The following is a 57,160-nucleotide window of genomic DNA, read 5'->3' as shown; positions in this document are numbered from 1 at the left end:
GCACTGTGCTGTTCTGGTCGATCCTGGCGACGCTCACCGCGTTCGCCGTGGGGATTGCCATGGGCCTGTGCGCCGGCTACTTCAATGGCAAGGTCGATGCCTTCTTGTCCTACGTCGCCGACACCGTGCTGTCGTTCCCGGTACTGGTGCTGTACATCGTGATCATCATCGCCCTGGGTGCTTCGGCGCTGAACATCCTGATCGCGGTGACCTTCACCAGCGCGCCGGCGATCTTCCGGATCATGCGCGCCCTGACCATCGACATCCGCTCGCGCGACTACGTGCTCAGCGCCATCACCCAGGGCGAAGGTTCGCTGCGCATCATGCTGGTGGAAATCCTGCCCAACTGTGGCGGGCCGCTGATCGTCGATTTCTGCCTGCGCATCGGCTACACCGCGATCATGATCGGCGCCCTGGGCTTCCTCGGCCTGGGCCTGCCGCCACCCACACCGGACTGGGGCGGCATGATCAACGAAGGCCGCAGCATGGCCATCGCCTTCCCGCACCTGGTGATCTTCCCGTGCATTGCCATCTCCACCCTGATGCTGGGCCTGAGCCTGTTGGCGGACGGTCTGGATGAACACGCCCAGAAAGGCGCAAGGAGCTGAGCATGAGCCAACAACAGAATCTGCAACAAGTGCTGCGCGTGGAGAATCTTTCCATCGAATTGCCGGCCGGTGCCGACCGCAGTCACGCCGTGCACGGCATCAACCTGGACGTGCGCAAGGGTGAAATCCTCTGTGTGATCGGTGAGTCGGGCTCGGGAAAATCCGTGCTGTCGGCGGCGATCATGGGCGACTACGCCAAAGGCCTGCGGCACAGCGAAGGGGTGATCGATTTCCTCGGCAACGACATCTGCCGCATGGATGAAAGCGATCTGCGCCGGTTGCGCGGCAACCGCATCGCCATGATCTTTCAGGAACCAATGGCAGCGTTGAACCCGGCGATCCGCATTGGCCGGCAGGTCGAGGAAATCTTCGACATTCATGCACCGCACATGCCTGCCGCCGAGCGCCGCGAACGCATGCTCGCCCTGCTCGACTCGACCCATTTGCCCGACCCGCCGCGCATTGCCAACAGCTTTCCCCACCAGCTCTCCGGCGGCCAATGCCAGCGCGTGGTGATTGCCATGGCCCTGGCGATGAACCCGGATCTGTTGATCGCCGACGAACCGACCACCGCCCTCGACGTCACCACCCAGGCACAAGTGCTCAAACTGGTGCGCGAACTGCGCGGTCGTGGCCAGCACGGGATTGTGTTCATCACCCATGACTTTGGCGTGGTGGCGGAAATCGCCGACCGCATCGCGGTGATGGAAGGCGGTCGCCTGGTGGAAATCGGCGAACGCGAGCAGATACTCAACGCACCGACGCACCCCTACACGCGCAAGTTGATTGCAGCCGTACCCGCATTGCATCCGGAACTGCACGCGCCGAGTGCCGATGGCGAACTGGCACTGCGCATCGAGCACCTGAACAAGACCTACAACGTCGGCGGCCGCTCGGTGGCGGCGCTGCGCGATGTATCGCTGCAACTGCCACGGGGCAAGACCCTGGCCATCGTCGGCGAATCCGGTTCGGGCAAGAGCACGCTGGTCAAGGCCGCCATCCGGCTGGTGGACAGCGACAGCGGCCACGTCTGGGTCGGCGATACGGATTTCCTGGCGTTGAGCGGTTCGGCACTGGCGGACAATCGTCGACGCATCCAGATGATCTTCCAGGACCCTTACGGTTCGCTCAATCCACGTCACCGGGTCGGCGATATCATCGCCCGCGCCGCGCAATTGCGCGGACTGTCGGCCAAGGATGCATGGGCCGAAGCCGGTGATTTGCTCGAGCAGGTCGGGCTCAAACGCGACGCGCTCAAGCGCAAGCCCCGGCAGTTTTCCGGGGGTCAGCGCCAGCGCATCGGCATCGCCCGGGCCCTGGCCATGCGCCCGCAGGTGCTGATCGCCGACGAAAGCGTCTCGGCCCTCGACGTGTCGGTGCAGAAGCAGGTGCTGGAGTTGTTGGCCGATCTGCAACAGCAACTGAACCTGAGCATCCTGTTCATCACCCATGACTTGCGGGTCGCGGCGCAGATCAGCGACTACATCGCGGTGATGCGCCAGGGTGAGGTCGTCGAGTACGGCACCGCCGAACAAGTGTTGCTGCGACCACAGAACCTTTACACCCAGACATTGCTCGCGGCGGCTCCCGGCGCTTCGGCGCTGGCGGCCACCCCCGTTGACGGCCCGGAACTGAAATTGGTTAGACCGCAGGCCCACTGACCCCAAACCCTTTGCCCACGCCGTTGCATTCGCCGCGGCCTGGGTTGCTGTTGCCTACATAAAATCAAAAAAAGGAGCAAAACGTTGCGCACAACCACCCTTCGCGCGATTCATTCCGTTGTCCTGATACCGGTGCTTGGGGCCCTGGCGGCGCCGGCCATGGCGATCCAGGTCACCGACAACCTGGACCTGGGCGGCGCCGTCCGTGCCCGCTGGGACTACGACCCGGACCGCGACATTCAGAAGTTCGGCCTGGACACGGTGTTCCTCAGCGCCAAGTACAACTCCGACAGCTGGATCGGTGAGGCCCAGTACCGTTTCTACGGCCGCTCCTACCCTTACCAGTACACCAAGAACTACGGTGACATCCAGTTCGCCAAGTACGCGTGGGTCGGCTACAAGTTCAACCCCGACCAGCAGGTTCAAGTGGGCCTGAACACCGTGCCGTTCGGCTTGCAGCCGTATTTCGGCAGCACTTTCTACGAAACCCTGGGCAACGTCATTGGCCTGGAGGATCTGCAAGAGATCGGCACCAAATACATCCAGCAAAGCGGCGACTGGAACGTCCAGGCCGGTTACTACCTGCGTCCGGCCTGGCAAGGCAAAGGCACCAGCAAGGGTGTGACCTACTCCAGCGTCGTCTCCGAAGCCGACAGCTACGTCGCCGACGGCAGCAATAACCAGGAACGCAATACCGTGGCACTGCGGGTGGCCAAGGCACTGGACCTGGGTCCGTGGAAATCCGAGGTCGGCCTTTCCGGTCTGACCTCAACCCTTGAAAACAAAGACACCGACAATAATGGCCGTCGAAACGTCGTCGGTGTGCACTACCTGGGCAAGAACGGCCCGTGGGGCGTGCAGTTGCAGGCCGCGCGCCAACAGATGTCGCCACGCAACCCCGGCACCGATGAACTGGTCACCCTGGGCGGTTACGACGGCACCTATAACGTCGCCAGCCGCGGCAACCTGTACGTGGCGGACCTGAGCTATGACGTGGCCGGCAAGTACCTGTTCGACCAGGTCGACAACGTCAAGCTGTACGCCAACTACAGTGCCTTCGACAAATCCGCCGATGACTTCAAGACCTCCCAGCGGATGATCCTGGGTACCTCGTTCGCGGTCAGCAAGTTGTGGGTCTACACCGAATGGATTTTCGGCAAGAACGACCCGTACATCGGTGGCAGCAGCTACACCCAGAGCCTGGGGGCCGGTGGTTCCGACCAGTGGGAGAACCAGTTGTACATGAACATCGGTTACTACTTCTGATTTCTGGCGTCCTTGCAGGCGCCTTCGAAAACGCCTTCGCCGGCAAGCCTGGCTCCTACAGGGGATCACCGAACCTGTAGGAGCCAGGCTTGCCGGCGAAAGGGTCGCCCAAACAACACTTGCATCAAGGCATCACTAATAGTCAGATAGGGCCTTCGGAAAATTCGTACAGAAAACCTGCCCCACGCAACAACCATGGCGGCCGGTGCGGAGCCCTTCTTACATGCGTCAACTGCCCTCGCTCAACATGCTGCGCGTCTTCGAAGAGGTCGCGCGGCATCGCAGTTTCAGTCAGGCGGCACTGGGACTGAACGTGACCCAGGGTGCAGTGAGTCGACAGATCAAGCAGCTCGAAGACTACCTGGGCGTGGCGCTGTTCGTGCGCACACCGCAAGGCCTGTCCCTGACCGAAGCCGGCACGGCCCTCTCCCCTCACATGAGCGACGCCTTCGACCATATCGAGCGCGCCCTGCAAGCCGTGCGCGTGCCCAATTTGCGTCAGCGCCTGCGGATCGTTGCACCGCCCACCTGGGCGACGCGCTGGTTGTCGGCGCACTTGCGTGCGTTCTGCCAGCGCTACCCCGACATCAGCCTGAGCGTGACCAACCAGTTGGGCCACGACAACCTCGCCGAGATCGACTGCCATATCCGCTTTGGCCTGGAAGCCGCCACTCATTGCCATAGTCAATTGCTGGTGATGGAGCGCCACATAGCCGTCGCCAGCCCGGAGTTGTTCGTCGATGGTCAGCCACCGGACCTGCAACAGTTGCCACTGCTGCACATCCTGCATAACGGCAAGCGCCTGAAGGTCTGGGAAAACTGGCTGGCGGCCATGGGCCGGGAAGATATCGATGCCGGGCAAGGCCTGGAATTCAGCACCCTGGACCAGGTGATTCACACCACCCTGGCCGGCGGCGGGCTGGCGGTGATCGACCGGCAGATGATCGAAAAGGAACTGGCCAACGGCAGCCTGCTGCCCATCACCCCGGTGGAGGTGATCGGGCCGTATGGCTATTGGCTGGATGTGGCGAACGACAAGTGGGGATTGTCGAAGGTGCGGTTATTCACCGAATGGCTTGGATTAGTCAGCAACCCCTGACACCCCACCCTTTGATCGTTCCCACGCTCCGCGTGGGAACGATCGAACATCCCCCCCTGTAGGAGCGAGCATGCTCGCGATGAGTCCGACAACACCGCGGGGGATCTGGTACCCAGCGTTATCGTTGACGACCATCGCGAGCATGCTCGCTCCTACAGTTGATTCAGCTCAGTCTTCATAGCTGTGTCACGGCATTTGTCGTCACCACCGAACCACCCTCCACCGGACTTTGCGCCTTGCACGCCTGGTTCAGGGTCAGCGATTTGGTCTCCGGTGCCCAGGCCCAGGACAGCAGTGCGCCGATGGCCAGGATCGCCGCGAGGATGCCCATGGTCGGGCTCAAGCCGATCCCCGCCACGCTCACCGGCAGCAGGAAGGTGCTGACCGCCGAGCCCAGGCGGCTCACGGCCGTGGCCAGGCCAATGCCGCTGGCGCGTACCTCGGTCGGGAAGCTTTCGGCCGGGAACACGCCCACCAGGTTACTCACCGCCGACAGCACCAGCGTGAACAGGCCGAACACCAGCACCATCAGGAACGCCGCACTGCCCGGCAATACCGCCAGCAGGAACAACGCCACGGCGAGGATGATGAACGAGTTGATCAAGAAGCCCCGACGGCTGAACTTGATGGTGCACCAGATGCCGATCAGTGCGCCGAGGATCAGCAGCAGGTTGAGCATCAGCTCGGTGCCGAAGCCTTCGGCCAGGCCCATCTTCTGCAGGATCGACGGCAGGAAGGTGTAGATCGCGAAGTACGGCATCACGATGCACACGAAGAACAGGCAGTTGAACGCGGTGCGTTTGCGGTATTCACGGCTGAACAAAACGCTGTAGCCGGAACGGGTTTCGGTGGAACGGGTTTCGTCGAGCTCGACGTTGTCGCCCAGGTATTTCTTGACGATGGCACGGGCCTCGGCAATACGGCCCTGGTTGACCAGCCAGCGCGGCGATTCCGGAGTACCGATGCGGGCGATCAGAATCAGCGCTGCCGGGATGGCCGACGAGGCCAGCATCCAGCGCCAGGCATCGTCACCCAGGCTGAGCATCGCGGTGCCGACGAAGGTGGCGGCGACGTAGCCGAAGGTCCAGATCACGCTGAACGAGCCCAGCAATACACCCCGGTGCTTCTTCGGCGCGAACTCGGCCAGCATCGCATGGCCGACGCTGAAGTCACCGCCCAGGCCGATGCCGATCAGCACCCGGCACAGGAACAGGGTCATGGCCGACTCGACGTAGAACTGCATCACGGACGCGAGGGTGATCAGCACGAAGCTGACCAGGAAGATTTTCTGCCGGCCGACCTTGTCGGAGATCCAGCCGAAGAACAGGCTGCCGAGGAACAGGCCGATCAGCGCCGAAGAGCCGATCAGGCCCTGCCAGAATGCGTCCAGCTGCATCTGCGGGCTCAGCAGGGTGAATGCGATACCGATCAGGCCAAGGATATAGCCGTCGGTGAAATGCGCGCCGAAGGTCAGGCCGGCGATCTTGATGTGGAAGCGACCGATGGGCAGGTCGTCGATTTTTACCGGTGCTACGGACATGTTCGTCTCCATTTGTTGTTATTGACGGAGAAATGAAACGGATAACGCTGGCGTCTTATTGTGGGAGCGAGCCTGCTCGCGATGAGGGCGTGTCAGTCGACAGGCGTGTTTTCTGGTACACCGCTATCGCGAGCAGGCTCGCTCCCACAGGTGTTGGCAGGGGGTTGAGGTTACAGGCCGCCCATCAACAGGTATTTGATTTCCAGGTAGTCTTCCAGACCGTACTTGGAGCCCTCGCGTCCCAGGCCCGATTCCTTGATGCCGCCGAAAGGCGCCACTTCCGTGGAAATGATCCCTTCGTTGATCCCGACCATGCCCGCTTCCAGGCCTTCGGCCATGCGCCAGACGCGGCCGATGTCGCGGCTGTAGAAGTAGGCCGACAGGCCGTACGGCGTGTCGTTGGCCCGTTGCAGCACTTCGGCTTCATCCTTGAAACGGAAGCAGGCAGCGACCGGACCGAAGGTTTCATCCTGGGCAATCAGCATGTCGGCGCTGGCTTCGGCGAGGATGGTCGGCTCGTAGAAGGTGCCGCCCAGCGCATGACGACGACCGCCACACAGGACTTTGGCGCCCTTGCCCAGCGCATCGCTGACGTGCTGCTCGACCTTGGCCAGCGCAGCGGCGTTGATCAGCGGACCTTGCTCGGTTTCGCCTTCCAGGGCATTGCCCACGCGCATCGCCGCCACGGCCTCGGCCAATTTGCCGGTGAAGGCTTCGTACACGCCGTCCTGAATGAAGAAGCGGTTCACGCAGACACAGGTTTGCCCGGTGTTGCGGAATTTCGAGGCCATCGCGCCTTTCACCGCCGCATCGATATCCGCGTCGTCGAAGACAATGAACGGTGCGTTGCCGCCCAGCTCCAGCGAAACCTTTTTCAAGGTGTCGGCGGCCTGGCGCATCAGCAGTTTGCCGGTGCGGGTCGAGCCGGTGAACGACAGTTTGCGCACGATACCGGAGGCCTGCAGCGCACCGCCGATGGCCACCGCGTCGCCGGACACCACGTTGAACACGCCGGCCGGAATGCCGGCCTGCTCAGCCAGTACCGCCAGGGCGAAGGCCGACAGCGGGGTTTCTTCGGACGGTTTGAGAATCATTGTGCAACCGGCCGCCAGTGCCGGGCCGACCTTGCGGGTGACCATCGCCAGCGGGAAGTTCCACGGTGTGATCGCGGCGACCACGCCGATGGCTTCCTTGACCACGACGATCCGCGCATCGGCCTTGTGGCTCGGGATCACGTCGCCATAGGCGCGCTTGGCCTCTTCGGCGAACCACTCCAGAAAGCTGGCGGCGTAGACCACTTCACCCATGGCCTCGGCCAGTGGCTTGCCCTGTTCGCGGCTGAGCAAGGTGGCCAGGTCCTTTTGATTGGCCAGCATCAACTCGCCCCAGCGCTTGATGCGCTGGCTGCGTTCCTTGGCGGTCAGCTTGCGCCACGCCGGCAAGGCGCGGTTGGCGGCGGCGATGGCCTGGTTGGTTTCTTCGGCGCCGGCCTTTTGCACTTCGGCGATCAACTCGCCGGTGGCCGGGTTGAGCACCGGGTACGTCGTCCCGCCGCTAGACCATTGCCCGTCGATGAAATTGCCGTGACGGATCAGCGCGCTCATGCCACGGCCTCGGTCAGGTTGAAACGCTCCGAACCCGGACGAGCCGTGCGCAGGATACGCTTGCCGGCGGTGTAATCGTTGATCACGTCACACGGGGTGTAGTTGCGCTCCAGCTCATGCAACTCTTCGGCGTCCAGTTTGGTTTCCAGGGCCGCCAGGGCACTGTCGAACTGCTCGGTGGTATCGGCGCCCACCAGCATGCAATCCACGCCCGGATGGTTGGCCACCCACGCCTGGGCAATCTGCGCGTTGGACACGCCACGGGCACGGGCCACGCGCTGTACCGAACGAGCGATTTCGAACGAGGCTTCGTCGCTGTACATCTGTTGGGTGAAGAAGTCGGTCTGGTTGCGGGTCGACTGCACATCGCCGGTCAACAGGCCGCGTGCCAGCGGGCTGAACACGGAAACGCCCAGGCCCTGGTCGCGACAGAACGGAATCATCTCGCGTTCTTCTTCGCGGTAGGCGCAGTTCAATTGCAGTTGCATGTTGATCGGCTTGACCCAGCCATTGCGTTCGCAGGCCATGAGGATCTTCGCCAGTTGCCCGGTGAGCATGGTCGACACGCCGATGTAGCGGGCCTTGCCGGAGCGCACGATGTCGTTCAGCGCGCTCATGGTTTCCTCGACCGGCGTGTTCACGTCGAAGTAGTGCAACATGAAGACGTCGACGTAATCCATGTCCAGGCGTTTGAGCGAGGCATCGATGCTGTCCATGATGTGCTTGCGCGAATGGCCGCTGGCGTTGATGCCGGTGCGGGTGCCGTAGCCGACCTTGGTGGTGATCACCAGGTCTTCGCGACGGGCCAGGCGCTTGACGATACGCCCCACCACTTCTTCGCCGACGCCGGCGGAATAGAAGTCCGCCAGGTCGATGAAGTTCACGCCGTTGTCCAGCGCATGCTTGACGATCGGCTCGCTTTTCTTTTCATCGAAGATCCACGGTTTCCAGTCCGGGGTACCCATGTTCATGGTACCCAGGCACAGGCGGGAGACTTCGAGGCCGGAGTTGCCCAAACGAATGTATTGCATGGTGTGGACCTCAGGCCTTAGGGGTGTAGAAAGGGTTGCTGATGTGATTGACCACATCCTTGAGCTGCGCGGTGAACGGCGTGCCGGTCAGGGCGGCGCGGATCGCGGTGCGGCAAGCGTTGTAGTTGTTCAGGTACACGGCATCGAGGTCGTCGCAGGACGGGTTGACCCAGTTGGCGGTGACGATGGCCCACTCGTCTTCGGCTTCCGGCGGCAGGGTGCCGTCGAGCAGCGCTTCCAGGACTGCCTTGGCGATACCAGCCTGGGACGCGCCCCAGGTGGCATTGCCGTGCAGGTCGCTGCCGATGGCGGCCTTGTTTACATACAGGGTCATCGGCTTGACCGGGATGTTCGGCTGGGCGATCACCATGAACGGGCAATGGCCCTGGCTTGGCGAAGCCAGGCTGTTGGCGAACGCCTGGCCTGCCGGGCCGTTGCGCGGGCCGATCAGGATGTTGATGTGTGCGGCGTTCACGCCCGGGCCTTCGAAACCTTCACCGATGTACAAGTCGAGTTCTTTCATGAGTCGTTACTCTTTGGGACGCAGAGGGATTTTGGGTGGTCAGCAGCGCACGCAGGCACGAGGCCTGGCGTGGCGGATGTCGGGGTTCGAAGAGCGCAGCAGGGAGCTTGCGAAGACGCGGCAGTGATGATGAATCATGGTTGCAAACGCTCTTTTTTGTTGTTGATGAGCTGGTTTGCGATTTTTTAACACCGGGGGTTGGCGGGGCTGTAACCATTAAAAGTCATGGGGGTATGACTTCAGGTCATACCCCCATGAGTTGTGCAAAAAACTGTGGGAGCGAGCCTGCTCGCGATGGCGACAGGTCAGTCAACATTGATAGCGACTGACACTGCGTCATCGCGAGCAGGCTCGCTCCCACAGGGGGGGCGTTGCGTTGGGTTATTGCGACATGGCGTCCTTTTTCATTGCGTCCTTGGACATGGAGTCGGTTTTCTTCATGGCGTCCTTGGACATCGAATCGGCTTTTTTCATGGTGTCCTTGGACATGTGGTCGGTCTTCTTCATGGCGTCCTTGGACATGGCGTCGGTTTTCTTCATCGCGTCCTTGGACATCGAATCCTTGCTCATGCTGTCGTTGCTCATGGTGTCGGCAGCGAAAACACTGGCGGCGCCAACGGCCAGGCACATGGACAGAACAACGGTGGTCAGTTTTTTCATGATGAATCTCCTTGGAGCACGGGTTTGCGGGCGGTGAATGTTTCAGGCTTTCGTCAGCTGCCACCGAACCAGTTGTAGCCCTGGTCTTCCCAGTAGCCGCCGCTGTAGGTGTTGCTGACGAAAATCGCCTGAATGTGTTTGGGGTTCTTGTAACCGAGCTTGGTGGGCATGCGCAGCTTCATCGGGAAGCCGTACTCGCGGGGCAGCACCGCACCGTCGTAGGTCAGCGTCAGCAGGGTCTGCGCATGCAGCGCGGTGGCCATGTCGATGCTGGTGTAGTAATCGTCGGCGCATTTGAAACCGACGTATTTGGCATCGGTGTCGGCGCCGACGCGCTTGAGGAAGTCGCTGAAGCGAACGCCGCCCCAACGCCCGATGGCGCTCCAGCCTTCGACACAAATGTGTCGGGTGATCTGATCGGTCTGGGCCATGGCCCGCAGTTCTTCCAGGCGCCAACTGCGCTTGTCTGCCACAAGCCCGGTGACTTCCAGGCGATAGCCCTCCTCTTCCACGGTCGGCGCGTCCTCGATGCCGTAGAAGGCATTGAAGGGAAACGGCCGGGTGATCATCGATTCGGGATAGGTCGGCGCCATCGCGTTGGGGTTGAACAGCCAGCCCTGTACCCGGTCGTTGAAACGGGACATGGACGACAGCGCCGTGTCGACGCTTTCGTTGTCGGTGATGTTGCAACCGGACAACAGGGCCACGCCGCCAAGGGTCAAACCGTGCAGCAGGAACGAACGGCGCGAGCGGTCCTCGATCTGCGGGGCGAGGATTTTACGGGCCTCGATCAGGATGGAAGACTCGTCCAGTCCCGGTATCTGGATGCGCTTTTTCATACGTGCTCCTTGCGACCGACGATCATGGCCAGCAGTGTCCTGGGAACCAGTGCGACCATCACCAGATGCACGGCAACGAACGCCACCAGCAACGCCATCGCGAAGAAATGCACGCGTCGAGCGCCTTCGTAGCCGAACAGCAATTCACGCAACAGCGGGAACTGCACCGACTTCCACAGCACCAGCCCGGAGAGCACCAGCATCGTGATATCGACGATCACGAACAGGTAGGCGAAACGCTGTACCTGGTTGTAATGACTCAGATCGGCGTGCCCCAGTTTTCCCCGCAGGGCGGCCCACAGGTCATGCAGCACACCCTTGGGCGAGACCGGGAAAAATCGCCGTTTCAGGCGGCCGCTGAACAGGTTGAAAAACAGATAGACCAGGCCGTTGATCGCCAGCAACCACATCGCCGCGAAGTGCCATTGCAAGGCACCGCCGAGCCAGCCACCGAGGGTGATCGAATTGGGGAAGCTGAAGTCGAAAATCGGCGAGGCGTTATAGACGCGCCAACCGCTGGTGACCATGACCAGCACGGCCAGAGCATTGAGCCAATGGGTAAGCCGTAGCCAGCGCGGATGGCTGGGCCTGGGTGAAGCAGTCGACTGCGACATGTCCGGCTCCTGGTTGTTGTTCGTTGGAGCCGAGTATGGAAGCCGGAAGATCGCCAAATCCTCACGTAAAGTTAAATTTAACGTGATAACTCCCCGCCCCCCCACCCGTAGGAGCCAGGCTCGCCGGCGAAGAACGATGACGCGGTGTAGCAGATACACCGCAGCGCCTGGTTCGCGGGCAAGCCTCGCTCCTACAGGGCGAAGAACGATAACGTGGTGTAACAGGTACACCGCAGCGCCTGGTTCGCCGGCAAGCCTGGCTCCTACAGGGATCGGGGTGCTCCGTTCCATGGTGCAACTGTGGTTAAATGCCGCCCCCTCGAATTGCTGACCTTCACCTATGAACACCGACGCCCTCGCCACGCTCCACGCGCATTTGCTGACCGCCCTGGCGGCCGCGCCCGCTGAAACCCGCCGTCTGTTCCACGGGCGCGGGCGCTGCTGGCCGGGGCTGGAGCAGTTGACCGTCGACTGGCTGCAGGGCGTGGTGCTGGTGGCGCTGTTCAAGGAGCCCGAGGCAGAGCAACTGCAGGCGTTGAAAGAACAATTGCTGGACGTCACGCGGTCACAGGCCTGGGCGCAATCCGGTGCGCATACCCTGTTGCTGCAACATCGCTACCTGCTGCAAAGCACCACCGAATGGCTGCTGGGGGATGAAATCGACGAGCTGACCATCACCGAGGGAGGCCTGAAGTACCGGATCGACCTGGGGCGCAAGCAAAACACCGGGTTGTTCCTGGACATGCGCTATGGCCGTGACTGGGTGCGCGCCAATGCCGAAGGCAAACGGGTGCTGAACCTGTTCGCCTACACCTGCGGCTTTTCCGTGGCGGCCATCGAAGGTGGCGCCACTGCCGTGGTCAACCTCGACATGTCGAGCCCGGCCCTGAGTCGTGGCCGCGACAATCACCGGCTCAATGGCCACGACCTCGGCAAAGTAAGTTTCCTGGGCCACGACCTGTTCAAATCCTGGGGCAAGGTGATCGGCAAAGGCCCTTACGATCTAGTGATCATCGACCCGCCGTCCTTCCAGAAAGGCAGCTTCCTGCTGACCAAGGATTACCAGCGTGTACTGCGTCGCCTGCCGGAGTTGCTCAACCCGAAAGGCACGGTGCTGGCCTGCATGAACGACCCGTCCTTCGGTGCGGACTTTCTTATCGACGGCGTCACCCGCGAGGCACCGGCCCTGCGCTTCGAACAGCGCCTGGACAATCCGCCGGAGTTTCCCGATGCCGACATCGAGTGCGGGTTGAAGGCACTGGTGTTTACCCTGGCGGATTAAGCACCAGCGCAAACAGCTCGCCATGCCCGCTGACATTGAGCTTGTGATAGAGATTGCGCCGATGCACTTTCACCGTCTCCGGGGAGATGCCCATTTGCTGGGCGATGGCTTTGCTGGAAAAGCCCTGGAGAATCAGGCGCGCGGTTTCGATCTCGCGCAGCGTCAGCCGTGCGTCGAAACGATCGAGCAAGGTCGCCATGTCTTTGGCCGGCGGTTCGGCGACCGGCCCTTGCGGCGGGACCAGATCCAGGTGTCGGCGCATGGCCGCCAGCACCCAGTCACGCACGCACAGCAAGCGGCCTTGCTCTTGAAGGCTAAAGCGTGAAAAACGCCCCAGGGACAGGCCCAGCACGGCGCCGTCGACGTTGATCATGAACTGCAACTCGTCCCCACCGACCACGGTGCTGAAGTAGCTCAGGTAGTACTCACTGTGCTGGAACTGGTCGGGGGCCACCGATTCAAGGCTGTGCAAACCGTCGGCGATGCCTGTGCAGGCGGCTTGGTAAAACGGATCGAGCAGGTACATGCCGGCGCTGTAGTGCGCCAGCTCTTCCTGCTCATCGCTGTTGCCCCTGGCATCGAAATCGATCAGCAGGCGCGGTACGTGCCCCCGTCGCATCAGCGCCACCAGCGCATTGTCCAGCGGCACCAGCAACCGCAAGGTGTCCACCAGCGCACGCCAGAAGCCGTCCTGCCCCACCGTCGCGAAGACCCGTGCCAGCCCCTGGTGCACCGGCAACTCTTTCAACAACGCGTCCACGCACTACCCCTTTTGAGTAACCCATGATGGGAATGGGTGAAGTTCACCCCGGTCGATACGCTGCAAACTCCTGATTACCACCGGCCACAGCAGGCCAGGAGTGCCGCATGATGAGTCGTCACCGCTCGTATTTCAATCTGGGGTTTGGCGCCTGCCTGGCGCTGTCGCTGCCCGCTTTTGCCGTCGATGCCCCGACCGTGCATGTCTACAACTGGTACGACTACATCGGCCCGACCACCCTGCACGACTTCAAGCGTGACACCGGGATCGAACCGGTCTACGACACCTTCGACAGCGCCGAAGTCCTGGAAGCCAAGTTGATGACCAGTCGCAGCGGCTACGACGTGGTGGTGGCCAGCAACTACAGCCTGCCCAACCTGATCAAGGCCGGTGCGCTGGCGCCCCTGCCCCGCGACGGGATGCCGGACTTCAAGAACATGGACACCGACCTGTTGGCAAAACTGGCCAACAACGACCCGGGCAACCAGTACGCCGTACCCTATCTGTGGGGCACCAACGGCATCGGCTACAACATCGACAAGGTGCGCGCCGCGCTCGGCGACAAGGCACCGGTGAATTCCTGGGACCTGGTGTTCAAGGAAGAGAACCTGGCCAAACTCGGCCAATGCGGTGTGGCAATGCTCGATTCGCCATCGGAGATGCTGCCGGTTGCCCTGCATTACCTGGGCCTGCCGCCCAACAGCACCAACCCCGAGGACTACAAGAAGGCCGAAGCGCTGCTGCTCAAACTGCGTCCGCACATCGCCTATTTCAACTCATCGAAATTCATCAGCGACCTGTCCAACGGCAATATCTGCGTGGCCGTGGGCTGGTCCGGGGCGATGCTGGAGGCCAAGACCAATGCCGAGCAGGCCGGCAATGGCGTGAAGATCGCCTACAGCCTGCCCAAGGAAGGCGCACCGGTATGGTTCGACACCCTGGTATTGCTCAAGGACGCGCCGCACCCGCAACAGGGGCTGGCCTTCATCGATTACCTGATGCGCGCCGAGGTCATCGCCCCGGTCAGCAGCCATCTCAACTACCCTAATGGCAACCGCGACGCGACCGCCCTGGTGGCCGAGACGACACGCACTAACCCTGCCGTTTACCCGTCGGCCGAAGCGCTGGCCACGCTGTTCACCCTGCAACCTTTGCCGCCAGCCACGGAACGAGTGCGCACGCGGATCTGGAGCAAGGTCAAGAACGGACAGTAAACACACCGCAGATCCCTGTGGGAGCGAGCCTGCTCGCGATTGCGATCTGGCATTCAACATTGATGCTGTCTGATCCACCGCTATCGCGAGCAGGCTCGCTCCCACAGGTGGATTGCAGTGCCATGACGACCCGCTAACACCCTTTTTTCTGCCACGAATTGAAGATGAGTAATCCCATGAAACCACGTGCCCGCGACCTGAATATTCAATTTGGCCAACTGCAACCCGGCCCCCTCAATGCGATCACCGACGTGCCTGGCGTACGGGTCGGTCACAGTCAGGTACGAGGACGTACCGCGGGCGGTCGCGACATTATCACCGGTGTCACCGTGATCGAGCCCCGTGCCGGTTCCACCAGCCAGCAACCCTGCTTTGCCGGTGTTCATGTGCTCAACGGCAATGGCGATGCCACGGGACTGGAGTGGATTCGCGAGGCGGGCCTGTTGACCAGCCCGGTCGCCTTCACCAACACCCACAGCCTGGGCGTGGTGCGCGACGCGCTGATCGCGCTGGACCGTGAGCAGCAGCCGGATGACGGCCGGCTCTACTGGAACATGCCGGTGGTGCTGGAGACCTTCGACGGCTTGCTCAACGACATCAACGGCTTTCACGTCAAGCCCGAACACGTGGCGCAAGCGCTGCATTCGGCAGTGGGCGGCAAGGTGGCGGAAGGCAATGTGGGTGGCGGCAGCGGCATGGTCTGTCACGAATTCAAGGGCGGTATCGGTACGGCGTCGCGGCGGCTGGACACTGCCCAGGGCGGCTGGACCGTCGGCGCCATCGTCCAGGCCAACCACGGCACCCGCAACGAATTGCGCGTCGATGGCTACCCGGTCGGCCGCTACCTGGAGCAGGCCGACTCACCCTTTGCCAAGGCCTCCCTGCCGCACCCGGGCATGGGCTCGATCGTGGTCTGCCTGGCCACCGATGCACCGTTGCTGCCGCATCAGTGCACGCGCCTGGCGCAACGTGCCAGCCTGGGCCTGGCCCGCACGGGCGGCGGCAATGAAGACCAGAGCGGTGACCTGTTCATTGCTTTCGCCACCGGCAACTCGCACGTGCCGCCCGCCGCTTACGAGCGCAAAGGCGCGCCGACCACCGGGGACCTGAGCATGGTCAATAACGATCACATCAGCCAATTGTTCTTGGCGGCCACCGAAGCCGTGGAGGAAGCCATCATCAATGCCTTGCTGGCCGCCGAAACGACCGAAGGTAACGGCCATACGGTGCAGGGACTCGATGCGCAAACGTTGCTCGAGGCTCTGAACCGGGCCGGCTGGCCAGGCGAGCGTCATCGCGCAAGCTGACACTTGTGGGGGAGATTCGACTAGCGGTACTTGAGGTCCAACCCCCACCTTTCTACGATGAAATTGCGCAACCGCTTGCTTGCCCAAGCCGTTGCGCAGGTGGTGAGTGCATTGAACCCCTATCAAGCTCACCGCCTGCTTCATGCGCATCTTGAGCCTCAATGGCTCCACTTCTCTCCCCATCGAAGAGCTTTGAGGCTCTTTTTTAACCCTTTGAAAACCCACTCATTCCACGGTGGCAGCGAGCCCCGCTCGCTGCCCCGCGCTGATCGTCACTGACCTGCGGCCACCGAACGCCACGCCGCGTCGGCGAGCACATCCCGATACGCCTTTGGACTGCCCTTGACCCGACCCGACAACCAGGCGCGGCAATAGCTGTCGGCCTGGCCGATGATCAGCGACAACATCAACTCCGCCGGGATGCCTCCCAGCTCATTCCTGTGTACCGGGTCGAACAGCCACTCCAGCAGTGATTTATTGCGTGCCTTGTTACGCGCGGCCAGTTCGTCCTTGAACGGTCCCTTGGTCACGGCAAATCGCGCGTGATACTGAAAACGCGCCCATTCGGGCTGGCTGTCGACCCAATCCACGAAACTGTGCACCAGTGCCCGCACGCCCGCTTGTGTGGTGGTCGCCTCGGCCAGGTAGCTGTCGCGCAGCCGTGCCTGATCATCCAGCGCCGTGAAAAACAGCGCGGCGACCAGCCCTTCCTTGTTGCCGAAATGGTGGTAGATGGCGCCGACGCTGGTATCGCATTCGGCACGAATCATGTCGATGGTCGTGGCCTCGATCCCCTGCTCGTTGAACAGTTCGAGGGCCTTGCGAAAGATGTCGCGCTTGAGTTCGGCGCGGCGGCCGGGGTAGCAACGCTCAAGTAGATCTGAAGTTTCCATACGAGACACGGGCCAGAAAAATCAATGATGAAGGCTGGCGGCTGCCAGCGGACAAGTGGCGCTAGGTTGACAGATTTCGCGCAAACAGAATACCGTTCCGTTACAGAACATTATTCCGTTAAAGAATATTATTCTGCCAATTGTCCTTCACAGAGGCTTCAACATGAGTCAGTTCCTCAGCATGTTTAACAGCGCAGGTCCCCAGGCATTCAGCCAAATGGCCTGTCAGGTCGCGCCCTACTTCAGCAGCATCAATCCTTTGGTCACCGAACTGCGCAAAGGCTCGGCCATCGTGCAGGTGCCGTTTGCCAAGGAGATCACCAACCATCTGGGCACCGTTCACGCGATTGCGATGTGCAACGCCGCCGAACTGGCTGCCGGGATGATGACCGACGTATCCATCCCCACCGGTGCACGCTGGATTCCAAAGGGCATGACTGTCGAATACCTGGCCAAGGCCAAGAGCGATGTGACGGCAGTGGCCGACGGCGAGGCCGTGGACTGGAGCACAGAAGGCGACAAGATCGTGCCGGTGGACATCCACGACCTGGAAGGCAAGAAGGTCTTCACGGCGCGGATCACCATGAATGTGAAGCTGTCCTGACAGGGGTATCACCGAGAAAACGTGTGGGAGCGAGCCTGCTCGCGATGAAGGCGGCACATTCAACTTCGATGTTGACTGGCCAGACGCCATCGCGAGCAGGCTCGCTCCCACAAGGATCTCCAGCGAACACATCATTCAAGTACGACGCTGATCCTGTGGGAGCTGGCTTGCCAGCGATAGGGCAACACTTTCAAAATCAATGCCGACTGATACACCGCCTTCGCTGGCAAGCCAGCGATAGGGCCAACACATTCAAAATCAACGCCGACTGATACACCGCCTTCGCGGGCAAGCCCGCTCCCACAAGGATCTCCAGCGAACACATCATTCAAGTACGACGCTGTTTCTGTGGGAGCTGGCTTGCCAGCGATAGGGCCAACACATTCAAAATCAACGCCGACTGATACACCGCCTTCGCTGGAAAGCCAGCTCCCACAAACATCTCCAGCGAGCACATCATTCAAGTACGACGCTGATCCTGTGAGTGGGGCAGCAGGTAGACCGCTATTGGTTGTTATCCCCCATCAGACCAGTCGCAAGCGCGGTCCGCTGGCCGGCACGGCGTCTTCCCCAAGGCGCCCACGCACAAACTCGCGGGCCTTTCGCGTCAACTGGTCCAGATGCCGGTCACGCTGCTTCTCGGCATCCTGCATGGCCCGTTTGCCGTGCTTTTGCAGCAGATACGCATGAATCTGCCGAACCTCCAGCGAGCTGTAGATCGGCGCCACATCCAGCAACGCCCTCAAGCCGTCGCTGCCGTGATCGCGGGTGTTCATCAGCACCTGGGTCTCGCGCACGCCAACCACTTGAAAGCCCATCGATTCGAAATACGGCACCTTGGCCACTGCGCAGGTCAATTCGGCGTGAGGGTAGCGAGCGACCATTTCGCGCAGCATCCTGCGCGCCACGCCCTGGCGACGATGGCTGGCGTGCACCGCCAGATAGGCAACCGCGCAGGCATCGGGATCGTCCTTGAGCGGCAGGTACAGCAGGAATCCGATGACGCTGTCCGGGTCATCGGGATCTGTGGCGACGATCAACTCCACATCGATGCCTTTCGTTCCGTTCAATGCTTCCAGATACAGGTGTACTTCGTAGCCGATCGCGTACTGATACAGGTTGTACAAAAGGTTGCTGGGCGCAATCGCGACCATGCTGATGTCGGTCAGGTTGTCGACCACCAGTTGCAGGATCTGACTGTTGACGGGCTCGGGACACGGCGTTTTGAAGTGGCTGATCAGGGGCATTGCGAGGGCGGACTCCGCAGGTCGGTGGCTGCGTATCATAACGCGCCGCTGTCCCTGGTGGCGCCATCGGTTCACTTGCTGCTTTCAGGCAGAAAATCGATAACAATCATCATTTGATAATGCCTATTATTTACTTTAAAGACGGATACAGACTGTAAAAACCGAACACTGTCGACCACGCCAATCCCCAATAAATACGGGCACCTTCCCCAAAAATGAGGAATATCCCCCACCCTTCTCTTCACCCTCTGCGAAACATTCAGAAATAACTAGTTAATAAGACCGGTTTTTATTCATTTACTGGCACATGGCCTGACTGTTGCACCACCCCTCGTACCGCAGCAGCTGTCGTCTCCCTGGGGATGGCGGGATTCGCCAATTGGCATGACGCGAGGGGAACGCAATGAAAACCGCTACACCGCCATTCAATACGCTCAACTTGCTGAAAGGATCGGGCATGGCCTCTGTCATGCTGATCACCCTGGCCACGGCCAGCGCAGCGCCACTGGATGATTTCGGTCCGCCGCCACCCACCGACCCTTCAGCCTTCACAGACCCGCCGGCCGACCCCAAGGCCGCGCTCGAAGCGTTGAAAACACTGCCGGAAGCCAACCAGGGCGCACTGGCCCTGCCCAATGGCGTGTTCGGCAATCGGGATACGCCGCGTGCGGACAACATATTGCCGCCCGCGGCGCAGACCTCGTTCAATTACCCCACCAACGGTAAACCCAGCCCCTTGTTTGGGGCACAGCCGTTTACCCAGCAATTGCTGTTGTTCGAGGAATTCGGCACGGAAAAACTCGACCCGACACTCCCGCCGCCACCCCTGACCTTCCCGGTCCCCACGGTAGGCCCGGCACCGCAACAAGACCCGGACAACGTCGCCCGCAGCGCACCGTCCAGTACTGCGCTGGAAGCCTTTCTGCGCCAGCCCGGCCTGTTTCCGTTCCCGTCGCAGTTTTCCAACGTGCTGGACCGCAACCCCTGGAAGGCACAGATCGAAGCCTTCCTTAACCGCCATCCGGTGGGATCGCCTGCCGAGGGTCGGCCGCCAGGAAAAGGCTGGTCGCATCAGCGCTGGAACGAGTTCTTCCCGCAAGCGGTATTCAAAACCGTACAAGTGGGCGCAAGGCTCAATCAGGGCCTGCGCGATCGCCGGCAACTGCACAATTACGCCGTTGGCGAGTTCGCCCCCGGTGGGCTCTACTACCAGACCTCGGACATCCCGACGACCCTCGGCACGACCAAAGGCATCGACACCCGTTTCCATCCCAACTTCCCGCTGCAGAACCACAATGCGCTGTGGACCTTCGACGGCACCTTTCCGCCCAAACTGCTGATGGTTCGCTACGGTCAACCGGTGCTGATGCGTCACTACAACGCCCTGCCCATCGACCCGGCGGCCAACTTTGGTTTTGGCCTGCACACCATCAGCACCCACGAACACAACGGCCACTCGCCGGCCGAGAGCGACGGCTATACCAACGCGTTTTTCTTCCCCGGCCAGTACTACGACTATCGCTGGCCGCTGCAACTGGCCGGTTACGACACCATCAACACCACCGCGACCGATCCACGTGCAGCCTTCCCCTGCTCGCCTGGAGAAAAACTCTTCGTCAACGATGCCAGCCCAGGCCTCAAGACCTGCGAAAACGGCACCATCAAGATTCGTGGCGACTGGCGTGAAACCATGAGTACCCACTGGTTCCACGACCACATGCTCGATTTCACCGCGCAGAACGTCTACAAGGGCAACGCGGTGATGATGAACTACTACAGTGCCCTGGATCGCGGCAACGAAGCGATCGACGACGGAGTCAACCTGCGCTTCCCCAGCGGCACTGGTTTGCCCTGGGGCAACCGCGACTACGACGTCAACCTGGTAGTGGCCGACAAGGCCTGGGATCAGAACGGCCAATTGTGGTTCAACCCCTTCAACACCGACGGCTTCCTCGGCGACCAGATCCTGGTCAACTGGCAGTACCAGCCAAGCCTGAAAGTGCGGGCGCGCGCCTATCGTTTCCGCATTCTCAACGGTTCGGTGTCGCGTTACCTCAAGCTGGCGGTGGTGCGTGAAGTCGCCGGCAACGGCGGCGAGTTCCCCGGCCCCTCGGGCTCCGGTGTCTCCTACACCCGGGTGCCGTTCCACATGATCGGCAACGACGGCAACATCATGGAACACGCGGTGCCTTTCGACGGCAGCCTGGACCTGGACGGTGACGGCGACCTGCAAAACCACAACGCGATCCTGCCGACCCAGGGCATTGCAGAACGCTTCGACATCATCATCAACTTCGCCAAAAACGGCATCAAGACCGGCGACAAGATCTATTTCGTCAACCTGCTGGAACACAAGACCGGCAAGGGCCCGGAGAAAAACGGCCTGAAGCTGGCGGACGTGCTGTCGGAGAAATACAAGGCGGTCATCAAGCAGGGCAGCAAAGGCCCGGAATGGGACAAGGGCGACCCTGCGGTCGGCAAGTTCCTGCGCCTGGTTGTGCAGCCCTACGCGGGCCAGGACGTGAGCATGAACCCGGCCGACTTCGAACCGGCCAAACCGGGCAAGGCGGCCGGCAAAACCATGATCCCGCTGACACTGGATCGCGACGATCCGGCCGTCCAGGCCAAACTCAAGGTGGCACGCCATCGCGAGTTCATCTTCGGCCGTTCCGACGGCACCGACGAAGCGCCCTGGACCATCAAGACCGACGGAGGCCCAGGCTACAACATGGACCCTCGGCGGATCAGCGCGGCGCCACAACTGGCCAACGGCCCGACCGATGCCGGGTTCTCCGGTGACGGAACGCTGGAGGTGTGGAAAATCAAGAACGGCGGCAACGGCTGGAACCACCCGGTTCATGTGCACTTCGAAGAAGGCATCATCCTCGCCCGTGACGGCAAGGCACCACCGGAATGGGAAAAATGGGCACGCAAGGACGTGTACCGCATCGGCGAAGGCATCGACAGTTCGGTGGACGTGGATATGGCCATCCACTTCCGCGAATTCGCCGGGACCTACATGGAGCACTGCCACAATACCCAGCATGAGGACACTTCGATGCTGCTGCGCTGGGATATCGAGCATCCGGGGCAGTTCCAGTTGATGCCAACCCCCCTGCCCGGCTGGGACGGTGTCACCTACGTGAACTCCGCGGCACTGCCGACCTTCCGCACCGGCAGCAATGGTGACGAAAACAACCAGGGCGAAAACAAGAAACCGGTCGCCAACCCCGACAGCGCCATCAGCAACAATGGCCTGCCACTGACCATCAACGTGCTGGCCAACGACACCGACCCGGACGGCAACCTGCCGCTCAAGGTGGTGGGGCTGAGCCAACCGGACTCCGGTCTAGGCACGGTCACTACCGACGGCGTACGCGTGATCTACACACCACCGTCCATCGTGCCGGCGCCGTTTACCGCGACCTTCACCTACCAGGCCAGCGATGCCAAGGATGCGGTCTCGCCACCGGCCACGGTGTCCGTCGCAGTCTCCGCCGCGGCGGCCAACGAAGACCTGGTGGCCACCAGTGCCGGGGTCACGGTTCGCAGTAACAACCGCTTCACCTGGGACCTGGCCGGCACCACGTCGCGCGGTACCGGCAACACCTTGACGGTCACCGTGTCGACCACCGCCGGCCCGCTCAGCCTGGGCACCGCCACCCTCACGCCCAACGGCGCCGGCGCACGCTGGAGAGTGTCGGTCACCACCACTGGCGCAGGTCCTTCGGCAAGCCCGACGGCCACCATCAGCTCGGCCTTCGGCAAGTCGGTGACGGTGCCGATCGCGGTGCACTGACGAGGCAAGGAACAACGCCCGGTCCACGCAATGTGGACCGGGCGTTGTTCATTCAGGGGTGCTCGGCAGAGGGTTTATCCGTCAGCGATGTTCGAGTGCACACTCAGCGACGGCCGATACCCGTTCGAAAAAAAACGTCGTGATCGTCCAGCGACGACACCGCGTTATAAGCCGACGGATGCCCTTGCATGACTCCTGATCTCTTCCAGATGATGTTTTTGACCTTCTCGCAGAACCGACCAATAACGCGCAGCGCCTCGTGAAGCCCCTCCGCTCCCTTGGGCGACCACCTTATCCCTGGCTAGCCAGTGGGAAAATATTTTCAAACCGCATCTTATATTGACCCATGGATCTTCAAGGCTCTTCTCTTCCCTGCTGAGTGGTTCGAGAGAATAATGTTGTTCATCTTCATAACTAAGCTGCAGCAGACCCACCGAATCCACGCCCAACGGTGGTGGTTCTTTGTATATGCAATGCGGATCAAAACCCGACTCGAACGCAATCATTTTAATAATGATTTCCGCCCAGAACTTCTTCTTGTTATCGGACGACAGGTCACTGTAACCGAAAACAAACTTATCCGGACTTCCTGACTCGAGCGAAACCCAGTCACTCTCGATTCCCTCCAGCAACTCCCTGGACCAGGCAGATCGCTGAGGGTTTACATCCCAACTCAATATAACCGACATCACCCCTACCTCCTTATTCAGTCGACACCGTGAGAAACAGGCAATGCCACTTTTATAGAATTGCGCTCCTCCCGCCTGTCCCTGCATCCACTCATTTGTTGCAGGCTCAAAGCTCGAAAATGTCCGCCTCTACACTGCTGTTGTCTCCCCGCCCAAGCGGCGTGTCATAAACCAACAGGAGTTGCCGCCCGGGGCTGTCAGCGGTTGAGAAAAGTGTCATGCCTTCCGCATGATCGCCTCGATAACCGAAAGGCACATCCAGAACCCTTGCGAGTTTTTCCCTGAAAACCACAGTATTTCCTGTTGTATTTACGCCATTGATCCAACGACTGACCGTAACAGGGCCATCGAGGTCCATCGTCGGCCCGGCAAGTATCAACATGTCATTACCGTCCACGCACAAATCGCGAATACCCAACCCATCCAGTTGAATAAAATGCTTGCGATACAGCGCACCCTCCTCATCGATCCTCGCCAGCTTCAACGTATGGGGATCACCCCTGTCCTGTTCAGGTTCGATTTCAATAATGATTGCCCAGCCTCTGAGTACAGGCCCACGCAAGCCAATGAAGAGGCGTTTGCCGGCTATCGCCAGGCCTTCTATATCGAACCCGTTGTCCTTGCCGGGTATCGCAAAAAATCCACGCAAATGCTCATCCTGGCCGAGCGCCCTGGTGAGCGCGCTCCACGACTGCTGCCCAGCCAACTGCGCAGCGGTTCTCTGCGAATCGCTGGTTGTTCGTACCAGTTTGAGAATGCCGTCTTCATTCACGACAGGAATTCGGGCCAACAAATATCGATTTCCATCGCTGCTCACCTTGCTCAAACGCTCGATGTTCTCGCCTTCGTCTTTCCTGGCATCCGGCTGCTTGCGCTTGAGGCTATGGGAGCCAATCAGCCACAGATACTGTTGGGCCTGGTCAAAGGCGAGGCCTTCAATGTCGGCCTCCTCGAATTTCTGCCCGGAGATTGCGGGGGCAGGCAATTGCAGCAAGTCGCCCAACGCAAACTGTCGATGGTTGTCGTAAACCTTCTGAACAGCTGCCTGGTCTTGGCAATCAAAGCACTCCAGACTCAAGGTTTCATCGTTGGCAAGCCAAAGCGTCTGACCAATCTGCACCACCGCCGATAGTCCATCGCGAAGCTTCTTCTTTTCATCCAGGTCATATTGGCTGTCAAACTTGAGTAACACCTTTGCGGCACGGTTCATATGGACCACCTCCCCAGGTAAACTTTCCGGGCTGACGCGCTAACCAAACACCGAATTGCACCCCGAAAAACTATAGATGGCCGTTTCCTTCCAGCCTCTCTTGCACGATGCCGACGCCAGGCTATTTTGGAATAACTTTTAAATCCAACCACACTAATAAAAGCATTCATCTCAACTAGTCGCCGTTAGACAGGCATGCAAGCCAACACTAGACTTATCGCAATCCGGCTTTCGATCGTCCCCAACAATCACTTCATCAACCAGATGAATCTCCTCTCTTCAACAGTTCTCTCACCCTGGAGAAGATCATGTTCAAGTTCGACGATGATAAGTTCATAGAGGAATACGGAAAAAAATTCGGCCCAATGAAAGAATCGTTAGCCAACGCCATCAAATTTCTGTTGAAAAGAATCGAAGCGGATGAGCGTTTTACGCAAAACCCGACAGATCGCTATAAACTCGCTTACAGTCTGGCGACTTTCAAATGGGAAACCGCACATACGTTACAACCGATAGATGAATACGGTTCTGACAACTATTTCAATAAAAATTACGGCCCGCAGACTTCTACTGGCAAGCGCCTCGGGAATACCGAAGAGGGAGATGGAGCCAGGTTTCACGGGCGTGGATTTGTACAATTGACCGGTAGAAGCAACTACAGGAAAGCAGGGGATTTTTTTCATCGGGACCTGGAAAGCAATCCTGAACTGGCCAAGGACCCGGACCTTGCTTATGACATCGCTTTGGAAGGCATGAGCAGCGGATGGTTTACCGGCAAAAAGCTCAGCCAATTCATCAAACCGGGCCTGACACCTGATTACGAAGGAGCGCGCACGATCATCAACGGTCACGACAAGGCGCAAACCATCGCGGATATTGCACGGCGCATGGACGAATTGCTGGAGATGTCCCTGGAGCCTTGAAACCTGTCGCACTTGATCTACCGTTTTGTGACGTGCTCATTGCTCGAGCCAGCGCGCCGGACAAGGGCCCTCTCCAATCTGCGATTGCCGAGTTTCCACGGAGCCATGATGGCCACTTCTCCTGCCAAGACTGCACCCTCTTCCGCCAGCAAAACCAGGACACGCAAGCCAGCCAAAAACGCTGCAACCCCTGCCGGTCTGCCCCGCCGGCGCCCCGTATGCCCGGATCAACTGGACCTGCGTGATCGGCTCTATCAGCCGCCAGTCGGCCTGCAACCGGCCAAGGCCTTGATGCCGACGCTATGGATGAGCATCAAGAACCAGTTGCAAACCAATGCCTGCACGGGCTTCGCACTTTCGACGGTGATCGAATACCTGCTGAGCAAGGGCAAGCGCGAAAACAAGCCGGCCATCTCCCCTTTCATGCTGTACAGCATGGCTCGGCGCTACGACGAAATTCCCGAGCCGCCAAACCCGGATCCGGATCGGGCCCCGGAACTTTCCGACAGCGGCTCGAGCCTGCGCGGCGCCCTCAAGGGCTGGTACAAGCAAGGCGCGTGCGCCGCGGATCTGTGGCCCAACCTCGACATGCCGCCTGCCACCAACCTGCCTGAAACCGACTGGTGGATCGACTCGGTGCAACGCCCGCTAGGCGCCTATTATCGTGTGGACCCATTATCGATCAGCGACATGCACGTGGCTCTCAATGACCTGGGCGTGCTCTATGCCAGTGCGGCCTGTCACTCCGGCTGGGAGGTTGCCGCCAGTGAGGCCACACCACTGGCCAAGCCTTCGACGCGGTGGGACGACTATTGGCGTATTCCCTGCCAGAAGGCCGGGCTGGACGATGGCGGGCATGCCTTCGTGATCGTCGGCTACAACGAAGACGGCTTTCTGATCCAGAACTCGTGGGGCACCGGTTGGGGCAGCGCCGGGTACGCCATCCTCACCTATTCCGACTGGCAACTGAACGCAATGGACTGCTGGGCACCGCAACTGGGAGTGATCACCGCCGAGCATATGGCGATTTCCGCAGCCACGACCCTGCGCGAGTCCCCATCCGGCAAAGTGGTGGTCGCCACTTCGCAAGTGCTGGCCAATCGCGAAATCAACCCGTTCATCATAGACCTTGGCAACAACGGCGAACTGAGCCAGACCGGTGACTTCCGCACCCGCCCCGAGGATGTCGAAGACCTGGTCGATTTCCACCTCGGTGAAGCCCGCAAACGCTGGGGCTTGTCGCAAAACGACACCATCGACATCGCCATCTATGCCCACGGCGGACTCAATGATGAAAAAGCCGCGGCCGACGCCGCCAAGGAGTGGGTGCCGCTGCTGTACGACGCGAATATTTTCCCGATCTTCCTGATGTGGGAAACCGGTGCCATGCAGACCGTGCTCGACCTCATCGTCGATGCCTACAAACAGGTTCCCCGCAGTACCGGCGGGTTCTTTTCCGAACTCGGCGATGCGGTCAAGCAGTTCTATGACAAGCGCCTGGAGCGTGCCCTGGCAACCCCCGGCACCCTGCTGTGGGGCGAGATGAAACAGAATGCCGATGCCCTGAGCGGCAACCCCAAAAGCGGCTTGCAGATCCTGCACAAGGCTTTTCTGACGTCCAACAAGATCGGCAAATTCCGCCTTCACCTGATCGGCCATTCGGCAGGCTCCATCGTCCACAGTTTCATCATCGATCGCCTGGCCAAGGATGGCCTGCGCTTTGCGTCGCTGAACCTGATGGCGCCGGCGGTACGCGTCGACACCTTCGAACGCCTGGTGTTGCCGCATCTGATCAGCAAAACCGTCGATAACTATCTGCAATTTTCCCTGACGGACATGGCCGAAAACCAGGACCCGACCTGCCGCCCTTACCTGCGATCCTTGCTGTACCTGGTGTCCGAATCGTTCGAGGCCGGCGTGCGTACACCGATTCTGGGCATGGACAAATACATCCACGCCTCACCGGTGTTCAACCTGCCCAACTTCACCTACGTCACGACACCGTCCAATGACTCGATCAACTCGACTCACGGCGGCTTCGACAATGACGTGCCGACACAGAAGAGGATTGTCGCGCAAGTACTCAAGAGCCAGGCCAACGTCATAAACCTGGCCAGCGCGGCGCCGACTACCGCCGTGGCAGGTGCAAAAGCACCCCGTAGCAAGACAGTGGCGGCGAAACCGAAAAAAACGGCGGCACCCCGGCCGAAAAAACCATGAACGACACACCGACGCAGGTGGCACCTTTCGGCGCGAGCGAACTGCTCTGGTGCGCAGAGATCGATTCGAAGCAGTACTGGAATGACGTGCCGTTGCCGTTGCAGGCCGGCACGCGGTACTACCTGCGTGCCACGGGCGAATGGCTGGACTGGCATAACCCCGGCGATGCCAATGGCTATGACAAGAGCAGCATGAACTGGGCAAAGGGCCTGTTGCGTTTTCAGGCGCCGCAGGCCACCTGGTTTACCCTGATCGGCAGCATCGACCGTCAACGCAAGAGCCTCTTCATTATCGGCGACGGCAGTCGCTGGAAAGAAGGCTGGGTAGCGCCCCAGTCCGGCCAGCTGAGCTGCTACGCCAACGACGTACCGGGTTTTTACTGGAACAACAAAGGGACCGTCACACTGGAGATTTGGCGATAGATCTTCGACACCCCCAGGCCTCATGCCACGACCCGAGGTCCTGCCGCCGGCCATTGATCACAAGGCAGGAAATTTCAGGTGGACCCATATCGCAATGCCGATTTCCGAACCGAGCAGCAACAAATAGAAAATCAGCAGCATGGGTAAAAGATAGCCCCTGGTAGTCCTCATGTGGGTTTCCCAGCCCAGCGACTGATCCCCCAAAGCCTTCTCGATCTTCAACAGATACTGCCCCATCACATCGACCTGCCAGAAGGTGACCAATGCCAGCAAACCAAAAAAAAACACCATCGCCGGCGGTATCAGGCTGGCAAACACCAGCACATCGTTGAACTCGGACTTGAGCGGGTTGGTCAGGAACCACGAGTAAATCGCCGCGCTCCCAATCAGCCCGTATTTGAACAATGACGCGATTCTTTCAAGCATGGTGGAGATCTCGGCCTTGAGCTGCCGAAACTCTTCCACGTGGAAATCACGTTGATCCGGACTCATTTCGACTCTCCCTATTGAAACCACCGAATGCCGACAGCCCGCCAATGTCAGCGCTCCACAGCAACCATCCGAAAACGTATGTCGATATCGTCGGACACCACGCTATCGGCCCACTCGCCGGCACCGACCTTGAAGTCACTGCGTTTGAGTACCAACTCGCCGTCGAAAATACCGATGGCGCGCTCCGTCTTGAGTAACACCGGCACGGCCACTTTCCGCGTCAGGCCCTTGAGTGTGAGGTTCCCGGTGATCCGGTAACGGTTGTTGCCCAGATCCTTGAACTGAGTCGACTCGAATATCGCCTGCGGATACTGTTCGACATCGAACCACCCGGGCTTCTGCAGTTCGGTGTTGGCGTCTTCGCTGCCGGCGTCGATGCTGCCCAGGTCAATGGTCAACCGGGTGTGCGCCGCCTCGGGGTTCGCGGTATCGAAATCCAGATCACCGACAAACTTGCCGAAGGTGCCGTACACCCTTGAGCCCATCTGGTTGTAAGTGAAGCTGATGGTGCTGGCCGTGGGGTTCACGTCGGTGTATTGCGCGGCCTCGGTATCGATGAAAAAGCCCGACACCAGAACGGCGGCCAGCAAGGTGAAACGCGGCAATCGAGCGTTCATGGGACTCTCCGGACCAAAGCCCGCATGGAGTGAGATGGCGAACACTGCGTGGACTAAAGCAAAGAATCGCCGTTTATTCCACTCATCGGGCGACAATCAGCGCTCGCTCACACCCAACTCTCGCTGCCAGGCCCGCTGCAACAGATCGATGACTTCGCGATCCGAGGTCTGGGAAAAATCCATGTACCAGTTACCGATGGACATCAGCCAATCGGGGATCAACGGACAGATCAACTCGTCCACCTCACGGCGCAACGCTTCGGCGGTTTCAAACGGTGCCACGGGCACCGCGACGACGATGCGCGATGGCTCGTGTACCCGTGTGGCGTGGATGGCCGCCCTCATCGAAGCCCCCGTGGCCAGGCCGTCGTCGATCAGGATGACGGTCTGGTCTTTGAGCTGCAATGGCTCGCGGCTGCCGCGATAGACCTCCTCACGCCGCAACAGCTCGTGACTTTCCCGGGCGACCACGGCATCGAACGCGGCTTTATCGATCGGGTGTGCCAGCAGTGCCTGGTCATTGAGGATCTGGATACCGCCGCTGGCAATCGCGCCCATGGCGAACTCCTGATGCGACGGTACGCCGAGCTTGCGCACCAACATCAGGTCCAGATGCACGCCCAGGGCCGTGGCCACCTCATACGCCACCGGCACCCCGCCCCTGGGCAAGGCCAGGACGATGACATCTTCACGGTGGGCATAGGCCTGCAGCGGCTCCACCAGCCGCCGGCCCGCAGCGGCGCGATCCTGCAAGAGACTGTGCGATGAGGAATGCTGAGTCATTGAAAACCTCCCCAGGCACCTGCGCCTGTCGGTTAACCCCGCCCCTCATGAATTGTCGGCACAAATCCGTTGTTTTGGGCGCTGCTCCGACGAAGAGACAGGTACAGCCACCGCCTCCATGCCTCGAACCACCGCTTTCACGATCAACCCCGGCCGACCGCTTGCGGCACCCTGTCACTGTGCTCGGCAGTGAGTCTGAAACGATTGCCACCGGGAATAGCTTTCCATCACGCCCCCTGGGTTCAAGGTCAAAAGGAAATCTTGATTTCCACCCACAAGCCCTGCGAGTGATAGTCCAGGACCGCCGGGTTTTGCTCCGCGGTAGGTTTTTTCATGAAGGCCGCCGATTCGTCTGCAATCACGCTGTCTCCGATCACCACACGGTTCTGTGTCTGCTTTTTCAAGGCTGCGTAGAGGTCGGGATAAGGCATGCACCAATCGTTGCCTTCAGCGACGGCAGTCACCAGCGGAATCATCGCAACCAACCTGTCATCGGTCATTTTTTCCAGCCCCATTTGCCGCAAGGTTGCGTTATGGCTGCAATGGTGACCGACCTTGTAGAGCGTGACGCGCGCCAGGATGTCATCGACCGTCAGCGCTGCGCCCTGCAACGGGTCCGGCGTTCGCGGATAAGTCTGGTCGGCCCACGATAACCAGTTGCCAACCTGCGCATCACCCGGAAACAACAGTACCTGCTTGTCCGGGAGTTCAAAGGCCAGGACCAGACTGGTGTTGTTGGTGTCGGAGTCCAGTTTCAGTGCCAGCGTTTCAGCGGACGAATACCACTCGTCATCGATAGTGCGCTTCGATTCAGCAGGGTCGAAATACAGCTTTTGAGTGTTCGTCCACCCGGAAGGTTTACCTTGTTTGACGGCGGCCAGAGGACGTTGATGCAGCCGTGCGAACGGTATGTCGAGCGCCTCTACCGGCTTATCGTCAAGTTGATTGACCTGAAGCTCAATTGCATGCGCATCCTCTTGATCAGTCAGGTACACCTCCTTGGCCGGACCTTGGGAGGGCGAATCCTTGCGCAACCGCTTTTCGTCTCTGGGTGGGCCCATGACGTGGGCCTTGAGGCCCGCAATCGCTCTGGGTTCGACCACATCGCCCGGTTCCAGATAGCGGGTTCGCGCCGGTGTTGCCTTGTCCTTGAGCATTTGCAAGGTGCTGGCACCGGTCGGACGACCGCCGCCCGCCACGCCCAAAAACGCACTGAGGTCCAGGACCGTCTTGATGTGAACGTTGTTGTTTTTCAGTGCGCTAATTGCCGAGTGACCGGCCATGGCGGCCAACGAATTTTTCGCTTTGTTGAAATGCTGGTGAAGTGCAACGGCCTGAGGGTCAGCGGGATTCTCGGTCCATGCGAGCCAGAACTCGACAATGTCGAATTGACTCTTGAAGGTTTCCTGTTCGTAAAGAAACCCCGACAAATGATCGTGGTGCTCATGAGTCACCACCAGCAAATCCAGCTTGCCGCCGGTCGTAGTGAGCAGATCATTGACAATGTCCTTCATCAAGGCCCTGGCGTTCTCAACCCCCTGCAATACCCCGCAGTCGATCAGGATGTGTTTGACCCCGGCACCCTCGAGCTGGTGACGCAGTAAAAAACAATCGCCAAGGATGCCTCGATACATGCGCACCGATACCGTGCCTGATGATGGACGGGTCGTCATGGTTTCAGACTCCACGATGAGTCATGGCGAACGGATTATCTTCGACGTGGGCACCCCGGTAAGTCAGTGCGAGACTATCCGTGCCCGTTTCCAGGAAGTGGCGTTGATACGCCAGTCTGGCTTCATCATTGATGCGCTTGCGAATGACATAACGCACCTTGCCGTCGCGCAAGTCGATGATCAGCGTTGCGCCCCCGCGGAAGAGAAAGTCGCTGGTAAGCGGTTGTGTCGTACCGATCAGATCCTGCTGATCCTGGAGGACCTGACTGGCGACATCCAGGAAGCCCTGGCGCCGCTGCGTGACCTCGATCACCAGTTGGCGCAGGTCCTGGCCATCAGGGCCCGCACGCCGGCAGGTCCTTACCGAATGCACCTCGACAGCGGGCCGGGCAAGGTCGCTGGAGGCGAAGAGACTTCCAGCGATGTATCCGGCGATTCTGGTGGTGTTGAATACCACGCCCAACGCATCTACCCAGGCCGAGTTCGAGCGACTTGCTTTCATGATCCAGCGCCAGACGATCTTGCGATTACGTTCGGCCTGACGAAACCCCTTGTCCCGTTGGTATTGCGGTGTGATGTCCAGTGCGGGAGCACCGTTGCGTGGATTCAACAGATCCCCGGCCTCGAGGGCGACATCCGCCGACTCCCAAAGCAGACTGTCCGGCGCCAGTGACAGGCAGTTTTCGGGCAGTATGCCGCGGCGACGGAACGCCTGAATCATTGCCAGGCGATACTGCATCGGATCATTGGGAATCAGGTCGGTGTCCGCAGTGATGATGCCACGCAAAAACTCTCCAAACCGCACGTCCACCGGCGGCAAGTAATCCAGCGCTCGAATGCACATGCGCAAAACATGATCCGCCGACTTGGTCGCTTCCCGAGTCAACCGCTGAACCAGCTCCGGGGGCAGGCGGCTGCCGGGGTAGCCCACGCCATCGGCCAGGCGCAGCAGATCAGCCGAACGCTGCTCATAAATACTGATGAACGCATCGAAGACCGCAGCAACAAGAATGGCACCTCTCTCATGGGGTTCGCGCGTTTTCGACAACAAAGTCGGGTCGGGTAACTGCTGGCTGTTTTTATCGTCGATTGCCTCGCGCAACGCTGCATAGCGCCCGGTGGCTTCACCAAACTGCCGGGCCAGGCCGCTCATCCAGGAACGTTGGTTGAGACTGCCGCCATTGGCGGCAACATGCATGGACACCGCCTCCGGCAACATGAAATGCATCAGCAAGGCGACGATATCTGCAAATGCCTCATGAAACGCCAGGCTGTCGGGACTGCTCACTTCACTGTAGCGACGATGCAAGCCATCAAGAATGGCGTGCGTGGTTTCATGGGCGATGATGTCGTGGGACAGCGCAGTGAAGACCCAGCTTCCGGGGAGGTTGACGCCGGAATCGGTCATGGATGCCTTGAAGTAGCCAAACAACAATGCCTTTTTTTCTTTGCTGTAATACGCATTGGCTTCGCGCAAGGCATGTGGATAGATGCGCAGTTTGCGCACCTGCCGATATGAGCCGGAATGCTCGTCCCACTGCGGGCACCAATAGACTTTTCGCCCCAGTGCACGCTCGAACAGCTTCACGGTTTTCATCGCCACGGCAAACACCATTTGCTGATGAAAACGTGGATCGCCCTCCGAAGGCGTCAAACCGTCCTGCGCCAGCAAATTTCGATTATCCAGATCGACAGGGTCGTAAAACTGACCGCTGACGGGATCGATATCGATGACTTCGAAATACTCGTTGACCGGGCCGGGTTGCATTTTTGCTTCCCAGCGCTCCTCCCATGGAATCTGGATGGTCGCATGGCTGATGCGAGCGGTGTCCAACTGCGTGGCGGCTTGCGGGTCGAAAGCATAAACCCTGAGTTTACGCATCGGTGGTGGCGGGTAGTCAGACATGTGCCCCCCTCGAAAATACCTGGACTGCCCAACTCCCTCCATGAGTTGGCGGCCATGGAGTACTCGCCCCTACACTTGCAGAGCGCCAACAAATCCCTCGGCGCGGTCCTGCACCTTTTTGCGCAACGTTTCACGAATGGCATTCAGGACGCCTTCGTTGATCGTGATGCTGCCTGAACAATTCTGTAGCGTGACGTCATCAGTCTTGATCTTGAAAAAGACAATCTGATTCATCACGGAAGATACATTCAAGGTAAACGCCATCAGGGTGATGGTGGTCTGTCCGGCTGAATCCTGCTCCACCACAGCGATTTGGAAGGCTTGCGCTTTGAGCTTATGGCTCTCCCTTTTGAAAATGGTGATCCAGGGGGAACTGGCGTTCATCGTTTTCATCGCATTCAGGGTGGTGATCACCAGCGCGAGCCCTGTCGATCCTGCGCCCAGCAAAGCGGTGGCCACCGCAATTATGGCCTCATGAACATCGACTTCCTCGCCATGACTCTCCTGGCTATTGAATTGCTTGCTGGCAATGGTCCATCCGAGGTTGCTCAAGACGTCAAAGTAAGTGTCATACCAGGCAAAAATATCCGCAGATTGATTGACCTTGGCATTGGCCGCCAGTTGAGCAAGCAGCGTGCAATCCTGGATATCCTGACGACGCTGAGCACTGACCTGCGAAGTAAACGAAACAACATCCGCCCCCACTACAACGGCCTGTTGTTGATTGTCCAAGGGCTTGAATGGACTCACGTTTTCAGTAACGCCGAATGGACGTTGAGGCGCAATGCCAAGATGCAGGTTCGCCACAAATTCCTTGGCTGAGTCAGCCGTTGCTGTCGTCATTTCGGTAGCCCTCATAAATGGTGAACTGAAACATTGAGCAGTCGATACGCGGTTCTTCCAGAGAAAATTGCGACTCAAGCACCTCCGGATAACCGGACATGCACTGGCGTTAAAGAAGTTCGGGGGCGTACGCCGTGAGTCGGGCCTTGACCAGAGCGGCACCATGACGAGTCAATACGGCCATCTCTTCGGAAGACAATCGACGCAGGTTTGTGTCAATCGCCGACGCAAATGCCGCGTCACCCTGCCGTTCCTCACCTTCACGACTGTCGATCGAAAACCACATCGGTCTGGGCCCCTTTCCTGCCAGATGTCGATACTGCAACCGGTCGAATTCCAGGCCACGTATCTGCTCCATCATGATGTCCAGTCCGGCCTTGAGCACGAGCGCGCCAGATTCAGTCGGCTGGCTATCGTTTGCGAACGGCTTTCCGCCGTCGCTGACAATGACGTAGTCCAGCGCATTCCTGTCGCGCAGTAGCGGATTGACTCCCATATTGTCGTAGACGCCACCGTCCGTCAGCGTCACATACTCGACACTGGCAGGGCCGTACACGCCGGGATCGAGCCTCAAAGGAGGGAAAACGGGAGGAAATGCCGATGAAGCTGCAACGGCCTGACTCAAGGGGAACTCAGGCGCCGGAATCACCCCCAACTCATGCTCCCCCATCTCGCAGATTTTCCCGCCGCCAGCAACGAAGAAAAACAGGTTGCCGGTCGCAAGGTTGGTGGCATTCAAATAGATACGAGGGCCATTGCTCAGCGCCGACAGCGTTTTTTTCTGGAACAGATCCTTATCGTAAGCGTCGGCCAGCTTCTCCAGTCGGGACTCGAACGGATCGAGAGAGCCCGCGATGAATGACGACACGGCAATCGAACGTGTACGCAGGTAAGTATCGAGCATCTCAAGCTTATTGGCATTGCCCCAGTTCAGCGCAACCGTGGCCCCTGCGATACTGCCGCCACTCACACAGCTGAACAGGTCGATTTTTTCGAGAAGTCCGTTGCGTTTCAGTTCTTGCATCACCCCTAAATGGAAGGCGGCAGATCTGTACCCGCCCCCCGACATGGCCAGACCGATACGTTTGGTTTCGCCGTCTATAACCACTGACATGATGAACTCCTGATCCAGATTCACAGCCCCTGGCAAGCAACCTTTACAATTCGATGGAAACCGTACAACTTTCCAACTAAGACTGAAAACTCTAAAACCAATGCTAGCTGAGCTTTGGGCACCAACTATAAATATAAAAGCGATTAATAAAGCGCGCCTTATTGCAAATAAATCAAGCACCTCCCCACTCGCCGACTAACTTGACATCAACAGCCAATCGATTAGAAAGAGCCTCTGTAAATCCAGAGTTACAACGCAGTAACAGCCACTTAACAAATACCCATCCTTTTCGAACCCCACGACAAATAACAGTACTTCTCTGGATACTTCACAATTACCGGAGCAAAAATGGACATCGAAAAAACCATACGTGCCGTTCAAGAGGCACTAGGTGTTGAAGTTGACGGTAAGGCCGGGCCGCAAACCTGGTCGGCAATCGCCACGCGAATTGTTCCTGATCAGGTTCCCACACTGGAAAGCGCTACTTCGCCGGATCTCGACACCCGAAGCAAAACCAACATTGATACCTTGTTACCGGAAGTTCGCCCGTATGCCATTGCCCTGATTCAAAAAGCTGCACTCAACGGCATAAAGATCAAAATCATCAGTGGCCTCAGAACTTATGCCGAACAAGACGCACTTTATGCAAAGGGCCGTCCCGACAATCCGCCTAAAGTCACTAACGCCAAAGGTGGACAATCGAACCACAACTTCGGGATTGCCTTCGATGTTGGAGTTTTTGAAGGCAATGCCTATTTAACCGATTCACCCAAATACAAAGCTGTCGGTGCTCTGGGGATGGACCTGGGTCTGGACTGGGGCGGTAACTGGAAAACCTTTAAAGATGAACCCCATTTTCAGCTACGCCCTACCTGGGCCAATGGAATGCCTGAAAAAGAGATGTTGGCCGAGCTGAGACAGCGCAAGGAGGATGGCAAGGATGTTTTTGTCTAAGGCCGATAAAAGGTTGGACAATCGCGTCCCTGTAGGAGCGAGCAAGCTCGCGATGGCGGTCAACGATAACGCGGGGCGTCAGACAGCCCGTGTCGTCCTTGCGTTCATCGCGAGCCTGCTCGCTCCTACAGGTATCGAGGTCGGCCCCTACACCAACCGCTCAATCTTCTGGTGCTGCCACACCCGTGTGTAGTACAGCGTCTGCAACGCCAGCATGCACAGGTAAGCGACCGGAAACGCCATCCACACCCCTTGCAAACCGAACCGCGCATCCAGCAGATACGCCGCCGGCAATTGCACACCCACCACGCAGACAATCGAAATCCCCACCGGCACCATCACCGTACCGCTGGCACGCATGATGCCGCCGATGATCGCCTGGAAACCGAACACCAGCAGGCTCCAGAGCATGATGTGCAGCAGATGTTCGGCCATATCGCGTGTCGCCTCCTCGGTGAGAAACGAGCCCAGCAGCCACGGCGACAGCAGATACCCCAGCACCACCAGGCCACCGGTCAGGCACACGTTGATCAACAACCCCGTGCGCAGGATCGCCCCCATGCGCTCGATACGCCCGGCCCCGATGGCCTGGGCGCCGAGAATCGATGCAGTGATCGCAATCGACAGTGCCGGGAACTGCACGTAATTGACGATCTGCGTCACCGCGCCATAGGCCGCCGTGGCCTGGGAGCCGTGCTGGTTCACCAGCGCCAGGATCACCAGTTCCGACAACGACAACACCACCATCTGCACACCGGTGGGCAAACCAATGCGCAACACCTTGCCAAGAATCGCCGTGTCCAGCTTCATGGCCGCCAAAAACTCGCGGTCCGGCGCCAACGGATGTCCCTGGCGAATCAACCGCCAGGCCAGCCAGCCCATCGCCGCCAGGTTCCCCGCCAACCCGGCGAACGCCGCGCTCTGAATGCCCATCATCGGCAACCCGAACCAGCCACGAATCAATGCCGGCGTCAGTGCCAGGCCGATGCAGGTCGAGACCAGCAACGCCAGCAACGGCGACATCGTATCGCTGACCCCGCGCAGCAACTGCGTGAACAACACAAACACCAGCAGCGACGGCATGAACCACAGCATCACATGGGCATAGGCCACCGCTTCGTCCAGCACATCCCCCGGCGTGCCCAGGCCCACCAGCGAAGGCCGGGCAAACGCACTGCCGACCACCGCCGCCAGCAGGCCGATCAACAGCCCCAGAAACAATGTCGCCCCGGCAATCGCCTTCACCAGATGCAACTCCCGCGCGCCCCAGGCCTGCCCGATCAACACACCGGCCCCCGCCCCCAGGCCGATGACCAGGGCAATGAAGAAAAACACGATGGGAAACATGCCCGACACGGCCGCCAGGGCCTGGGTGCCGAGCATCTGGCCGATGTAGATGCTGTTGACCGTGCCGGACATCGATTGCAGGAAGTTCGACAGCACCATCGGGGCCAGGAACAGCAGGTAGGTTTGCCAGAGTGGGCGTTGGGGTTTGGCGGGGGTTTGCATGGGGTGGAGGTCCATCTCGACGGCGGGAGGGGTTAATAAGGATAGCTTCGATGGCATATGCCAAGGGGCGAAGAACATCTCAGGTCTGTGTTTGGAATGCCAGTTAAGACGTATGAAAGATCCGAGGTTTCATCGTTACAGATCTGACACAAAGCTCGGAAGCCATCACCTTGCCCACTGTTGCGTGGAAGCTTATAGTCCGCCCCGTCGCCCTAAATGGCGACCGGGTTTGGCGACCCGTGATATCGGGTGCAAAAGCTCTGTGCTTTCTTGCAGGCTTTTGCACGCTCGCAAAGTTGTCTTTATGGCAGCTGTGCGCGGGAGATCTTCGGGTCTGCCGGTTTTCCGATCCCGGTTCGCCAACCTGCGTACAGCTGTCACCCAATCGTTTGGCGACGATTGAGGGACATTTAACCTTTGCCTTGATCGGAGTTTTACCTATGGATAGATACATGCCCCTCACCGGAATCGACCTGATCCCGGCCTCCCTGCTCATCGACACCCAGGCCCCGCTCGACGTCCTGCAAGCCATGGCCGACTACCGCATCCGCACCGTCACGCAAGTGCTGGAAAACATCGCCTTTCGCGCCGAAATCGGTTGCGACACCGTGGTGCTGTCGGACTTTTCCAAACTGCTGGCCATACCTTTGCGCGATGGCTGCGACTTGATGGATGTCATCGGCCGTCGCCTGCGGGCGCAGGCGACGCCATAACGTTCAATCGACAGCGGGTGCACCCTTGTTTTGTGGACGCCCCGTATTCGTAGGAGCCAGGCTTGCCGGCGAAGAACGATAACACCATGAACCTGATACACCGCGCTGCCTGGTTCGCGGGCAAGCCTCGCTCCTACAGGCGAAGGCGATTTCAATGGCGACGCATGGCGCAAGGTCGCCTTCGTCGTAGGAGCCAGGCTTGCCGGCGAAAGCATTTTCAACGGCGACGCATGACGTCAGGCCGCCTTCGCGGGCAAGCCTCGCTCCTACAGGCGAAGGCGTTTTCAATGGCGACGCATGGCGCAAGGCCGCCTTCGTCGTAGGAGCCAGGCTTGCCGGCGAAGGCATTTTTAATGGCGACGCATGGCGCAAGGTCGCCTTCGCGGGCAAGTCGGATCGCCGCACCGCTCGCTCCTACAACACCCGCTATTTTGTGGGCGCCTTCATGTCCGGCGGCAGCGGGCCGATGAATATCTTCCTCAGCCGCTCATGCCCGATAACCCGAGCCAGTTCCGCAATCACGCAATACATGAAAATCAACGTAATCAGCAGAATCTGAATCGCCCAAAAGCGCGGCCAGTTCAGCTCGGTCCACAACAAACTGTTCGCATCCATGAAGCTGGGCGCCTCTTTCCAGTATTCGTACAAACGCTCCAGGTAATGAACGATGAGCGCCACCAGGGCATACATGAGCGTCTTCCAGGTGACATTCCAGATCAGGGGTTTGTCGGGAAACCGGTTGATGAAGGGCAGCATGTCCGCCACCAGCACGGACTTGCCGAGCACCATGGAGGCGATCAGTACCGAAGCCGATACCGGAAGCTCCACCCCCGAGCCCTTGATCATCAGCGCGCGAATAAGGGCGACGATGTGAAGAATGACGAAAAAGAAGATGGTGGGCGGAAGTACCTTCAAGAACTCATGTTTGATCTTGAGCATCACCGCGTTCACATTGACGTCCTCCAGATAGGAAAGCGCGTGACTTCGCGTCTTTTGACCCAACCAGCTTAGTACAGCATGGGAATCGACTCCTGCCTGTGCACGCAGACCGGGGCGGGAATCGCGTTTGTGACCAATACTGTCTGCGGACCATCGGACCGCACAGCCAGCGTGAAGCGATCGGGATGGCACAGACTCATCACGCGAGGCCATCCTCATGCGTACGATCCTTCCACTCCTGGCTGCCACCTTGTGCATCGCCACTGTGCAGGCTCAGGAGATCGAGACCGCCAAGACGCCCATCGGCGACATCCAGCTGCATTTCGGCCTGCCCGCCACCCCTGCGGAGGAGCGCCGTATCTACGACGAAATGGACTTCCAGCGCGCAACCCAGGCCTACATCTGGGCTATCCCTTTCGTCGCCATGGCGCAATGGATGGACGCCCACCTCCACCAGATCGGGGCAGCCGAACTGGAGACGGTGCTGTATCAGAACTTCAGCGACAAGAAAGGCATTCTCACCGCCAACCTGACCACGCCCTACCTGATTACCTTCGGCAACCTCTCCAAGGGGCCGATCGTGCTCGAAATGCCGGTGGGCAACACTGCGGGCATGGTCATGGACTTCTGGCAACGACCGATGACCGACATCGGCCAGGCAGGCCCCGACAAAGGGCAAGGCGCAAAATACCTGCTGGTAGGCCCCGGACGGACCGCGCCAAAAGCACCCGGCTATCGCGTCGTGCAGGTGCGGACCAACAACTTCTTCGCCGGCATCCGCGTCCTTGATCCGGGCGAGGATAAAATCGCCGCGGCACGCAAGGGTTTCCGCCTCTACCCTTTTGCGCAACGCGCCAATCCTCCCGCGCAGCAGAGCCGTGGTGTCGACGGCAAGACCTGGTCGCAGGTGCAACCGCGCGGCCTGGCCTATTGGGAACGGTTCAACGAATACATGCAGCAGGAGCCAGTGGACGAGCGCGACCGGATGATGACGGCCATGCTCGCCCCGCTGGGATTGGAAAAGGGCAAGCCGTTCCAGCCCGGGGAACGCGAGAAGAAGTTGCTGATCGATGGCGCCTTGATGGGCGAGTTGATGTCGATGAACATTTCCTACGCCAAGCGCTTCCCCGACTCCTATTACCGACAGGATGCCAAGTGGGCCTACGTGATCATGTTTGACCCCGGCCAGGAGACGCTTAACTACTCGCAGCTCGACGAGCGCACCGACTATTTTTACGAAGCGGTCACCGCCGCCTCCGGCATGGTCAGCAAGACACCCGGCGTGGGCTCGGCCTATCTGGGCGCCTACAAGGACAAAAATGACCAATGGTTCGACGGCAGCAAAACCTACCGCTTGCATGTCCCGCCAAATCCACCGGCGAAGAACTTCTGGTCGCTCACTGTTTACGACACCTACGACCGCGTACAGCTGGATAACCCGACACAGATCGCCGATATCTCCTCGCGCAAGGAAGGCTTGAAGAAGAACGCTGACGGCTCGGTAGACCTGTATGTGGGCCCGAAGGCACCAAGCGGCTGGGAGAAGAACTGGATCGAAACCATCCCGCAAAAGGCCTGGTTTGCCTACTTCCGCTTCTACGGTCCCACCGAAGGCTACTTCCAGCGCACCTACGCGCTGCCTGACTTCGAGGAGGTCAGTCAGTGAAGCCCATTGCACATCGGTCACAGTTGCCTACGCTTGCCAAGGGCTGCGCGGGCAATGGCATTCACGACCATCTTCACACCTGCCATCCACCGAATAGCGCGTTCGCCCCTCTCAAAGGTGACCCTACATGACTCCAGGTAAACGAAACTTCGGTGCCGGTGCGACATTGCTCGCCACGCTGTGTTGCCTGCCGGTGGCCCGGGCCGAAGATTCGGCGGAGCTGGCCAAAAAAGCCCTCAACCCGGTTGCCGCCATGTACAGCCTGCCGGTGCAGTACAACTGGGATCAGAAGATGGGCCCCAGTGGCGACGGCATGCGCAGCCTGACCAACATTCAGCCCGTATTGCCGTTCACCCTCAATGACGACTGGAACCTGATCTCCCGCACTATCCTGCCGGTCATCGACCAGCATGGCCTGGCGCCCAATGGCGCGGCGGACAAATCCGGTGTCGGCGATATCACCCAGAGTTTTTTCTTCTCACCGAAAAACCCCACCGAAAGCGGCTGGATTCTCGGGGTCGGGCCGGCGCTTCTGATTCCCACCGGCAGCGACGAGTTGCTGGGCAGCGAGCAATGGGGCCTGGGCCCGACCGCCGTTGCCTTGAAGCAATCGAACGGCTGGACCCGCGGCATCCTGGCCAACCATATCTGGGGCCTGGAAGGCAGCCCGCCGGATGACAAGGACAAGGTCAACCAGACGTTCCTGCAGCCGTTCTTCTCCTACACCACCAGCACCCTCACCACTTGGGGGGTGAACACCGAGTCGACCTACAATTGGCAAACCCGTGAGTGGTCGGTGCCGATCAACCTGACGGTTACTCAATTGCTCAAGCTCGGCGGCCAGCCGCTGACCGTGCAGGCCGGGCCGCGCTATTGGGCCGAAAGCCCCGATGACGGCCCGCAGGGATGGGGCTTTCGGTTCGCCGTCACGCTGTTGTTTCCACGCTGACCTCAGCGGCGTACCCGTTGTGCGCCCTGCTCGTGCCGTGGCGTACGCCGACGCTCGACAAAACCCGCCGCCAGCGTGGGTACGGGCTGTGCCGAATTGGCAACCGACGGCGCCGCAACCCACACCGAACCATGATGGCTAGCGGCCTGACGACGGCCCCCTTCACGGGCATGCAGCGGTGGATTCCAGGCCGAAGCCCGAAAGCTCATGTTCTTCAAGATCCGATTGCCACTGAGTTCATGCTTGACCACCGCCGCCAGATGCAGCAACACCAGCCCCCCCAGCATGGCGGTACTGTCCTGGTGCGCCGCATGAAATCCGCGCAACAAATGCGCATCGGTGATCAGTGGCGGCAGGCTCAACAACCCGAACACCACAATCGGACGCGTCATCATCAGCACGCCCGTCAGCAACACGATCGCCGTGATCAGGTAAATCAGGTTATGGACAAAGGTAGCCAGCAACTCACCCGGCCCGGCGGGGTACTTGCGCAGATGGTTGACGCGCAAAACGGCACGCAACAGGAAGAAGGGAATGAACAGCGTCGTCAGCGAAATATTCAAGGCCGTCAGGAATGTTTTCATATCGGGAGAGACTTTGAACAACGCGACGTAAGTACCCGCGCACAACGACCAAAGAATAATGAACGCCGATAACCAATGCAGTGCGACCTGTGTCTTTGAATATTTACTCTGCTTCATGACGGTTTCCTCAAGCTCGAAAAGAGAGAGACTACTTTTGATGCCGTCCTTCGATTGATGCCCGTCCGCTGGAACACGGATAACGCCCCGATTCCCCAGCCGTTGTGGGTGGGTTTTCCCCACTTCGCAATTACTTTGCCAACTTGTCGCGCACGCCCCGTCGATGCCCTGGAGCCCGCGCAGTTACAGGTTTTGAATGGACGATACGCATTGACCGCAGCAGGATCGCGGTTGGGGATGGCCCCAGTTTCGGGATGGATTTGCGCCGAAATTGAGGGCTGAAAAAACGCTTCGGGAACCATCGACCGCCCTTCGTCAAACGGTCACGGCATTTACAACGCGATACATCGGCAGCGACTAGGCTTTTGTGATCGAACCTCGCTCACCGAAGGTGATTGCCATGGGCACCTGCACCCTGTCCGAACTCGATGCCGCCCTGCCCGGCCTGGCACGCAAGATCCGTGTACTGGAAGCCCTGTCCTGGCCCGATGGCGTCGAAGAGGACTTCCTGGCGCACTGGCGCAACGGCCGCGCACGCCTGCCGGACGTCGAGCTGCGCCCGCGCGAGCACAGTCACGAGATCGCAGCGCTGGAGACCTTCATTACCCGTTGCGATCAAGCTGATCCGGCCGGTCATTTCCTGGCCATGACCGCACACAGCTACGCCACTGCCGCCCGCATGCTCGGCGCGATGGGCACGCCGGCCTTCACTCAATACTCATCGGCCCTGTACCGGCGCCCGGACTTTCATTACCCACGACTGAAACTGAGCATGCTGGACGCGGCCGACTTCTTCCTCAAGACCACCGATGCTCTTCTGGGTGGTACGAAAATACCGCCGAGCCCGACGGATATTCCGGCCAGGGACTTCGCCGCCTGGTTGCAGCCGCAGCTGGACGAGTTCTTCGGCGAGGGGCGAATCAAGGTCCTGCTCGACCCCACCCTGGCTTCCAAGGCCATCGCCGGGTCAAGCCGCATCCGCTTGCGCGCCAGCGCCATGTTCTCGGACCTGGACAAGAATCAGCTGTTGCAACACGAGGCTTTCGTGCATGTCGCCACCGCGCAGAATGGCGCGCAGCAACCCAATCTGAAAAGCCTGGGCCTGGGGGCGCCGCGCACGACACAGACTCAGGAGGGCATTGCCACCCTGGCCGAGCTGTTCACCGGCAGCATGGACATCAACCGCTTGCGTCGCCTGGCGCTGAGGGTGCTTGGAATTGAACAGGCCTTGCAGGGCGCAGATTTCATTCAGGTCTTCGAAGGCTTTGTCGAGGCCGGTCAGTCCGAGGAAGAGTCGTTCCGCTCGACCCAACGCATTTTCCGCGGCGCCGACCTGCGTGGCGGATCGGCGTTTACCAAGGATGCGGCCTATCTGACCGGTCTGCTGGGCGTCCACACGCTGTTGCGCATCGCCATCCGCGATAACCGGCCGGATCTGGTCAGCCATTTGTTTGCCGGGCGCCTCACGCTGGGGGATACCATTCGCCTGGCGCCTTTGTTCGAGTCCGGCTGGCTCAAGGCACCGGTCCATGTCCCGGCCTGGGCCAGCGATTTGCGTCGCCTGGCCGCCAACCTGGCCTTCTCTGCCTTTATCGCCCGGATCAACCTCGATGCACTCGATCTGGAGGTATTCATGGCCTTCGAGAAAGATCACGAAATCGATGCCAGCGCCCCGGTGATCCTGGATTCGGGGAGCTGATTTCCGGTTCTCGATCAGTCCGAAAAAAGCACCTGCTCACAGGCCTGAAAATTTCAATGCCCACAGCGTTGCCATACCCAACGCCAAGGTCAGCACCGTGCTGCGCGTTTTCCAGGCCACCCCGGCAGCGACAAGGGCTGCCGGTATCTGCGGATTGCTCAACAGGAGTTCACCCTGCCCGTTGGGATACACCACGGCGGGAAGCACCAGTGCCGCCAACACGCTCGCCGGTACGTAGGCCAGGGCACGACTGAGCAGCGGCGGTACGCGCCAGCGACCATGAAGCTCGACAAACGACAGACGCATGACAAACGTCCCCACGCTGACCGCCAGGAAGATCCCCCACAGGGACAGATCACTCATTGCAATTCCCTCTCGACGTCAGGACTCAGCGCAGTGCTCGCCGGACTTTTGCGCAGACTCTCGATCATCACGCCGGCGATCACCCCGCCCATGGAGGCCGTTACCAGCCCCAGGTTGTAGGGCAACTTGATGGCCAGCACGGCAAGCAGGCCGCCGACCGCTGCAGCCGCCAGCGTGGCCGCGCTACGCAGGTTGGGAATCAGCAGGGCCAGGAACGACAGCGGTATGGCAAAACCCAGGTTCCACGTATCGGGAATACTGGCGCCCAGGTAAACACCCGCCAACACGGACAACTGCCAGGCCAGCCACATGGAAAAGGCGGTGCCGGCATAAAAGTAGTGGGCGAATCGACCCAGCTCGCCCGACGAAAACTTGAGCACGCACAGCGCATAGGACTGATCGGACAGCATGTAGGACAAAGGCCACGTCCAGCGCCGCGGCAACTGATGCAGGTACGGCGCCAGCGAAGCGCTGTACATGATGAAGCGCAGGTTGATGATCAACGCCGTGAGCACAATCGCCGCAGGCAGCACGCCGTTGTGTAGCAGTTGCAGCGCCACCATCTGCGCCGAACCCGAGTAGAACAGCAGTGTCATGCCCAGGGTCGTGCCGGGCGACAGGCCCATGCCGATCGCCATCACGCCGGTCACCAGCCCGAAGGGAATGACGCCGGGGGTCAATGGCAGGAGCGTTCGAACACCGTGCATGAAGGCGTCCATCCCGGTTCGATAGGGCATTTCATTTCCTTTTTTGGTCGGCACTGGCGGACTTGGGTTAGCGCCCGGCGCAGCAGGGTGAGGTAGAGTGTAGGTGCCGGGGTTATGTGGGCTGAATCGACTTTTTTTTCGGCAATACAGGTAGTTTTTGTTATGGCAAGAAGCACCCAGCCCGATCAGGCGCTGATGAAAATGCCGTCGTTCAAGGCCATGAGGTCGTTCGTGGCAGCGGCCAAATATCGCAATTTCACGCGGGCGGCCGACGCCCTGTGCGTCACCCAGGCGGCGATCAGTCGCCAGATTCGCGACCTGGAGGTTTATCTGGGGACCGAGCTGTTTACCCGCAAAGGACGAGAGGTCGAATTGACCGCGTCGGGAACCGCCCTCTTCGATGCGGCGCAGCTGTCGATGCTCAATATCTTTCAGGCCACCGAACGGATTCGCCGAGAAACGAGCGACAAGCGCTCGCTCACGCTGTGCTGTTCACCGGCCTTGTCGGCGCTGTTTCTGTCCCCCAGGTTGAAAGACTTCTTCAGCGCCAACCCGGACGTCGACCTGAATGTCATCACCACCCAACAATTTCTGGCGATGGAGCCCGGCATAACGCCGGACGTCATCATCACCAAAACCATCGACCTGCGCCCCGGCTACAGCCGTATACCGCTGTTTCATGAAGTTGTTTATCCCATCTGCACCCCTCGCTACCTGGACACACACCCGCAATTGCGATCGCTGGAAAGCCTGCGCAACAGTGTGCTGCTGGACCTCAATCCCTATGGTCGCTCACAACTGTCGGAACAGGTCGACTGGAGCGTGTGGTTCGCGTTCCAGTCCCCCGACCTGCAAGTACTGCCGCCGCAAAGCCCGCATTACTTCAGCAGCAATGACTACGGCCTGCTCGTGCAAATGGCACTGGACGATCAGGGGCTCGCCCTGGGTTGGGATCATCTGGTCAGGCACCTCGTGCAGCAGGGACGCCTGGTTCGGCCCGTGGCCGAGGAAATGGTGCTCGGCGAAGCCGTTCACTACCTGATGATCAACGAGAAAAAGGACGACGATCCGGCGTGTGTTCGATTGAGGGACTGGCTGGTCGGTCAGTTTCAATAAGGGCGCAACGGGTTCACGCCAGCAACTCGGTGATCCATCGGGTTTGCCGAGCGAGGTCTTGCACCTTCTCCTCGGGCACGGGCTGTTGCGCCCGGGTGAAGTGGATCAGGGTCTTCTGCTTGCGGCGCAGTGCGCGCTGCCACTTGCCAAGGAACGCCGGGCTGCGCGCCTGCATCAACAGTGGGCCGAAGTACAGCTCTTCGGCGCTGTATGTCACGGGACCGGCGCGTTCGGCGACGATGATTTCGTAGTCGAAGCGGTTTTCGTGCAGCACTTCCTCGCAGAGGATGCGGTAGCCATTTTCCATCAGCCATTGACGCAGTGGCTGCTCGCCGCCGTTGGGTTGCAGGATCAGTCGTTCCTGGCCGCTCAGGCGCGCCTTGCCGCTGTCGAGGATGTCGCGGATCGTCTCGCCACCCATGCCGCAGAGGCTGATCGCGGTGATCCCGTCTTCCGGCTCGATTGCCATCAGACCATTGGCCAGGCGTACGGTGATGCGCTGTTCCAGATCGTTCTCGCGCACGGTGCGTTCAGCGGCGTGGAACGGCGTCAACGCCACCTCGCCGGCCACCGCCGTCGTGATGAGGCCGCGACGCATCAACGCCACCGGCAGGTAGCCGTGGTCCGAGCCGATATCGGCCAGGCGCGCGCCCGCCGGTACATGCGCCGCCACGCGTTCCAGGCGCATGGACAATGTCTGTTCGTTCAACTGCCACCCCTTTTCACCACCAACGTCCGCCATCGTCGGCCGGATCGGGGCGCGATTGTGTCGGGCATCGCCGTGCATTTCAAATTTATGCGACAGGGGTCATGGCGAACCTTGCTGGACGTCCCGGGCGATCACGCCAGCCATGGGGCGGCAGGAACCTGCCGCCGGGCTGTCAAACCTTCATGAATGGGTGAGCGCTTCACTTCTTTATCGGCGTAACGAGGGTCGTTTCATCCGTGTCGAGGACGAACACCGCCAGCAGGCGTGCAGGTTCGGTGGTGCTGGCGTTGGCGCTCACCTCGTGCACGGAACCGGGCTCCTCGACAAAGTTTTCTCCGGCTTTATAGATCTTTTCCGACTGGCCCTTGACCTTGATCCGGAACGAGCCCTCCAGGACCGTTGCATAGATGAAGGCTGTCTTCGGATGGGTGTGCGATGGCGACGCGGCGCCAGGCCCATACTCCACCACTACGCCTTTCATGCTCTTGCCAGGAATATTGGGAATGGGACGGTCGAACACGACCGTCACCTTGCCCGGAGGTGGTTCAGCGGCCGACGCAGCGCTGATCGAAAGTGCTGCGAAAGCAGCGGCCAACAGCATTCGAGTCACCATGGGATTGCTCCTTGGAATGCAGGGTTTGAGGGGGACCATTACCGAGTCGACGACGCCAGCCAGTCTTCGAAGTGGATCGCGCCCAGGCGGGCGCCCTTTGCGGCGGTCAGCGATCGATCATCCAGCACGGCACCCCAGTAGCGCGCGTTCACGTCCGGCACGACCTTGCGGTTGTCCTGGGTGGCCCGCAGGAAGCGCCTGGCCATTTCGTCGATGGGCAAGGCTTCGGGCCCTGCGACCTCGACCGTGCCATTGACCGGTGCTGCCAGTACGACATCGGCGAGCGCCGCCACCACGTCGTCGGACGCAACCGGTTGGATCAGCGCAGGCGAAGCGTGAATCTCCTCGCCAACGGCGAACGACTGGACAATGCCACCGACAAACTCCAGGAACTGCGTGGCACGCAAAATCGTATAAGGCATGCCGGACGCCTTGATCAGGCTTTCCTGCGCGACCTTGGCCCGGAAATAACCGCAATCGGGTAGCCGTTCACTGCCGACAATCGACAGGGCCACGTGATGACGAACCCCGGCAGCCGCTTCCGCAGCCAGCAGGTTACGGCTGGAGGTTTCAAAAAAATCGAGCACGGCCTGGTCCTCCCACGACGGGGCATTCGCCACGTCGACCACGACATCGGCGCCGTCCATCGCCTGGGCCAGACCTTCGCGGGTGATGCTGTTCACGCCCGTGCTGGGACTGGCGGCAAGCGCGTCATGGCCGCGTGCACGAAGGGTGTTCACCAGTTTCGATCCGATGAGGCCGGAGCCTCCAATCACTACGATTTTCATGGCTATTCTCCACTTGTCGACTGCAACCATTGCGTCGGTGTAGAAAGTTTGCCTGCGTGCATGGGTCAAGTCCTTGCGCCGGGCTTGGGTTTGCCTTGGCGAACGCTTGGTTTTTTGTCCAGAACGGCGGCTGTTCGTCCAGACGCCCGCGACGCGGACGGTGCGACAGGTTTTGAGCTGCCGTATCATCAACATCTGCAACGATCGCCAGCCGCCCGGGACACGGTGTCGAGGGCGCTTGGCCGGGAGATACTTGCCTTGCAATTCGCCTTTGACGACTTCGTGCTGGATCAGGATCGCCGGGAGCTGACCTTGCGCGGGCAGGTCGTGGCCGTCAGCCCGCAGGTCTTCGATCTGTTGCTGCTGTTCGTCAGCAACCCCGATCGGGTCGTCAGCAAGGACGACCTGCTCCAGGCGGTGTGGAGCGGCCGGGTCGTATCGGAATCGACCATTACCAGTCACATCAATGCAGTGCGCAAGGCCATTGGTGATACCGGCGAGGAACAGCGCCTGGTGCGCACCGTGGCCCGCAAGGGTTACCGTTTCGTCGGGCAGATCAAGGTCGATAACAGCGGGCACACGGATCATCCCGACAGCGACGAACATGCGCCCCCCAGCCAGACGCTCCCCTCCACCCTGCTGCTGCCGGACAAACCCTCCATCAGCGTCCTGCCCTTCCATAACCTGAGCGGCGACCCGGAGCAGGAATACTTCGCCGATGGTGTCGTGGAGGACATCATCACCGCCCTGTCGCGGATCCGCTGGCTGTTCGTCATCGCGCGCAATTCGAGCTTTACCTACAAGGGCCGTCGGGTGGACGCCCAGGGCGTCGGCCAGGAGCTGGGCGTTCGTTATGTGCTCGAAGGCAGCGTGCGCAAATGCGGGAATAAGGTCCGCATCACCGGTCAGCTGATCGACGCGACCAGCGGCACACATATCTGGGCGGAGCGATTCGAAGGCCTGCTCGACGACATCTTCGAGCTGCAGGATCAAATCGCCGAAAGCGTCGTCGGCGCCATCTCGCCACAACTTGAAAGGGCAGAAATCGAACGGGCCAAACGCAAGCCGACGGACAGCCTGGACGCCTACGATTACTACCTGCGTGCCATGGCCAAGCTGCACAGCGGGAGCCGGGAGGCGATCGAGGAAGCGTTGCCGATGTTCTACAAGGCCATCGAGCTCGATCCGGAATTCGCCTCGGCTTACGGCATGGCTGCCTGGTGCCATTTCTGGCGCAAGCTCAATGGCTGGATGACCGATCGACCGGCAGAAATCGCCGAGGGCATCAGGCTGGCGCGACTGGCCGTGGCGCTGGGGCGCGATGATGCGGTGGCGTTGACCCGGGGTGGACATGCTCTGAGCCATTTTGCCGGCGAAGTCGACGCCGGCATCGCGCTGCTCGACAGGGCGCGCCTGCTCAACCCCAACCTCGCCCCGGCCTGGTACCTGGGCGGTATTCTGCGTGCGCTGCACGGTGAAACAGAGGCCGCCATCGAAGACTTGAACCATGCCGTGCGCTTGAGCCCGCTGGATCCGGAAATGTTCAGGATGCAAATCGGCATGGCATTGGCGAACTTCTTTGCCGGGCGCTTCGACAGTGCCGCGCACTGGGCGGAAAAAGCGCTGGGCAATCTGCCCACACTGGTCCCCCCGGTCGCGCTGATTGCGGCCAGCCATGCACTCAGCGGTCGACTGGATGAGGCAAGGCTGGCGATGCAGCGTCTGCGGGAACTGGATCCCTCGCTACGCCTGGCCAACCTCAAGGACTGGCTGCCGATCAAGCGTGCGGAGGATCTTGCACGGTTCGCCGACGGGCTGAGGCTGGCCGGGTTACCGGAGTGACCGTGAACGCCTGCGCACGATAGAGGCCGGATGAGACTCATCCAGCCTCTATCGTGCGGTTCATCAGGTCATCACGTCCGTCCCACAGACCCCGTGACCGGCAAATCCCCCAGCAGTTTGAGCCCGGTGTTTTTCACGAAAGTGTCATAGTCCATCGGTTTTTCGATGCGGGTTTCAGCGTTGGGCAGTACGTAGGCCCAGGCGCGCTTGGACGATGCGTCGTACACCAGTTTGAACAGACGGGTCGGCACCCAGACCTTGTTGTCGCCGACGGTGCTGTGGCCGTTGTCGAAGAGCGGGCCGGTGAAGACATAGACATTGCCGCCGGCGCGCTGGGCAAACTTTCTGACGTCCGACTCGACCTTGGCCCAGACCTTGCGGTTGTTGGTGGGGTCTTGCGGCACCATGTTCGACAGGGCGAAGGATTGGGCCATTGCATTGGGGGTCGGTGCATCGGCTGCCGGGGACTGATGTCCACGATCCACGGCCGGATGCTGGCTACGGTAGTCGCTCAGCTCTGCCCGTCCACCTTTGGGAATGCGCGGGTCCGGGTAGAACTGGTTGGTGCGTTCCTCCCCCTTGGCATCCTGCAACTGGGCCGAATTCAAGCGCTCAACCACCACCAGCGGCGTCTTGCTGGTTTGCGAATACAGCACCGCGAAGTTATCGGAACACAGGGCCATGGGCTTCATGGTCGCCGGCACAGTGGCCAGGTTGATCGGATTGCGCGCCGGAAACAGATCGGCACAGCCGTCGAACGATGCCTGCTTCTGCTTGTTCGAGTACAGGTCCAGGGCCGCGCTCTGGCTGATCGAACCCGAACGGGATGCTTTTTCCTGATGCTCGACGGGCGGCTTGATGAAGTCCAGCAGACTGCGGGCTTGTGCCCCGGTGGAGAGCAAAACAAGGGCCGACAGCCCAACTGCAATTTTGCGTAGGTGCATGCTTTAAATCTTCGATTTGGATGGAGGTTTGAACGAAAGGCGGGTTCCGGTGCACGGAACCGAATGGAGCGGCGGCAGATTATATGGCGGCGAACATGCTTTCACTGTCCTTGATCAAGAGGCCGATGCGGATGACACCAGGACTGCTGTCGGTGGTGCGCGAATCATTGACCATGACTCGTCGCATTAGTGCTGAGCGGCGATCACATTCATTGGGCGCCAATCATGCCTGATTCACTCGCATGAAGTCGGTGCTGACTATGCCGATGACACTTTTGAAGTGAACCGCCCGGGTGGCAGCCCGGATAATCGAACGATTAAGGACGAAATGACGAGGTCTGGCATGACGAACGCAGCAACGGAACACGTAAGCCCCGAAACCCTGAGAAGAGTGATCGTGGCCGCCGGCATCGGCAATTTCGTCGAGTGGTTCGATTTCGCGGTCTACGGCTTCCTGGCCACGACCATCGCCCAGCAGTTTTTTCCCAGCGGCGATGCCAGCGCCGCGTTGCTCAAGACCTTTGCCGTGTTCGCCGTGGCCTTTGCATTCAGGCCGCTGGGCGGGATCTTCTTCGGCATGCTGGGCGACAGGATCGGCCGCAAGCGAACCCTGGCGATCACGATTCTGCTGATGGCCGCTGCGACCACCTTGATCGGATTGTTGCCCACTTACGCCGCCATCGGCGTCATGGCGCCGATTCTGCTGTCGCTGATCCGTTGCGCCCAGGGCTTTTCCGCCGGAGGTGAGTACGCAGGTGCCTGTGCCTACCTGATGGAGCATGCACCGAACAATAAACGCGCCTGGTACGGCAGCTTCATTCCGGTGTCGACCTTTTCCGCCTTCGCCGCAGCCGCCGTGGTGGCTTATGCGCTGGAAACATCTTTATCGGGCGAAGCGATGGGGAGCTGGGGCTGGCGCCTGCCGTTCCTGATTGCCGCGCCGTTGGGCCTGGTGGGGCTTTACCTGCGCTGGAAGCTGGATGAGACGCCGGCATTCCAGGCCGTGACCCAGGAACATGCCGTGGCCCACTCCCCGCTCAAGGAAACCTTGCGCAACCATGGTGCCGCCATCTGCTGCCTGGGCGCTTTTGTGTCACTGACGGCGCTGTCGTTTTACATGTTCACCACTTACTTCGCGACCTACCTGCAGGTCGCCGGTGGCCTGAGTCGCGCAACGGCCTTGCTGGTTTCACTGATTGCATTGATTTTCGCGGCGGCGATCTGCCCGCTGGCCGGCTGGTATTCAGACCGGGTCGGGCGCCGAATGACGGTGATGACGGCATGCGTCCTGTTGATTGTGGCGGTGTATCCGTCGTTCCTGATGGCCAGTTCCGGCTCGTTCACAGCGTCCGTGGCCGGTGTCATGCTCCTGGCGATTGGCGCGGTGTTGTGCGGCGTGGTCACGGCGGCCCTGCTCTCGGAAACCTTCCCTACCCGCACTCGCTACACGGCCTCGGCTATCACCTACAACATCGCCTACACCCTCTTCGGCGGCACCGCGCCGCTGGTGGCCACCTGGCTGATCGACAGCACCGGCAGCAACCTGTCGCCGGCGCTCTATCTGATCGCGATTGCATTGCTGGCGCTGGCAGGTGGTCTGGCCTTGCCGGAAACCTCGAGGATTTCCCTGCATGACGTTGCGACGCAGGAAAAAGGCCTGGGTCTGGGCGCCGAAGCCTGAAGGGCCTATCGGGCAACGAGCGCCTTGCGCATGAACACCCGGGCGAAGCCATTCTCCGTGGCCCGGTGGGTTTCCCGATAACCGAGCTTGTGATAGATCCCGATGTTCTCGACCATCAACTCGTGGGTGTAAAGCCGTATGGCTTCACACCCCAGGTCGAGCGCGTGCTGTTCGCAGAGCGCCATCAACCTTTTCCCGATGCCACGGCCCTTGAAACGAGGCAACACCGCGACGTTGACCAGCAGCAATTCCATGTCCTCGCGGCTCATGACCAGAACACCGGCAATTTCCGCCCCGTCTGTCAGCACGAAGGTATCGGTATCGTTCACGACCTGCCGATAGTCTTCCAGCATCGGCGCGGGTTGCCTGCCGATTCTTGCGATATAGGGTGTGTAGGCCTGGGTAACGAGTGCGGCGATGTTGTCGGCGTCTTCCCGTCGGGCTCGACGAATGGTTTGCAAGACAGGGCTCCCGGACAAAACGAGGGGTATCTGCCAAGCATGCGGCGGGTAGTGTCAGTCTATCAATACCCGCCGGTGCACCCTGAACCTCAAACAACGGCATCTATGGCAAGAAAGCACGGTCGCAGCGAGTTACCGACAAAACCAACCTCCTCTACTGAGTGAATACCATCCACCGTTTCTCAAACGAGATTGCACGAAACAGCGAGTCGCCCGGCGCATTGGCATCATTTGATTTTCTTGATGACCGGAGGCTTCCAACTGCCATCGAGGATAGCTTGTTCACCCCAGTAGGCGCGGATGTACAGGGAGATGTTCTCTTTCGGCGAAGGCAGCCAGTTGGCTTCCTTGTCCTTGCCCGGAGAAGTTGGCCCGACGTAGAGCGTCAGCGAGCCATCGGCATTACGGACCAGATCCTTGTTCTTGGTACCCAGCGAATAACGCTTGAGCGGGTTGTCGCTGAACAGGTGTTTCTTGTTGTACAGCGTCAGCGACCAGAACCCTTGCACTGGCGGTTCCTGCCCCTTGGCGAAGGTGACTTCGTAACGATGGCTGCCATCGAGCTGGGCGCCGGCGCCATCGAAGTCGGTATAAAAATACTGGGTCTCGTTGGGACGATTGTCGAACATGTTCGACTTGGAAGTACCGGTGCGGTTGAAGTAATCCACGCCCCACTGGGCGTTGTTGGCCGAACGGTTCCAGCCGTTACCCGCCGGACGCCCGTTATGCTTCCACTCGAAGAATGGCTTGATCACGTCCTCCTCTGTTTGCCTGGCCACCTCCACGATGGCCTTTTTGATCACGGGGTCTTTGGCTGCCACATCCATCAGCAGGCGGAACTGCCCGTACATCGCTTCTTCACCTGGTAGCGGCGGGACCATCTTCAGGATCTGCGGGAGTTCATCGAAGTACTTTTCGGGGACCACCCACCGGGTTTCGCCGGCCTTGGCAGAGGTGGCGTTCGGATTGGGAATGATCGGCGCTTTTTTCCACTCGACGGTCTTCATCTTGCCGTCGAATTCGGTGAGCGGGTAGAAGACGATCTGGTTGAGTTTCTCCTGGATGGCCACGCGGTCTTCGGCAGTGCTGTCCATGAATACACGCGGAATGGCGTTGGCCAATGCGGTGGGACTGCGCAGGACCGCTTCGATTCCCTCTGGCTTCTCGCCCTGCCAGTTGGGGCCCACCAGCAGGTAGAAACCCGGCTTGGTCCCGTACGGCTTGCCCACCTCGCCAAACTGGTCGGTGCGTTGGTCATACAGGGCATAGACCCAGAAGCGATCGCCGAAATCCGGTACCTGGGCGACGACGGGTTGCTCGTCCAGCGAGAAGAAGCCCAGGCCGTAGGTCACATCCTGGTTCGGACAAGTGACGAACGTCTCGGTAGGTTCAATGTAGTCATGCAACATCGCCACCTGCCCGAAGGGGGCAACCGGCAGAACGCCATCAAGCAACCCGGGCTTGGGTGCCTTGGTGATGGTCTGGCTGCGGTTGAGCATGTTCACCATTGGCCAGCCCCAGACATAAGCCATCCGGGCGATGGTCTTGGCGTATTCGGGGTGCATGATGATGTCGTTGGTGGGCTGCGTCAGCTGCGACGCACTGGCTGGAGCCTGTTCCACCGAATAGGCTGCCGGCACACTGCCGGTCAGCACAATCATTGCCGCTGACAGCACTTTGAATGCATGAATCATCGTCGACTTCCTCGCATTACCGGGTGTCACTGGGGGCTGGAATCGAATGTGCGTGATTGAAATGCCTGTGACGTCCTGCTTTGCGCATCCGCCCTTGATCAACGCCAATGAGTCTAGATCTGAGGTGTTGCAGCGCAAGCAAGAACACAGAAATGAATCAGGGACGGCTGTGACAATCGCGCCAACGTTCGCTTTCCCCGTGTAGGAGCGAGCAAGCTCGCGATGGTCGTCAACGATAACGCTGGCGGCCTGACACCCCGCGGTGTCCTGTCGTCCATCGCGAGCTTGCTCGCTCCTACAGAAGAAAAGCGCACCATTGACCACGTCGATAGTCACCATTGACTCAATGAAGTTCTCTTAAAAAACGCACGGCGTAACATCTGCTCCATACCAACCGATAACACCCTGGAGCACACGATCATGAAACGCCAAACCCTCCTCAGCATCGCTTTCTCGGTCTTCGCAATTAACGCTTTTGCCGCGACCTCTGCTCAACCTGTAGTCGCCGAAGGCGGCTCGGATCGTCTGATCGAAAGCCGTGTGGCTGAAGGGGGTTCGGATCGTCTGATCCAGAACCGTGTCGCTGAAGGTGGCTCCGACCGCCTGATCGAAAACCGCGTCGCTGCCGATGGCTCGGATCGTCTGCAAGGCAACACCGTTGCCGCCGATGGCTCCGACCGTCTGCAAGGCAACACCGTTGCCTGAATGCTTCACTGAAACCGCAGTACCCGCAAAAAGCCCGGCCTGATCAGCCGGGCTTTTTCGTGTCCTGTGGCAATTGCGTCAACGTTCGCTTTCCCCCTGTAGGAGCGAGCACGCTCGCGATGGTCGTCAACGATAACGCTGGCGGCCTGATGCCCCGCGGTGTCCTGTCGTCCATCGCGAGCGTGCTCGCCCCTACAGAAGAAAAGCGCTCCATTGACTGCGTCGATAGTCACCATTGATTCAATGAAGTTCTCTTAAAAAATCCGCGGCGTAACATCTGCTCCATACCAACCGATAACACCCTGGAGCACACGATCATGAAACGCCAAACCCTCCTCAGCATCGCTTTCTCGATTTTCGCGGTGAACGCTTTTGCCGCGACCTCTGCTCAACCTGTAGTCGCCGAAGGTGGCTCGGATCGTCTGATCGAAAGCCGTGTGACTGAAGGGGGTTCGGATCGTCTGATCCAGAACCGTGTCGCTGAAGGTGGCTCTGACCGCCTGATCGAAAACCGCGTCGCTGCCGATGGTTCGGACCGCTTGCAAGGCAACACCGTCGCCGCCGATGGCTCCGACCGCCTGCAAGGCAACACCGTCGCCGCCGATGGCTCTGACCGTCTGCAAGGCAACACCGTCGCCGCTGATGGCTCGGACCGCCTGCAAGGCAACACCGTTGCCGCTGATGGCTCCGACCGCCTGCAAGGCAACACCGTCGCCGCCGATGGCTCCGACCGCCTGCAAGGCAACACCGTCGCCTGAATACATCGCTACAGCGCAACGTCCATGAAAAAGCCCGGCCTGATCAGCCGGGCTTTTTCGTGTCCTGTGATAATCGCGTCAACGTTCGCTTTCCCCCTGTAGGAGCGAGCATGAACTGGCCTAATGATTTTGGACACTTCAATCGGGCGCTATGATGGCGCCCAAATCTGAGGTGTTTGGCTATGCGTAAATCTTATTCCAGCGAG

52 protein-coding genes and 1 pseudogene (1 of these 53 cut by a window edge) are annotated in these 57,160 nt (G+C 59.9%); 22 read left to right on the top strand and 31 right to left on the bottom strand.

What is annotated here, in order from left to right; all coding sequences use genetic code 11:
• The 4 genes from ACQKP2_RS06690 to ACQKP2_RS06675 all read left to right on the top strand — a co-directional run.
• Positions 1–608, top strand: the 3' portion of a protein-coding gene (locus tag ACQKP2_RS06690; RefSeq protein WP_427575389.1) for an ABC transporter permease. The gene continues 229 nt to the left of window position 1, outside the view; 608 of the gene's 837 nt are visible here — the last part of the coding sequence; the start codon falls outside the window, past its left edge; the stop codon is at positions 606–608.
• Between the two features lie 2 nt (positions 609–610).
• Positions 611–2,269, top strand: coding sequence for a dipeptide ABC transporter ATP-binding protein (locus tag ACQKP2_RS06685; protein WP_427575387.1), 1,659 nt, complete (start codon positions 611–613; stop codon positions 2,267–2,269).
• 84 nt (positions 2,270–2,353) lie between these two features.
• Positions 2,354–3,535 (top strand): hypothetical protein, encoded by a 1,182-nt coding sequence (locus ACQKP2_RS06680; RefSeq protein ID WP_427575386.1) that lies wholly within the window; start codon positions 2,354–2,356, stop codon positions 3,533–3,535.
• A gap of 223 nt (positions 3,536–3,758) precedes the next feature.
• Complete coding sequence (locus ACQKP2_RS06675; RefSeq protein ID WP_427575384.1) at positions 3,759–4,634, top strand: LysR substrate-binding domain-containing protein; 876 nt, start codon at positions 3,759–3,761, stop codon at positions 4,632–4,634.
• Positions 4,635–4,809: 175 nt separating this feature from the next.
• On the opposite strand, the gene ACQKP2_RS06670 is transcribed toward ACQKP2_RS06675, so the two are convergent.
• The 7 genes from ACQKP2_RS06670 to ACQKP2_RS06640 all read right to left on the bottom strand — a co-directional run bounded on the left by ACQKP2_RS06670 (position 4,810) and on the right by ACQKP2_RS06640 (position 11,445).
• Positions 4,810–6,174: an MFS transporter gene (locus tag ACQKP2_RS06670; protein WP_427575382.1), complete on the bottom strand. Its 1,365-nt coding sequence runs from the start codon at positions 6,172–6,174 to the stop codon at positions 4,810–4,812.
• 170 nt (positions 6,175–6,344) lie between these two features.
• Positions 6,345–7,778 carry an NAD-dependent succinate-semialdehyde dehydrogenase gene (locus ACQKP2_RS06665; protein ID WP_427575380.1) on the bottom strand — a complete coding sequence of 478 codons (1,434 nt, stop codon included), beginning with the start codon at positions 7,776–7,778 and terminating at the stop codon, positions 6,345–6,347.
• Positions 7,775–8,809 (bottom strand): aldo/keto reductase, encoded by a 1,035-nt coding sequence (locus tag ACQKP2_RS06660; protein WP_427575378.1) that lies wholly within the window; start codon positions 8,807–8,809, stop codon positions 7,775–7,777. The genes ACQKP2_RS06665 and ACQKP2_RS06660 overlap by 4 nt, the downstream gene beginning before the upstream one ends.
• A 10-nt stretch (positions 8,810–8,819) precedes the next feature.
• Positions 8,820–9,332, bottom strand: coding sequence for a formaldehyde-activating enzyme (fae, locus tag ACQKP2_RS06655; RefSeq protein ID WP_427575376.1), 513 nt, complete (start codon positions 9,330–9,332; stop codon positions 8,820–8,822).
• A gap of 381 nt (positions 9,333–9,713) precedes the next feature.
• Entirely contained in the window at positions 9,714–9,992 is a 279-nt protein-coding gene (locus ACQKP2_RS06650; protein ID WP_427575375.1) for a pentapeptide MXKDX repeat protein, read from the bottom strand.
• A 53-nt stretch (positions 9,993–10,045) separates the two neighbouring features.
• Positions 10,046–10,831 (bottom strand): molybdopterin-dependent oxidoreductase, encoded by a 786-nt coding sequence (locus tag ACQKP2_RS06645; protein WP_427575374.1) that lies wholly within the window; start codon positions 10,829–10,831, stop codon positions 10,046–10,048.
• The gene (locus tag ACQKP2_RS06640) at positions 10,828–11,445 is read right to left on the bottom strand and encodes a cytochrome b/b6 domain-containing protein (RefSeq protein WP_427575373.1); all 618 of its coding nucleotides are present in this window, start codon (positions 11,443–11,445) and stop codon (positions 10,828–10,830) included. The genes ACQKP2_RS06645 and ACQKP2_RS06640 overlap by 4 nt, the downstream gene beginning before the upstream one ends.
• Before the next feature lie 340 nt (positions 11,446–11,785).
• On the opposite strand from ACQKP2_RS06640, the gene ACQKP2_RS06635 reads away from it, so the two are divergent.
• On the top strand, positions 11,786–12,727 hold the full coding sequence (locus ACQKP2_RS06635; protein WP_427575371.1) for a class I SAM-dependent methyltransferase: 942 nt from the start codon (positions 11,786–11,788) through the stop codon (positions 12,725–12,727).
• Here ACQKP2_RS06635 and ACQKP2_RS06630 read toward each other — a convergent pair.
• Complete coding sequence (locus ACQKP2_RS06630; RefSeq protein ID WP_427575369.1) at positions 12,711–13,487, bottom strand: helix-turn-helix transcriptional regulator; 777 nt, start codon at positions 13,485–13,487, stop codon at positions 12,711–12,713. The genes ACQKP2_RS06635 and ACQKP2_RS06630 overlap by 17 nt on opposite strands.
• A gap of 110 nt (positions 13,488–13,597) precedes the next feature.
• On the opposite strand from ACQKP2_RS06630, the gene ACQKP2_RS06625 reads away from it, so the two are divergent.
• Together ACQKP2_RS06625 and ACQKP2_RS06620 are read left to right on the top strand one after the other, a co-directional pair.
• Positions 13,598–14,701, top strand: coding sequence for a polyamine ABC transporter substrate-binding protein (locus tag ACQKP2_RS06625; protein ID WP_427575517.1), 1,104 nt, complete (start codon positions 13,598–13,600; stop codon positions 14,699–14,701).
• A gap of 176 nt (positions 14,702–14,877) precedes the next feature.
• Entirely contained in the window at positions 14,878–16,008 is a 1,131-nt protein-coding gene (locus ACQKP2_RS06620) for a P1 family peptidase (RefSeq protein ID WP_427575367.1), read from the top strand.
• A 272-nt stretch (positions 16,009–16,280) separates the two neighbouring features.
• Here the strand turns inward: ACQKP2_RS06620 and ACQKP2_RS06615 are convergent, their stop codons facing one another.
• Complete coding sequence (locus tag ACQKP2_RS06615) at positions 16,281–16,901, bottom strand: TetR/AcrR family transcriptional regulator (RefSeq protein ID WP_427575365.1); 621 nt, start codon at positions 16,899–16,901, stop codon at positions 16,281–16,283.
• A 163-nt stretch (positions 16,902–17,064) separates the two neighbouring features.
• Between ACQKP2_RS06615 and ACQKP2_RS06610 the strand changes: the two genes are divergently transcribed.
• A complete protein-coding gene (locus ACQKP2_RS06610) occupies positions 17,065–17,505 on the top strand; it encodes a hotdog fold domain-containing protein (protein WP_427575363.1) in 441 nt (146 codons plus the stop codon).
• A gap of 131 nt (positions 17,506–17,636) precedes the next feature.
• Here ACQKP2_RS06610 and ACQKP2_RS06605 read toward each other — a convergent pair whose 3' ends face one another.
• Both ACQKP2_RS06605 and ACQKP2_RS06600 read right to left on the bottom strand, forming a co-directional pair.
• Entirely contained in the window at positions 17,637–17,969 is a 333-nt protein-coding gene (locus ACQKP2_RS06605; RefSeq protein WP_427575361.1) for a hypothetical protein, read from the bottom strand.
• A 60-nt stretch (positions 17,970–18,029) separates the two neighbouring features.
• Positions 18,030–18,752, bottom strand: coding sequence for a GNAT family N-acetyltransferase (locus tag ACQKP2_RS06600; protein ID WP_427575360.1), 723 nt, complete (start codon positions 18,750–18,752; stop codon positions 18,030–18,032).
• 403 nt (positions 18,753–19,155) lie between these two features.
• Here ACQKP2_RS06600 and ACQKP2_RS06595 point away from each other — a divergent pair, with 403 nt between their 5' ends.
• Positions 19,156–22,551: an Ig-like domain-containing protein gene (locus ACQKP2_RS06595; protein ID WP_427575358.1), complete on the top strand. Its 3,396-nt coding sequence runs from the start codon at positions 19,156–19,158 to the stop codon at positions 22,549–22,551.
• A 164-nt stretch (positions 22,552–22,715) separates the two neighbouring features.
• Here ACQKP2_RS06595 and ACQKP2_RS06590 read toward each other — a convergent pair whose 3' ends face one another.
• Together ACQKP2_RS06590 and ACQKP2_RS06585 are read right to left on the bottom strand one after the other, a co-directional pair.
• Positions 22,716–23,240: a transglycosylase SLT domain-containing protein gene (locus ACQKP2_RS06590; protein ID WP_427575356.1), complete on the bottom strand. Its 525-nt coding sequence runs from the start codon at positions 23,238–23,240 to the stop codon at positions 22,716–22,718.
• A gap of 106 nt (positions 23,241–23,346) precedes the next feature.
• Positions 23,347–24,450 (bottom strand): DUF3616 domain-containing protein, encoded by a 1,104-nt coding sequence (locus tag ACQKP2_RS06585; RefSeq protein ID WP_427575354.1) that lies wholly within the window; start codon positions 24,448–24,450, stop codon positions 23,347–23,349.
• Between the two features lie 308 nt (positions 24,451–24,758).
• Here ACQKP2_RS06585 and ACQKP2_RS06580 point away from each other — a divergent pair, with 308 nt between their 5' ends.
• The 3 genes from ACQKP2_RS06580 (at position 24,759) to ACQKP2_RS06570 (ending at position 28,015) form a co-directional block, all read left to right on the top strand.
• Positions 24,759–25,373 carry a glycoside hydrolase family 19 protein gene (locus tag ACQKP2_RS06580; RefSeq protein ID WP_427575352.1) on the top strand — a complete coding sequence of 205 codons (615 nt, stop codon included), beginning with the start codon at positions 24,759–24,761 and terminating at the stop codon, positions 25,371–25,373.
• 108 nt (positions 25,374–25,481) lie between these two features.
• A complete protein-coding gene (locus ACQKP2_RS06575; protein ID WP_427575351.1) occupies positions 25,482–27,593 on the top strand; it encodes a C1 family peptidase in 2,112 nt (703 codons plus the stop codon).
• The gene (locus ACQKP2_RS06570) at positions 27,590–28,015 is read left to right on the top strand and encodes a hypothetical protein (protein ID WP_427575350.1); all 426 of its coding nucleotides are present in this window, start codon (positions 27,590–27,592) and stop codon (positions 28,013–28,015) included. Before ACQKP2_RS06575 ends, ACQKP2_RS06570 begins: the two co-directional genes overlap by 4 nt.
• A 57-nt stretch (positions 28,016–28,072) precedes the next feature.
• Here ACQKP2_RS06570 and ACQKP2_RS06565 read toward each other — a convergent pair whose 3' ends face one another.
• The 7 genes from ACQKP2_RS06565 to ACQKP2_RS06535 all read right to left on the bottom strand — a co-directional run bounded on the left by ACQKP2_RS06565 (position 28,073) and on the right by ACQKP2_RS06535 (position 35,443).
• Entirely contained in the window at positions 28,073–28,507 is a 435-nt protein-coding gene (locus tag ACQKP2_RS06565) for a hypothetical protein (protein ID WP_427575348.1), read from the bottom strand.
• A 47-nt stretch (positions 28,508–28,554) separates the two neighbouring features.
• Positions 28,555–29,124: a YceI family protein gene (locus ACQKP2_RS06560; protein WP_427575346.1), complete on the bottom strand. Its 570-nt coding sequence runs from the start codon at positions 29,122–29,124 to the stop codon at positions 28,555–28,557.
• A 96-nt stretch (positions 29,125–29,220) separates the two neighbouring features.
• Positions 29,221–29,907: a phosphoribosyltransferase gene (locus ACQKP2_RS06555; RefSeq protein WP_427575344.1), complete on the bottom strand. Its 687-nt coding sequence runs from the start codon at positions 29,905–29,907 to the stop codon at positions 29,221–29,223.
• A gap of 248 nt (positions 29,908–30,155) precedes the next feature.
• Positions 30,156–31,580, bottom strand: coding sequence for a hypothetical protein (locus ACQKP2_RS06550; protein WP_427575343.1), 1,425 nt, complete (start codon positions 31,578–31,580; stop codon positions 30,156–30,158).
• A 4-nt stretch (positions 31,581–31,584) separates the two neighbouring features.
• Positions 31,585–33,486, bottom strand: a complete 1,902-nt coding sequence (locus ACQKP2_RS06545; protein WP_427575341.1) for a hypothetical protein — start codon at positions 33,484–33,486, stop codon at positions 31,585–31,587.
• Between the two features lie 69 nt (positions 33,487–33,555).
• Complete coding sequence (locus ACQKP2_RS06540) at positions 33,556–34,329, bottom strand: hypothetical protein (RefSeq protein ID WP_427575339.1); 774 nt, start codon at positions 34,327–34,329, stop codon at positions 33,556–33,558.
• 109 nt (positions 34,330–34,438) lie between these two features.
• Positions 34,439–35,443, bottom strand: coding sequence for a patatin-like phospholipase family protein (locus ACQKP2_RS06535; RefSeq protein ID WP_427575338.1), 1,005 nt, complete (start codon positions 35,441–35,443; stop codon positions 34,439–34,441).
• 348 nt (positions 35,444–35,791) lie between these two features.
• Here ACQKP2_RS06535 and ACQKP2_RS06530 point away from each other — a divergent pair, with 348 nt between their 5' ends.
• Complete coding sequence (locus tag ACQKP2_RS06530; RefSeq protein ID WP_427575337.1) at positions 35,792–36,397, top strand: M15 family metallopeptidase; 606 nt, start codon at positions 35,792–35,794, stop codon at positions 36,395–36,397.
• Between the two features lie 147 nt (positions 36,398–36,544).
• Here the strand turns inward: ACQKP2_RS06530 and ACQKP2_RS06525 are convergent, their stop codons facing one another.
• Entirely contained in the window at positions 36,545–37,906 is a 1,362-nt protein-coding gene (locus ACQKP2_RS06525; protein ID WP_427575336.1) for an MATE family efflux transporter, read from the bottom strand.
• A gap of 440 nt (positions 37,907–38,346) precedes the next feature.
• Between ACQKP2_RS06525 and ACQKP2_RS06520 the strand changes: the two genes are divergently transcribed.
• Positions 38,347–38,619, top strand: a complete 273-nt coding sequence (locus tag ACQKP2_RS06520; RefSeq protein WP_427575335.1) for a hypothetical protein — start codon at positions 38,347–38,349, stop codon at positions 38,617–38,619.
• Positions 38,620–39,045: 426 nt separating this feature from the next.
• On the opposite strand, the gene ACQKP2_RS06515 is transcribed toward ACQKP2_RS06520, so the two are convergent.
• Complete coding sequence (locus ACQKP2_RS06515; protein WP_427575333.1) at positions 39,046–39,570, bottom strand: hypothetical protein; 525 nt, start codon at positions 39,568–39,570, stop codon at positions 39,046–39,048.
• A 205-nt stretch (positions 39,571–39,775) separates the two neighbouring features.
• On the opposite strand from ACQKP2_RS06515, the gene ACQKP2_RS06510 reads away from it, so the two are divergent.
• Positions 39,776–41,224 (top strand): DUF1254 domain-containing protein, encoded by a 1,449-nt coding sequence (locus ACQKP2_RS06510; RefSeq protein ID WP_427575332.1) that lies wholly within the window; start codon positions 39,776–39,778, stop codon positions 41,222–41,224.
• 127 nt (positions 41,225–41,351) lie between these two features.
• On the top strand, positions 41,352–42,173 hold the full coding sequence (locus ACQKP2_RS06505) for a transporter (protein WP_427575331.1): 822 nt from the start codon (positions 41,352–41,354) through the stop codon (positions 42,171–42,173).
• 2 nt (positions 42,174–42,175) lie between these two features.
• Here the strand turns inward: ACQKP2_RS06505 and ACQKP2_RS06500 are convergent, their stop codons facing one another.
• The gene (locus ACQKP2_RS06500; protein ID WP_427575330.1) at positions 42,176–42,874 is read right to left on the bottom strand and encodes a cytochrome b; all 699 of its coding nucleotides are present in this window, start codon (positions 42,872–42,874) and stop codon (positions 42,176–42,178) included.
• 400 nt (positions 42,875–43,274) lie between these two features.
• Here ACQKP2_RS06500 and ACQKP2_RS06495 point away from each other — a divergent pair, with 400 nt between their 5' ends.
• Positions 43,275–44,573, top strand: a complete 1,299-nt coding sequence (locus ACQKP2_RS06495; RefSeq protein WP_427575328.1) for a flavohemoglobin expression-modulating QEGLA motif protein — start codon at positions 43,275–43,277, stop codon at positions 44,571–44,573.
• Positions 44,574–44,609: 36 nt separating this feature from the next.
• Here the strand turns inward: ACQKP2_RS06495 and ACQKP2_RS06490 are convergent, their stop codons facing one another.
• Complete coding sequence (locus ACQKP2_RS06490; protein WP_427575327.1) at positions 44,610–44,936, bottom strand: AzlD domain-containing protein; 327 nt, start codon at positions 44,934–44,936, stop codon at positions 44,610–44,612.
• Complete coding sequence (locus ACQKP2_RS06485) at positions 44,933–45,673, bottom strand: AzlC family ABC transporter permease (RefSeq protein WP_427575325.1); 741 nt, start codon at positions 45,671–45,673, stop codon at positions 44,933–44,935. Before ACQKP2_RS06485 ends, ACQKP2_RS06490 begins: the two co-directional genes overlap by 4 nt.
• 132 nt (positions 45,674–45,805) lie before the next feature.
• Between ACQKP2_RS06485 and ACQKP2_RS06480 the strand changes: the two genes are divergently transcribed.
• Positions 45,806–46,759: a LysR family transcriptional regulator gene (locus tag ACQKP2_RS06480; protein ID WP_427575324.1), complete on the top strand. Its 954-nt coding sequence runs from the start codon at positions 45,806–45,808 to the stop codon at positions 46,757–46,759.
• Positions 46,760–46,772: 13 nt separating this feature from the next.
• On the opposite strand, the gene ACQKP2_RS06475 is transcribed toward ACQKP2_RS06480, so the two are convergent.
• From ACQKP2_RS06475 to ACQKP2_RS06465, 3 genes are all read right to left on the bottom strand, one after another.
• A complete protein-coding gene (locus ACQKP2_RS06475; RefSeq protein WP_427575322.1) occupies positions 46,773–47,468 on the bottom strand; it encodes a tRNA (adenine(22)-N(1))-methyltransferase in 696 nt (231 codons plus the stop codon).
• Between the two features lie 199 nt (positions 47,469–47,667).
• On the bottom strand, positions 47,668–48,081 hold the full coding sequence (locus ACQKP2_RS06470; RefSeq protein WP_427575320.1) for a cupin domain-containing protein: 414 nt from the start codon (positions 48,079–48,081) through the stop codon (positions 47,668–47,670).
• 38 nt (positions 48,082–48,119) lie between these two features.
• Complete coding sequence (locus ACQKP2_RS06465) at positions 48,120–48,869, bottom strand: SDR family oxidoreductase (protein ID WP_427575319.1); 750 nt, start codon at positions 48,867–48,869, stop codon at positions 48,120–48,122.
• Between the two features lie 258 nt (positions 48,870–49,127).
• Here ACQKP2_RS06465 and ACQKP2_RS06460 point away from each other — a divergent pair, with 258 nt between their 5' ends.
• A complete protein-coding gene (locus tag ACQKP2_RS06460; RefSeq protein ID WP_427575318.1) occupies positions 49,128–50,711 on the top strand; it encodes a winged helix-turn-helix domain-containing tetratricopeptide repeat protein in 1,584 nt (527 codons plus the stop codon).
• Between the two features lie 71 nt (positions 50,712–50,782).
• On the opposite strand, the gene ACQKP2_RS06455 is transcribed toward ACQKP2_RS06460, so the two are convergent.
• A complete protein-coding gene (locus ACQKP2_RS06455; protein WP_427575316.1) occupies positions 50,783–51,655 on the bottom strand; it encodes a DNA/RNA non-specific endonuclease in 873 nt (290 codons plus the stop codon).
• 343 nt (positions 51,656–51,998) lie between these two features.
• Here ACQKP2_RS06455 and ACQKP2_RS06450 point away from each other — a divergent pair, with 343 nt between their 5' ends.
• Positions 51,999–53,336, top strand: coding sequence for an MFS transporter (locus tag ACQKP2_RS06450; protein WP_427575314.1), 1,338 nt, complete (start codon positions 51,999–52,001; stop codon positions 53,334–53,336).
• Positions 53,337–53,341: 5 nt separating this feature from the next.
• Here the strand turns inward: ACQKP2_RS06450 and ACQKP2_RS06445 are convergent, their stop codons facing one another.
• On the bottom strand, positions 53,342–53,797 hold the full coding sequence (locus ACQKP2_RS06445; RefSeq protein WP_427575312.1) for a GNAT family N-acetyltransferase: 456 nt from the start codon (positions 53,795–53,797) through the stop codon (positions 53,342–53,344).
• A gap of 227 nt (positions 53,798–54,024) precedes the next feature.
• Positions 54,025–55,491 (bottom strand): DUF1254 domain-containing protein, encoded by a 1,467-nt coding sequence (locus ACQKP2_RS06440; protein ID WP_427575310.1) that lies wholly within the window; start codon positions 55,489–55,491, stop codon positions 54,025–54,027.
• Between the two features lie 420 nt (positions 55,492–55,911).
• On the opposite strand from ACQKP2_RS06440, the pseudogene ACQKP2_RS06435 reads away from it, so the two are divergent.
• Together ACQKP2_RS06435 and ACQKP2_RS06430 are read left to right on the top strand one after the other, a co-directional pair.
• Positions 55,912–56,193 (top strand): annotated as a pseudogene (locus ACQKP2_RS06435) (hypothetical protein); the annotation flags it as partial.
• 320 nt (positions 56,194–56,513) lie between these two features.
• Positions 56,514–56,954 (top strand): hypothetical protein, encoded by a 441-nt coding sequence (locus ACQKP2_RS06430; protein ID WP_427575308.1) that lies wholly within the window; start codon positions 56,514–56,516, stop codon positions 56,952–56,954.
• The last annotated feature ends 206 nt before the right edge of the window (positions 56,955–57,160 follow it).

This window comes from Pseudomonas sp. NPDC089569 (genome assembly GCF_050280625.1).
Taxonomy (GTDB): Bacteria; Pseudomonadota; Gammaproteobacteria; order Pseudomonadales; family Pseudomonadaceae; genus Aquipseudomonas.
The sequence above is the reverse complement of the archived record's forward strand: the minus strand, read 5'-3'. Positions and strand labels throughout refer to the sequence as shown.

Coding starts and splice junctions, on each gene's coding strand:
- ACQKP2_RS06685 (WP_427575387.1), top strand. CDS start 611: ATGAGCCAACAACAGAATCTGCAACAAGTGCTGCGCGTGGAGAATCTT.
- ACQKP2_RS06675 (WP_427575384.1), top strand. CDS start 3,759: ATGCGTCAACTGCCCTCGCTCAACATGCTGCGCGTCTTCGAAGAGGTC.
- ACQKP2_RS06670 (WP_427575382.1), bottom strand. CDS start 6,174: ATGTCCGTAGCACCGGTAAAAATCGACGACCTGCCCATCGGTCGCTTC.
- ACQKP2_RS06665 (WP_427575380.1), bottom strand. CDS start 7,778: ATGAGCGCGCTGATCCGTCACGGCAATTTCATCGACGGGCAATGGTCT.
- ACQKP2_RS06660 (WP_427575378.1), bottom strand. CDS start 8,809: ATGCAATACATTCGTTTGGGCAACTCCGGCCTCGAAGTCTCCCGCCTG.
- fae (WP_427575376.1), bottom strand. CDS start 9,332: ATGAAAGAACTCGACTTGTACATCGGTGAAGGTTTCGAAGGCCCGGGC.
- ACQKP2_RS06650 (WP_427575375.1), bottom strand. CDS start 9,992: ATGAAAAAACTGACCACCGTTGTTCTGTCCATGTGCCTGGCCGTTGGC.
- ACQKP2_RS06645 (WP_427575374.1), bottom strand. CDS start 10,831: ATGAAAAAGCGCATCCAGATACCGGGACTGGACGAGTCTTCCATCCTG.
- ACQKP2_RS06640 (WP_427575373.1), bottom strand. CDS start 11,445: ATGTCGCAGTCGACTGCTTCACCCAGGCCCAGCCATCCGCGCTGGCTA.
- ACQKP2_RS06635 (WP_427575371.1), top strand. CDS start 11,786: ATGAACACCGACGCCCTCGCCACGCTCCACGCGCATTTGCTGACCGCC.
- ACQKP2_RS06625 (WP_427575517.1), top strand. CDS start 13,598: ATGAGTCGTCACCGCTCGTATTTCAATCTGGGGTTTGGCGCCTGCCTG.
- ACQKP2_RS06620 (WP_427575367.1), top strand. CDS start 14,878: ATGAAACCACGTGCCCGCGACCTGAATATTCAATTTGGCCAACTGCAA.
- ACQKP2_RS06615 (WP_427575365.1), bottom strand. CDS start 16,901: ATGGAAACTTCAGATCTACTTGAGCGTTGCTACCCCGGCCGCCGCGCC.
- ACQKP2_RS06610 (WP_427575363.1), top strand. CDS start 17,065: ATGAGTCAGTTCCTCAGCATGTTTAACAGCGCAGGTCCCCAGGCATTC.
- ACQKP2_RS06600 (WP_427575360.1), bottom strand. CDS start 18,752: ATGCCCCTGATCAGCCACTTCAAAACGCCGTGTCCCGAGCCCGTCAAC.
- ACQKP2_RS06595 (WP_427575358.1), top strand. CDS start 19,156: ATGAAAACCGCTACACCGCCATTCAATACGCTCAACTTGCTGAAAGGA.
- ACQKP2_RS06590 (WP_427575356.1), bottom strand. CDS start 23,240: ATGTCGGTTATATTGAGTTGGGATGTAAACCCTCAGCGATCTGCCTGG.
- ACQKP2_RS06585 (WP_427575354.1), bottom strand. CDS start 24,450: ATGAACCGTGCCGCAAAGGTGTTACTCAAGTTTGACAGCCAATATGAC.
- ACQKP2_RS06580 (WP_427575352.1), top strand. CDS start 24,759: ATGTTCAAGTTCGACGATGATAAGTTCATAGAGGAATACGGAAAAAAA.
- ACQKP2_RS06575 (WP_427575351.1), top strand. CDS start 25,482: ATGGCCACTTCTCCTGCCAAGACTGCACCCTCTTCCGCCAGCAAAACC.
- ACQKP2_RS06570 (WP_427575350.1), top strand. CDS start 27,590: ATGAACGACACACCGACGCAGGTGGCACCTTTCGGCGCGAGCGAACTG.
- ACQKP2_RS06565 (WP_427575348.1), bottom strand. CDS start 28,507: ATGAGTCCGGATCAACGTGATTTCCACGTGGAAGAGTTTCGGCAGCTC.
- ACQKP2_RS06560 (WP_427575346.1), bottom strand. CDS start 29,124: ATGAACGCTCGATTGCCGCGTTTCACCTTGCTGGCCGCCGTTCTGGTG.
- ACQKP2_RS06555 (WP_427575344.1), bottom strand. CDS start 29,907: ATGACTCAGCATTCCTCATCGCACAGTCTCTTGCAGGATCGCGCCGCT.
- ACQKP2_RS06550 (WP_427575343.1), bottom strand. CDS start 31,580: ATGACGACCCGTCCATCATCAGGCACGGTATCGGTGCGCATGTATCGA.
- ACQKP2_RS06545 (WP_427575341.1), bottom strand. CDS start 33,486: ATGTCTGACTACCCGCCACCACCGATGCGTAAACTCAGGGTTTATGCT.
- ACQKP2_RS06540 (WP_427575339.1), bottom strand. CDS start 34,329: ATGACGACAGCAACGGCTGACTCAGCCAAGGAATTTGTGGCGAACCTG.
- ACQKP2_RS06535 (WP_427575338.1), bottom strand. CDS start 35,443: ATGTCAGTGGTTATAGACGGCGAAACCAAACGTATCGGTCTGGCCATG.
- ACQKP2_RS06530 (WP_427575337.1), top strand. CDS start 35,792: ATGGACATCGAAAAAACCATACGTGCCGTTCAAGAGGCACTAGGTGTT.
- ACQKP2_RS06525 (WP_427575336.1), bottom strand. CDS start 37,906: ATGCAAACCCCCGCCAAACCCCAACGCCCACTCTGGCAAACCTACCTG.
- ACQKP2_RS06520 (WP_427575335.1), top strand. CDS start 38,347: ATGGATAGATACATGCCCCTCACCGGAATCGACCTGATCCCGGCCTCC.
- ACQKP2_RS06510 (WP_427575332.1), top strand. CDS start 39,776: ATGCGTACGATCCTTCCACTCCTGGCTGCCACCTTGTGCATCGCCACT.
- ACQKP2_RS06505 (WP_427575331.1), top strand. CDS start 41,352: ATGACTCCAGGTAAACGAAACTTCGGTGCCGGTGCGACATTGCTCGCC.
- ACQKP2_RS06500 (WP_427575330.1), bottom strand. CDS start 42,874: ATGAAGCAGAGTAAATATTCAAAGACACAGGTCGCACTGCATTGGTTA.
- ACQKP2_RS06495 (WP_427575328.1), top strand. CDS start 43,275: ATGGGCACCTGCACCCTGTCCGAACTCGATGCCGCCCTGCCCGGCCTG.
- ACQKP2_RS06490 (WP_427575327.1), bottom strand. CDS start 44,936: ATGAGTGATCTGTCCCTGTGGGGGATCTTCCTGGCGGTCAGCGTGGGG.
- ACQKP2_RS06485 (WP_427575325.1), bottom strand. CDS start 45,673: ATGCCCTATCGAACCGGGATGGACGCCTTCATGCACGGTGTTCGAACG.
- ACQKP2_RS06480 (WP_427575324.1), top strand. CDS start 45,806: ATGGCAAGAAGCACCCAGCCCGATCAGGCGCTGATGAAAATGCCGTCG.
- ACQKP2_RS06470 (WP_427575320.1), bottom strand. CDS start 48,081: ATGGTGACTCGAATGCTGTTGGCCGCTGCTTTCGCAGCACTTTCGATC.
- ACQKP2_RS06465 (WP_427575319.1), bottom strand. CDS start 48,869: ATGAAAATCGTAGTGATTGGAGGCTCCGGCCTCATCGGATCGAAACTG.
- ACQKP2_RS06455 (WP_427575316.1), bottom strand. CDS start 51,655: ATGCACCTACGCAAAATTGCAGTTGGGCTGTCGGCCCTTGTTTTGCTC.
- ACQKP2_RS06450 (WP_427575314.1), top strand. CDS start 51,999: ATGACGAACGCAGCAACGGAACACGTAAGCCCCGAAACCCTGAGAAGA.
- ACQKP2_RS06440 (WP_427575310.1), bottom strand. CDS start 55,491: ATGATTCATGCATTCAAAGTGCTGTCAGCGGCAATGATTGTGCTGACC.
- ACQKP2_RS06430 (WP_427575308.1), top strand. CDS start 56,514: ATGAAACGCCAAACCCTCCTCAGCATCGCTTTCTCGATTTTCGCGGTG.